Source organism: Streptomyces sp. NPDC088354, from assembly GCF_044753585.1.
Classification (GTDB): domain Bacteria; phylum Actinomycetota; class Actinomycetes; order Streptomycetales; family Streptomycetaceae; genus Actinacidiphila.
Genome location: NZ_JBIVNJ010000003.1, coordinates 364,139 through 421,809, shown reverse-complemented (window position 1 = coordinate 421,809; position 57,671 = coordinate 364,139). Strand labels below are relative to the sequence as shown.

Below are 57,671 nucleotides of genomic sequence, written 5' to 3'. Positions count from 1 at the left end.
CGGTGGAGGTCGTCGAGGCGACCGATGCGGTGGGCCTGCTGGGCGGCCCCGACCGCGTCACCGGTGTCCGCGTGCGGCCGCGCGGCGCGGGGCGCCAGGAGCGGGACATGGACGCGGACCTCGTGGTGGACGCGTCGGGACGCGCCTCGCGCACGCCGCAGTGGCTGGAGGCCCTGGGACGGGCGGCTCCCGCCCAGGAGTCGGTGGACCCGGGCCTCCAGTACGCGTCGCGCGTCCTGCGGCTGCCCGAGCCCCCGGGGACCGGGGTGTACGTCCAGTACCGGCCGGACAACCCGGCCGCCGGTGGGCTGCTGCCGCTGGAGGACGGCACGTGGATCCTCACGGTGTCCGGGATCGGCGGTCTCGACGTGCCCACGGACGAGGGCGGCTTCGCCGAGTTCACCTCCGGGCTCGCCCACCCCTACCTCCACGAACTGCTGCGGGGCGCCGAACCGCTGTCCCCGGTGATCGGTTTCCGGGACACCTCCAACCGGCGGCGCCGCTACGAGGCCCCGGGCGGTGTGCCCGAGGGGCTGGTCGTCGTCGGCGACGCGGCCTGCTCCTTCAACCCCGTCTACGGCCAGGGCATGACGGTGGCGGCGGTCGGCGCGCTCGCCCTGCGCGACGCCTTGGCGGACGGCGGCCCGCGCGCGGGCCTGGCGGCGCGGGCGCAGCGGGCCGTCGCCCGCGCGGCGGACGCCGCCTGGCTCACCGCCGTGGGCGCCGACCGCCCGTACGTGGACGCCGGGCAGTCCTCCGCCCCGGGCCTCGGCGAGCGGTTCACGAGCTGGTACGTCGAACGGCTCGTGGCCCGCGCCGCCGTCGATCCGGTCGTCGGCTCCGCCTTCCGGGACGTGGTGGCCCTCACCGCGCCGCCGTCCCGGATGCTCGCTCCGGCCGTGGCTCTGCGCACGATGCTGCTGCGGCGCCGCCCGGCGCTCGCCGACCCCCCGCTGGGTCCCGTGCCGGCTACACGGCGGTGATGGCGCCCGCCACCAGGGCGGGTTCGTCGATCTGTACGTAGTGGCCGGCCCGCAGGAGGAGCCGCAGTTCGCTGTGCGGGAAGAGGACCGCGAACTGGCGGGCGACGCGGGTGTTGAGCCAGCGGTCCCGGGCGCCGAAGACCACGCGGACCCGCGGCTGGAAGTCCTGGAGTTCCGGGATGCGCCGGCGGCGGCTCAGCACCGCCCGCGGCAGCTCCTCGTTCAGGCGCCAGAAGGCCGGACGCGCGGCAGGGAACTCCTCGTACAGCAGTGTCACGTACGCCTCGCGCGCCACGGGGTCGCGGATGAACGAGCCGATCTGCCAGGCGAACAGGCGCCGGTCGAGGTCGGGGCGGCGCCGGGCGACGGCGTGGGCGGCGGCGCGCAGCAGGGGGGTGGAGTAGAGCGCGATCGCGGGCGGCCGGCGCAGGGCGGGCGTCCAGTGGTAGTAGGTGTTGAGCAGCACGAGCCGGGCGACGCGGCCGGGGTGGGCGAGCGCCCAGTCGATCGCGGGCGGCCCCGAGGCGTCGTGTGCCACGAGGATCAGCCGGCGGTCGCGGAGCCCGGTGGCCGGGGAGTCGGCGACGGCGGCGAGGTCGGCCTCCTGCTCGGCGACGCAGTAGGGGTGGCCGGGCGGCTTGTCGGAGCGCCCCCAGCCGAGGAAGTCGAAGCGCACGACGGGCACGCGGCCCCGGAGGTGCGGCACCAGCCGGTCGTAGAGGCGGCAGTTGTCGGGGAAGCCGTGCATCAGGACGACGGGAGTGCCCGCGCCGGGGGAGACCTCGGCGTACAGCCGGTGGGGGCCGCGCGTGACGGCCGGTGTCTCGGTGCCCGGGGCCATGGCGATCTCCCCTCGGCCGCGTTCCGTGGGCCCTTCGTTCAGCCTATCGCTCCCTGCCGAAGGGGTTGTGGGAGCGCTCCCATGTGGCCATGATGTCCGCATGACCTCACGTGCGGCCATCCGCCCCTATCGCCCGGAGGACCGGGCGGACCTCTACGACGTCTGCGTGCGCACCGGCCACGAGGGCGGCGACGCCCGCGCCCTGTACGCGGACCAGGATCTGCTGCCCGACATCTTCGCCGGCCCGTACGCCCACCTGGAACCGGACCTCGCCTTCGTCGTGGACGACGGGACGCGCGTCGTCGGCTACGTCGTCGGCGCCGCCGACACGGCGGCCTTCGTGCGGCGCTTCCGCGACGAGTGGCTGCCGACGGTCGCGGACCGCCACCCGGCGCCGAAGGGCGTGCCGCTGACCCCGGACGAGGAGATGGCGAGGCTGCTGCACTGGCCCGAGCGCATGATCCTCCCGGAACTCGCCGGTCATCCGGCGCATCTGCACATCGACCTGCTGCCCGAGTACCAGCGGGCCGGATACGGCAGGGAACTGATGGCGCGTCTGCTCGCGGCGCTCGCGGCGCGCGGTGCCGGCGCCGTCCATCTGGGCATGGTCACGGCGAACACCCCGGCCCGTGCCTTCTACGACCGCCTCGGTTTCCAGGTGATCCCGGTCGTGGACCCCGGGCCGCTGACCTACCTGGGACGGAAGACGGACGTGCCGGTGCGCTGAGGTGCCGTACGTACGCGCGGTCTAGAAAGCGCTTGCCCCCGCGGGTAGGGTCCACGACGGCCCACCCAGCGGCCGGAGAGGAGCCACCCCGTGACCCGTTCCGCGCCCCCGCACCCCTTCGTCCTGCCGCCCGAGGACCGGGTGCTGAGCCCGTGCACCGGATGGACCCGGGCCCATTGGGAGGCCGTCGCCGACGGACTGCTCGCGGCCGTCGCCCCGCACGCCACCCCGGGCCGCGCGCTGTACCACCTGCCCGGCGCCCGCCCCAGCAGCTCGGGCGTGCGCTCGGACGGGCTGGAGGGCTACGCGCGGACCTTCCTGCTGGCCGCGATCCGCGTCGCGGGCGCCGACGGTGACGACCCGGAAGGGCTCCTGGAACGGTACGCCGACGGCCTGGCCGCGGGCACCGCCCGCCCCGGCGGGGATGGACCCGAGGACTGGCCGGTCGTCGCCGACCGCAGCCAGCCCCTCGTCGAGGCTGCCTCGATCGCCCTCGCGCTGCGCCTGACCCGCCGCTGGCTGTGGGACCGGCTCGACGACGCGGTGCGCGAGCGCGCCGGCGCGTGGCTGGCCCGCGCGGTCACCGCCGAACCCTGGGCCTGCAACTGGGAGCTGTTCCCCGTCACCGTCGCCGGCTTCCTCGGCGACCAGGAGGCCGTGACCCGCGGCCTGGACGGCATCGAGCGCTGGTACGTCGGAGACGGCTGGTACACCGACGGCGACCGGCGTGCCTTCGACTACTACAACGGCTGGGCCCTGCACCTGTACCCCGTGCTGGAGGCGTGGCTCTCCGGGGACACCGACCGCCTCGACCGCTACGGCGCGCGGCTGCGCGTCCACCTCGCCGACTACGCCCGGCTCTTCGGCGCCGACGGCTCGCCCGTGCACCAGGGGCGCTCCCTCACCTACCGCATGGCCACCGCCTGCCCCTTGTGGCTCGGCGCGCTCACCGGCCACACCCCGCTCACCGCGGGCACCACCCGGCGGCTGGCCTCCGGCGCGCTGCGCCACTTCCTCGACCGCGGCGCGGCCGGACCCGACGGGCTGCTGTCGCTGGGGTGGCACGGCCCGTACGAGCCCGTGCTCCAGGCGTACTCCGGCCCCGCGTCCCCGTACTGGGCGAGCAAGGGCTTCCTCGGACTGCTGCTCCCTGCGGACCACGAGGTGTGGACGGCCCCCGAGGAGGCCGCGCCCGCCGAGCGGGCCGACGCGCTGACCGCGCTCCCGGCGCCCAACTGGCTGCTGCAGTCGACCGTCGCGGACGGCGTCGTCCGTCTGCACAACCACGGCAGCGAGGACGCCCGCTACGACCCGCACTACACCCGCCTCGCGTACTCCAGCGCCACGGCGCCGGTGTCCGCCGCGGATCCGCCCGACAACCACTTCGGCCCGGTGCTTGCCGACGGCTCGGTCACCGCGCGGAGCGGGATCGTCCCGCTCGGCGCGGGCGAGGGCTGGGCCGCCTCGCGCTCCACGGCGGGCCGGGGCGTGCACGTGGTCGCCGTCGTCCTGGCGCGCGGCGCCGCCGAGGTCCGCGTCCACCTGGTCACCGGCGCCGAGCCCGGCACGGCCGTACGGCAGACGGGCTGGCCGGCGGGGGAGGGGCTGCGCTCCGAGCTGCTGCCGCTGCACGGACTCACCGACGCCCCCGCGCTGCCGCCCGCGCCGACCGCGTGCACCCCGCACGCCGTCGTCCCGGCCGCCGACGGCCTCACCACCGGCGCCGGCCGGAGCGACGGCGGCAGCGGCGACCTCTTCGTGTGCGCCGCGCGGCTGACCGGCGCACCGGACCCGGAGCCGCTGTCCGCGGCGGCGAAGGCCGAGGTGCGCTCCACCTCCGCCGGCCACGAGGTGACCGTCCACTGGGCGGACGGGACGGCCCACCACGTGCGCCTCACCCCGGGCGGCGCGGTGGTGGAATCCTCTGCCCCGGACGGTCGTTGAGGCGGGCATGAGCGATACGGAACTGCTGCGACTGCTCGCCGACACCAACGGGGGCGAGCTGGTGACGATCAAGCGGGACGGCCGCCCCCAGATCTCCAACGTCACCCACCACTACGACCCCGCGACCCGGGTGCTGCGGGTCTCCCTCACCGACGACCGCGCCAAGACCCGCAATCTGCGGCGCGACCCCCGCGCCAGCTACCACGTGACCACCGCGGACCGCTGGGCGTGGACGGTCGCCGAGGGCACGGCCGAACTCACCCCCGTCGCCGCGGACCGGAACGACGCGACCGTCGAGGAACTCGTCGACCTCTTCCGGGCCGTGCAGGGCGAGCATCCCGACTGGGACGACTACCGGCGCGCCATGGTGGAGGACAAGCGCCTGGTCCTGAAGCTGCATGTGGAGCGCGCCTACGGGCAGCCCCGCGCCGGGGGATAGCCACGCCGGGTCCGCGCCCCGTGACAGGACGCGCACAGGATGGACAACGGGGCGCGGAACTGGAATGACCGATGTAGGAGTTGTCGCTGTACATACTGGTGCTGCCGGGACCCCCACGGTCACGGCGCGATCGTGACCGCCGACTACCGGGAGGTGCCGTGACCGGCTCCAGTCCGAAGCGTTCTCCGCTCGCCCGTCTCATCCCCGCTTTCGGAGACAATCCCTACGGGGAAAGGATGGAGCGCATCCAGCGGTCGCCCCACTTCGCCGACGGCGTCTTCACGAACCCGGTGAGCGCCAGGACGGCGCCCTCGGGTTCCATGCTGCGGTTCGCGCGTTCCTACTTCCGCAAGGAGGACCGGGTGCGCCGCGCCCCGGGCGGCGACATCCCGCTGTACGGGTCCACCCTTGCGGATCTGGCGGCGCCGCCCGCGTCCGGACTGCGGCTCACCTGGATGGGCCACTCCACCGTCTGGACCGAGATCGACGGGCACCGCGTGCTCTTCGACCCCGTCTGGGGCGAGCGCTGCTCCCCCTTCTCCTTCATCGGGCCGAAGCGGCTGCACCGGCCGCCGGTGGCGCTGCGGGAACTGGGCGAGGCCGACGCGATCGTCATCTCGCACGACCACTACGACCACCTCGACATGCCCACGATCAAGGCGCTGGCCGGTACGGGCACGCGCTTCGTGGTCCCGCTCGGCGTCGGGGCGCACCTGGAGCGGTGGGGCGTCCCCGCGGACCGCATGACCGAGCTGGACTGGCACGAGTCCACACAGGTCGGCGGGCTCACCCTGACCGCGACACCCGCCCGGCACTTCTGCGGCCGGGCCATCCGCAACACCCAGCACACCCTGTGGGCCTCCTGGGTCGTGGCCGGACCCGAGCACCGCGTCTACCACAGCGGCGACACCGGCTACTTCCCTGGATTCGCCGAGATCGGCGCCTCCTACGGCCCCTTCGACGCCACGATGGTGCAGATCGGCGCCTACAGCGAGTTCTGGCCGGACATCCACATGACGCCGGAGGAGGGCGTCCGCGCCCACGGCGACCTGCGTGGCGAACTGATGCTGCCGATCCACTGGGGCACCTTCAACCTCGCGCCGCACCCCTGGGAAGCGCCCGCGGAGGGCACCGTCGCCGCCGCCCTGGCCTCCGGCGCCCGGGTCGCCGTGCCCCGCCCCGGCGAGCCCTTCGAGCCCGCCGCCGGTCTGGCCCTCGACCCCTGGTGGCGGGCTGTCGCCAAGGGCGGCGAGGGCCGCGCCTGGCCCGCCCTCACCGACGGGAGCGGGACGGCCGCTCCGCAGGCGGACACCGCCACGGCATAACCGGCCTCCCCGGATGGACCGCCGACCCGGCCCGGTCCCGCGCCGTCCCGCGGGCCGGCCGGGTCAGCCGTCCAGGCCCCAGAACGATCCGCGCTTCATCGCTGCTCCTGACGTGGGTGCTCCTGACGCGGGTGGGGCCGCCGTACCCGGTCTGCGCCCCGGCGCGCCGCCGGACGGTGGGATCCGTCCGGCGGCGCCGCGGTCGGTGGTCCCCGGTCAGTGGTCGCCGGTCAGCGAGGAGAAGGTGAACGAGAAGGACGCGGGGGCGGCGTCCAGCCGGTACCGGGGGAGCACGCCGGGGCCGCAGGACTGACTGCCGATGCCCTGCTGCGCGTGGTCGAGGTTGACCCACAGGGTGTCGCCCGGCACGAGCGCGGTCGTGTGCGCGGCGGCGTCCAACTGCTCGGTCGTCCACGGACGGGCGGTGAACCAGAAGGGCGGCTCGCCCTCGACGGCCACTCCCGTGCCGTCCTCGCGGCGCAGCCGCACCCACCGCACGTCGGCGCGGGCTCCGTTCTCCTGCGGGCGGACGTAGGGCGTCTGCAGTGCCTCGACCGGCGCCGTGTGGCGGCCGATGCGGGACGCCGTGCGCGTGTCGGGGTAGGCCTCGCCCGGTCCGCCGCCGTACCACTCGGCCGACGTCAGGGTGGAGCACAGGCCGAGCCGGACGCCGAGCCGGGGCAGCGGCAGCGTCCACACGCCCTCGGGCGTGACGTCGACCTCCAGACGCAGCCGGTCGCCGTCGGCGGTCCAGCGGTAGACGGTGCGCAGCGCGAACCCCTTGGCGGCAGGGGCGACCCGGGTCCGCACGGTCAGGCCGCCGTCCTCCACCACGACCTCGTCGACGCGGTGCCGCATGCGGTGCAGCCCCGCCTCCCGCCACAACTGCCCGTAGCGCTCGTCGGGCTGCCAGGGAGCGCCCTCGTCGTTGTCGGTCGGGGCCCGCCACACGTCCAGCCGGGGACCGCGGAGCGCGTAGCCGTCGATCAGGCGCAGCTCCCCGCCCGCCGCGTCGAACGTACCGGGACCGAGCAGCACGACACCTCCCTCGGCGGCCCGCGGCGAGTGCGGCGCGGAACCTCCCGCGGCGGCGCGCGCGGTGGACGGGACGAGCGCGGGCCACTGGCCCCAGGCCACCTCGTGCCCGGCCGCCGCCCACGGCATGTCCCGCTCCAGGACCGCCCTCACCTGCCAGAACGCCTCCCCGACCAGGTCGGACGCGGCGGGCTCGGGCAGCTTCAGCTCGGTCGACTCGCCGGGTGCCAGCGGCGGCACGGCCAGGCAGTCCTGCGCCGCGGTGACCCCGTCGACCTCGTACGTCCAGGTGAAGCGCAGATGCGAAAGGTCCGCGGTGTCATGGGTGTTGGTGACGCGCACGGTGCCCGCGGCGGCATCGCCCTCGATGCGGACCGGTTCGATCACCTTCTTGTACTCGACGAGACCGGGTGACGGCGTGCGGTCGGGGAAGAGCAGCCCGTCGCACACGAAGTTGCCGTCGTGCATCTCCTCGCCGAAGTCCCCCCCGTACGCGTACCACCGGTGGCCGTCCGGGGTGCGGCGGGCGATGCCGTGGTCGATCCACTCCCACACGAAGCCGCCCTGCAGACGCTCGTGCGCCTCGAACAGCCGCTGGTACTCGGCGAGGCCGCCCGGCCCGTTGCCCATGGCGTGCGCGTACTCGCACAGGACGAAGGGCATCGCGCGGCGCCTGGCGTCCAGTTCCGGGTCGCCCCAGGGGAGCTCCTCGCGCCGGCCGATCAGCTCGACCTCGGCGTGGTCGGCGTACATCCGCGAGTACAGGTCGGTGTCGGCGCAGGACAGGTCGCCCTCGTAGTGGATCGGCCGGTCGGGGTCGCGCTCGCGGATGCGGCGGGCCATGGCGGACAGGCCGCGGCCGGTGCCGCACTCGTTGCCGAGCGACCAGACCACCACCGAGGGGTGGTTCTTGTCGCGCTCGACCATGCGGTCGGCGCGGTCCAGCAGCGCCGGGGTCCAGCGGTCGTCGTCCACGGGGTTGCCGGCCCAGCCGACCTCGCCGAAGCCGTGGGTCTCCAGATCGCACTCGTCGACGACCCACAGGCCCAGTTCGTCGCACATCTCCAGGAAGGCGGGGTGCGGCGGGTAGTGGCTGGTGCGGACGGCGTTGATGTTGTGACGCTTCATCAGGAGCACGTCCTCGCGCATCGTCGCGAGGTCCAGGGCCCGCCCGTGCGAGGGGTGGAACTCGTGCCGGTTGACGCCCCGGAAGAGGACGCGCCGGCCGTTCACCGTGAGGACGCCGTCCTCGACGGCGACGGTGCGGAAGCCGATCCGGAACGGGACGCGCTCGCCCACGCCGGCCAGTTCTGCGGCGTACAGGCGCGGGACCTCCGCGCTCCACGGTTCGACGGGCAGCGTGACCGACGCGCCTGCGGCGATGTCGACGCCGAGCTCGGGCACGGTGACCCGGCACCCGGACGGGGCGTCGACGCGCAGCGTGCCCGCGCCGCGGGTGTGGTCGTACGCGGCGTGCACGAAGAAGTCGGGCACGCATCCCTCCGGCCGGTGCAGCAGCGTGACGTCGCGGAAGACGCCCGGCAGCCACCACATGTCCTGGTCCTCCAGGTAGCTGCCGGAGGACCACTGGTGGACGCGGACGGCCAGCACGTTGCCGACCGGGCGCAGCAGGTGCCCCACCGCGTATTCGGCGGGCAGCCGGCTGCCCTTGAAGACGCCCAGCTCCTCGCCGTTGAGCCAGATCCGCGCGCAGGACTCGATGCCCTCGAAGCGCAGGACGCATTCGCCGCCGGCCGGCCAGGTCTCCGGCAGCGCGAAGGCGAGGCGGTGGTCGCCCGTCGGGTTCTCGGTGGGGACGTGCGGCGGGTCGACGGGGAAGGGGTAGCGGGCGTTGGTGTACCAGGGCGCGCCATGGCCGTGCAGCGGCCAGTGGGAGGGCACCGGCAGCATGTCCCAGCGCGAGGCGTCGAAGTCCTGGCGGACGAAGGCGGTGTCCTCGGCTTCCGCGGCCGGGGACAGCCGGAACCGCCACAGGCCGTTCAGGCTCAGCCGCGCCGCGTCCGAGGCGGGGGTCCAGGCGCGCGGCGGCAGGGCGCCGCTGCCGGGGGAGAAGTCCTCGTAGTAAGGGAGTTCCGGTGCCCCGGGCGTCCGCGTGGACGCCTGCCGGGGCTGGGGCATGCTCATACGGCTCCTCGGTCGGCCCGGCGCGCCGGCCGGCGTACCGGGCTCGTGGACGGTGAGGGTGCGGGCCACCCGCTGACGAAGGTGATCATGGGCAGGGGCGCGGCGCCAGGAGGCGCCCCGGTACGCCGGGAGGGACCACGCCGGACGCCGTACGCCCGGGGCGCGCACCGTGCGGCGCGGGCCGGAACCGTACGGGTGTTCCGGCCGCGTCGGCACCGGCGGCCTCCCGCTGCGACGAGGGCGGCGGTGCACGGTCGCGGGCGGTGGCGGCCCGCCGTGCGGATGCCCAGGGACGTGCCCCTCATGGCGGCCCCCTGCGCCCCCTCGCCGACCGGCCTTCGCACCGGAAGGCTACGGCGGCGCGCGGGCCTTGCGCAGCCCCTTGCGGCAACCCGCGGGGGGAAGCCCGGGTGGCCGCCCGCGGGCCTCACCCCCCGGTGATCGCGCGGGCCAGCGCCTTGACGTCCGCCGGACGGGTCGTGTCCACCCGGTGCACCCGGCCCAGGGCGAGCGGCACCGCGCCCTGCACCCACAACCGCCAGTCCTCCTCCGGGAAACGCGTCACCTCGGTGTGGACCGGATGCCGTAGCGGGGCCCGATCACGGACCCTGCGGCGCGCCGTCTCCGCGGGTACCGCGCACCACACCTCGTGCACGTCGTCGGCCCCGGCGCGCGCGAGCCCCGCGGCCACCAGCGGTCGCGTGTGCGCGAGCCAGGGGCTCTCCAGCACCGCCCCCCTCGGCGCGTCCGCCAGCAGCGTCCACAGTGTCTCGGCGGCCGCGGCCCCCAGTGACCGGCTCCATTCCCGGGCGGGCCGGTCCGCCGGGCGCAGCGCCGCCAGGGTGTCGGCCAGCGTCTCCTTGACGGAGTCCTTGCTCAGCAGGGGGAGTTCCAGTTCGCGGGCGAGCGCCCGCGCGAGCGTCGTCTTCCCGGCACCGGGCAGACCGTTGACCAACACGGCTAACATGACGCGACCTTAACCACCGGCCGTGGCCGGAATGTCTCATCCCAGCCGACTTCGTCGACGTGTCGAGGGTGCCGCCGCCGTCGGCGGCGGTCCGCCGCGCCGCCTGTCCCCGCCCGTGGCAACGCGGTGGCGCCGGCCGCGAGGGCCGCGGGGCCGTGGCACGGGATGCCCCCACGGCACGCGGCCCGGGGGAAGCTGCCGGATGGTCCCGGCGACCCACGACGAGGAGGACGCTTCGGACTCTCCGCCTCCCGACGCACCGCAGGCGGGGGCGACTCCAGCGGCGGCCGGGGGCGAGCCGGCGTGCGGCCAGGGCCCAGGTGTATTGGTCACGAGCGTTGCCGACACCGGGGCGGGCTTGATCAAGGCGAAGACCTCCGGTGCGGTGGAGCTGTCCAGGACTGCACCACACGGAGGTCTTCGTGTCCCACCGCGATGCCCGGCCGACCGTTCACGGCAGGCGGCTGCTGGTCGAGCGTGTCTGTGCGGGGCGCCCTGTCGCGCACCCGGCGGCCACCCACCCATCACCCGCGTGAACGACGCTGCGGGTCAATACCCCTGGGCGGGCGGCGCCACCAGCGTCGTGGACTGCCCCGCGTCCTGCAGCGCGGCGGCGACAAAACCGCCGGCCTTCAACTCCTCGACCACCTCACGCAGGAACGCGACCGTCTCCGGCCGCCGCTTCCGGGTCGTGCCGACCGCCTGCCGGATCTCCATGAACCGCTCGTCGACCAGCCGCAGTCCGGGGTGGGCCGCGACGAAGCCGGTCATGGGCTGGCGGATGCCCGCAGCGACCTCCAGGCCCTCGGCGAGGAACACCTCCACTCCCTCCTCGCCGCGCACCACCGCGGCGTGCCGCAGGGTGCGGGTGAGGAAGAGGTCGTAGGCCGAGCCCCGTTTCACGCCGATGCGCACGCCCGGCCGGTCCACGTCTGCCGCCGTGCCGATTGACGAGTCCTGGGGCACGGCGTAGACACCCTCGATCACCACGTACGGAGCGGTGAAGGCCACGTCCGCCTCGCGGGCGGGCTCCACGGCCAGGAAGCAGAGGTCCGCCAGGCCCGTCGCCATCGCCTCGTAGGACGTGCGGGCCGCGTCGAAGCACAGGAACTCCACCGGCATGCCGAGCCGTGCCGCGACCTCCCGTGCGATGGCGACCGTCACGCCGCCGGGTTCCCGCTCGGTGCCGTGCGCCAGTACCGGATTGCCCAGGTTGATCGAGGCCCGCAGAACCCCGGTGGGGGCCAAGTCCTCGATGACGTCGGTCGTCGCGATGGTCATGGGGCCGAGTCTAGGAGTCCCCGCCGACAACGAGGCGGGTGAGGCGTACGCCCGCGGCCCCTTTCCTCGGGTCTCCACAGGCTCGCGGCGGCGTTGTCAGTACCCGCGCCTACAGTTCCGGTCACTTGATCAACCCGGTGCAGGGAGGCACACGATGGGGTGGGTGACGGCGGGCGACTACGAGGTCTCCCTCGACGACGGAAAGGTCGTCTGCCGCAACGCGGCCGGCCGGCGGCTGAAGTCCGTTCCGGGCAAACTGGCCGACGACCCCGCGGTGGTGGGGCTGCGCCAGCTCACCGAATGGCTGGACCGCCACGAACGGCAGTGCCTGGCCGACGTGGAGCGGTGGATGGTGCGCTCACTGCCGGTGCCGATCGCCGTCGTCGCGGCGGTGTGGCCCGACCCGGCCTGGCAGGCCGCCCTGCGGGACGTCGTCGTCACCGGTGCCGACGGGCGGGTCGCCGGCTTCCTGTGCGACGCCGGGTCCGAGCGCGGGCTCGGGCTGGTGGACCTGGACGGAGACACCGTGCGCATCGCCCCCGAACTCGTGCGCATCCCGCACCCGGTGCTCTTGGACGACCTCGAGGACCTGCGCGAGTTCGCGGTCGAACTGGGCGTGGAGCAGCGGGCGCAGCAGCTCTTCCGCGAGGTCTGGCACCGCCCGGCGGACCTGGACCCCGAGGGCACCGTGGTCGAGGACTACGCGGGGGGCACGTTCAAGGAGCTGCGCTTCCTGCACGGCCGCGCCACCTCGCTCGGCTACCGGGTACGCGGAGGGCACGCCGTCTGTCCCGTCCTCGAGGACGGCCGGTCCGTCGAGGCCCGCATCTGGATCGGCGACTACGACGGCTGGAGCGAGACCGAGACCGGCCCCCTGTCCTGGACCGACAGCGCGGGACGCGCCCTGGGGCTCGGTCAGGTCGGCCCCGTCGCCTGGTCGGAAGGCATGCGCATGGCGGCCGCCCTCTACGCGGGCCGCGACATCGAGGACGAGGAGCAGGCGGCATGAGCACCCACGACCGGAACAGCGTCACCGCGCTGCTGGACGCCGGAGCCGTCCTGCCCCTGGGCACCATCGCGGGCGAGGAGGCCGACACCCTCACCGTGCGCGGCTACACTCACCCCGTGCTCGACGGCCGCCGTGTCGTCCGGCTCGTCCCGGGCACCCTCGGGGAGGCGGAGGACCTGGCGCTGGACTTCCTCGGCCTGATCCGCGAGCCCGAGACACCCGAGGTCGGACAGGTGCGCCGGGAGACCCTCGGCTTCCCCGCCTGGGCCCTGGTCAACGACCCGGCCAACGGCCACCACGCGCTCGCCCTGGTCAAGGACATCGAACGGCTCGCGCGAATCGCCAAGTCCCGGGCCGGAGCCGCCAGGGACGGCTTCGAGGCCCTGGCCGAACGTCTCGGCCGCGCGGTGCCGCACTTCCTGCCCACCTTCCACGAGCAGGCTGCCCGGGTCTTCCTCCAGCACGAGAACACCACCTACGCCGCCGCCTTCTTCGGCAAGGCCCGTGCCGCCGAGCGCGTCCACGGCCTCACCGTCGACGAGGACCGCCAGCGCGCCGTGTTCCTGGAGTTCGCGTTCGCGGGCGCCCTCACCGTCAAGGCGCTCAAGGAGCACGTCAAGGACCTCGCGCTGCGCCTCGACCCGTCCGAGGCCTGGCGGCAGTTCCGCCAACTCGCCGTGGAGCGCTGCGCGGCCGGGATGCCGCCGTACGCCTCGCTGCCGCAGGACGCCCGCGCGCTGATCAAGGCCGCCGGGCTGAACCGGGTCACCGAGGAATGCGCCCTCGTCGCCGACCTGCTGGCCTCGCCCGCCGTCGTGCGCGCGCCCGGCTCCTTCTGGACCGCCTACCGGCCCACCCTGGTCGTGCTCGCCGAGCGGCAACCGGCGGTACGGGCACGGCTGCTGGAGATCATGCCGACCGGCCTGGGCCGCGACCCGGAGCACGACGAGTTCTGGCTCGCGCTGCTCGCCGAGACCGGCGCCGACACGCTGCTGACCGGGGAGGCCGGCGAGACCGCTGCGGCCGTCGACGCGGCGGACTGGCTGACCCGCTGGGCCACGCACCGCAAGCACGGCTCACCCAGCTCCGAACGCTCCGCGTCCACCCTCGCCCTGGTCGCCCGGATGGCTCCCCGGCTGCGCGCCGACGGACGTCCCGTCGACCTCTTCGCGGCCCGCTGGCGCGTCGGCGCCGAACTCGACCTGCTCGACCTGTGCGCGGCGGAGGGCGTTCCACTCACCGTCCCCGAGGCCCCCGGGAACGTCCACCTGCCGCTCGCGCCGTGGCTGCTCGACCGCGGTACCGGACGGCGCGACCTCGTGGCCTGCGGCGCCGACCCCCGCCTGCGGCGCCTGCTGCACCACGCGATCGGCCAACTCGGCGACCAGCGCACGCAGACGGCGGCGCTGGAGGCCCTGGCCGCGCACCCGGTGCTCAGCACCGTCCTGCACGCCTGGCTGGACGAGGCGGCCGAACGGTTCACCGGCGCCCGCGGCCTGCCCGCCTCGCGCGCCGTCCTCAGCCGCATGCGGTCCTTCCGGTCCGTCGCGGCACGCGTCAACCCCGGCGCCGTCGCCCGCGTCGCCGGCCACGACCTCGCTCCGCTGCTCGGCCGCACCCTGCGTGAGGGCATCCTCGACGAACTGGGCTGGCCGGCGCTCGAGGAGGCCATCGAACTCCTCGACGCCGCTGTCGCCGCGGCTCCCGGGGAGCACGCGCTCGGGATCGCCGAGGCCTGGCCCGCCCTCGTCCTCTCGCGCAAGCACAAGGTCGTGGTCGTCGGCCCCGACAAGGTGCTCCTCGAACACGACCTGCGTATCCCCGTCGAACTCGACCGCTGGCACCGGCCCGAGTTCCGCTACACCGACGGCGAACTCCTCGTGATGTGGCGGGAGGGCGACAAACAGCGCGGCTACTGGTCAGCCCGCCCCGCCGACATCTTCACCCTCGGCGGCGAGCCCCTTCCGACGTGGTGGCACGCGCAGGTCGGCGCGCCCTCGATCCCCCTCCCCGGCGGCGGCCGCGCCACCGGCGGCCGCACCCTGCACGCCGGTGACACGGTGGTGCCGCCGAGCCACCCGGTCCTCGGCGACGGCACCTCCTTCTGGCGCCAGGGCAAGCAGGGCCGCGAGCAGGTCTGGATGGAGTACGACCCGGTCACGGGCACCCACGGCCGCGCCTCGCTGCCCGCCTTCCTGCGCTCCGGCATCCGCGAGGGCGCCCGGCTCCAGCAGGACGACTGCGAGGTCCTGCCGCTTCAACCCGGCCTGGAGACGTCACCCTTCGGCACCGACGGCACGGTCCTGGGGCGCTGGGTCCGCGTCGAGGGCGAGGGAAGCGAGGCGCGCTGCACCGCCGGCACGCCCGACGGCCGCATCGTCGGTTTCCCCCTCCTGAAGGCGGCGAGCCGTTCCCGGGCCGTCCCGCTCGGCGCGCTGCGCCTTCCCGGTGGCGCCGAGCCGGTCGTGGCGCACACCGGCCAGGCGGTGTCGCTCCACGTGGCCGGCGGAGCGACCGGTGCCGACGAACTCGCCACCTTCTCGGTGTGCGGGAACGGTGGGGAGTTCGCCGCCGGCACCCGGCTCGTCCCGCCGCTCCCCTTCTGGCACGCCCTGCGCCCGCGAGACGAGAAGGGCTCGGCCGTGCTGCGCGCCTTCACCGACGCGCAGGCCGCCGACGTGCTGAAGACCACGGCGAGCGCCCTCGCCGAACGCGGCGCGGAGGTGGCCCGTACCAAGGAGTACACCGGCCCCTCCGCCACCGCCGTGGCACGCGCCTGCGTGGCGCGGGCCCTTCCCGGGCTCGCCGAGAAGCGGCTGATCGAGGGAGTGAGCGCGCTGGTGCAGGGCGTCCTCCGCCACGTGGAGGGCGTGAACGGCTTCGTCGCACCCCCGACGGAGCGGACGGCGCAGTCACGCAGCCGTACCGAGGGCATGTTCGCCGACCACAGCCCCGAGCACGGCGACGACCACACCCTGCGCGGCGCCGTCGCCGGCATCGTCGACGACGGGTACTCGTGGTGGTCGCGCGACACACAGTGGGCCACGCTCCGGCAGATCCGCTCCGTCAACCACGTGCTGTCCGGTCGCCCCGCCGAGGGCAAGCCGCTCCCCGGCCGGGACAGGATCGGCGCCCTCGGCGGCGGATGGCACAGCGACGAGTACACCGTCACCGGCATGGGACTGACCTGGCCGTCCGTCCTCGGTGCGCTGCGCGCGCTGGCCTTCCGCGCGGCGTCGCCCGCCGTCCCGGCGAAGGAGCGCGAGGCGCTGTGCCTGCTCTTCGAGGCGATCGCCGCGGGACGACTGGCGGCGCCCGGGGGCGGGCTCCGCGAGGTCGTCCTCGGGGAGAAGCACGAGACGCAGCAGCGAGTGGGGCAGGTCCTGCGCCGCGGTGACCGCACCGTGGTGATCCTCGCCTGCAAGAACGTCGACGGACAGCGTGAGCAGGTCCATTGGGCCGCCCTCGACCACGACCCCTCCGGAGCCTTCGGCGCCGTCGCCCACTTCACCTCGGAGGGGGAGAGCGACCGCACCCCCGACCTCCCGGCGGGGCGACTGGACGAAGTGATCCGGCTCCTGCGGGACAAGGGCGCGACGCCCTGGCGGGAGGGCGGCCCGGGGGAGCTCGTCGCGGCGACGGGCGGCGGCCTCGGCCCCGTACAGGCGGCGCTGCTGCTCGCCGGCATGCCCCAGGACCCGGACACCTCGGCACTGGCGGCCGTCGGGCTGAAGCCGCGTCAGAGGGCGTTCGGCGAGGGACTGCTGGCCTCGCTGGGCCAGGACGGCCAGACGGCCCTTGCCGGCGCCCTTCTGCCGGAGGAACCGGCTGAACTGTGGACCACCGGGCCCGACATCGCGGCGGCAGGCCGCGTCTGGGCCGAACGGCTCGGCGACTTCGTCCGCCTGCCGGAGGAGGTCGCCGGTGAACTCGCCGGCGTTCCGGCCGGGGCCGCCGAGGCGGTCCTCAATCCCGCCCGGACCCCGTGGCTCAGCCGCACCACCGTGCAGCGGCCCGACAAGGACGGCGACCTCGTTCCCCAGGACCCCCACGCGCTGCCCGGACGGCAGGACATCCCACGCTCCGTCGCCGCGCTGGCACAGCTCGCCTACGGCCTGCCCTACGGGCATCGGCTGCGCGCCGCGCTGCCCGGCGGCCTGGCCGCGCTGCGCCGCCGGCTCGCCGATCCCGGACTGCTCGTCGACGCCGACATCGAGTGGACGGCGAAGGGCGGCCCCACCGCCGTTCAGCTCCGCAAGGCCTACGGACTGCCCGCGACCGGCGGCGCCGACGCCCATGGCCTGACGCACGTCGGCGAGGCCCTGGTGCTGCGCCCCTGGTACGGCGACACCGAGACCGTGCTCGTCCGCCCGGCCGGGCTGACCGGGCCCGACGACGCCGTCTTCGGCCTCGTCGAGGGACTGGTGGGTCCGCACCGCGGCGGCGCCCTGCACGGCCTGCGGGCCGTTCTCGGTGACGGACTGGAGCGCGCGCTCGCCGCGGGCACCGGCCCCGATTCCCCGGCCGGCCATGCCCAGGACCCCACCTTCAGTGTGCCCGATCTCGTCGCCGAGGTCGCCGCCGCCCACGGCCTCGGTGAGGACGCGGCCGCGCTCTACCTGCAACTGCTCGCCCTGCCGGACCCCACGGACCGCAACTGCGCCCGCTGGACAGGCTGGAAGCCCGCGCGCATCAAGAAGGCCCGCACCGAACTCGCCGCGAGCGGCCTCGTCGTCGAGGCCCGCCGTCCGCGGGCCGGGCGCACTCTCTTCCTGCCCTGCGGCTGGCGCGACCTCAAGGCACCCGCCCTGCCGGTGGAGACCTGGAAGGAACGCCTCTACCCCGTCCGCGACCACGTCAGGACCGTCCCCCTGCTCCCGGTATCCGAACTGTTCACCGCCGCCTGGGACCGTGTCCGCGACGGCGACGCCCCCGCATTCGAAGAACTCACCACCCGCGCCACCCGGAAGGGCCGCCGCCGATGACCACCACCGCACCCCCCGCCGACACCACCGCGCCCGCGCGGCGGCAGGTCACTCCGCCCGAGGACCGGTACGCCACCGAGCTGGCCTTCCTCGCCGCCCACGACACCGGACCCCGCCCGCCCTCCTGGCGGCTCACCCCGCGTGCCGTCGTCACCTTCGTCATGGGCAGCGGTGGACAGCCGCTGAAGCTGCCGGAGGACGCCGTGGTGCCAGGCGACGTCCCGCGCCGGCTCGTGGTCGAGGGAAAGTTCGTCGGCGACCGCGCCCTGGTGGAGCGGTGCGTCGTGACGCTCGCGGGGGAGCGCGGGCTGCTGCTCGTCGGCGAGCCCGGTACCGCGAAGTCGATGCTCTCCGAGCTGCTGTCCGCCGCCGTCTGCGGCACCAGCGGCCTGGTCGTCCAGGGCACCGCCGGCACGACGGAGGACCAGCTCAAGTACGGCTGGAACTACGCCCTGCTGCTCGCCCAGGGACCCAGCCGGCAGGCGCTCGTCCCCTCGCCGGTCCTCACGGCCATGTCGTGCGGCGCCGTCGCCCGCGTCGAGGAGGTCACCCGCTGTCTTCCCGAGGTGCAGGACTCCCTGGTCTCCCTGCTCTCCGAGCGGCGCATCGCGATCCCCGAACTCGCCGGCGGCGAAGACGCCTTGGCGCACGCGGCACCCGGTTTCACCCTCATCGCCACCGCCAACCTGCGCGACAAGGGCGTCTCCGAGATGTCCGCCGCCCTCAAGCGCCGCTTCAACTTCGAGACCGTCGGCCCCATCGGCGACCTGGACGCCGAGACCGCGCTCGTGCGCAGCCAGTCCCGCGCCGCCGTCGAACGCGCCGGGGCGCCCTACCAGGTCGACGACGCCGTCCTGGAGGCCCTGGTCACCGCTTTCCGCGACCTGCGCGAGGGCCGCTCCGCCGAGGGCTGGGAGGTGGAGCGCCCCTCCACGGTGATGAGCACCGCCGAGGCCGTGTCGGTGGCGGGCGCGCTCGCCCTGGCCGCCGCGTACTTCCCCGGCGACCGCGACGTGCTCGGCCTGCTGCCCGGGCATCTGCTCGGCGTGGTGCGCAAGGACGACCCGGCCGACGCGGCACGGCTGCTCGGTTACTGGGACGGTCCCGTCCGGCGCCGCGCCGAGCAGGGCTCCCCGACCTGGCGCACCCTGTGGGAACTGCGCACCGTGCTGGAGGGATGACGGCCGTGTCCCGGACCCCCGACGCCGCCCTCGCGGCGTTCACGGACACGGCGGCGCCGTACCTCGTCGGCGTGCGCCACCACGCGCCGTCGCTCGCGGCCGCCGTGCCCGCCCTGCTGGACGACGCGAAGCCGGACGTCCTGCTCGTCGAACTTCCGGGCGAGATGCAGGAATGGCTGCCCTGGCTCGCCCACGAGGAGACCCGGGCACCCGTCGCCCTCGCCGCCGCCCCCGGCGACGGAGCGGGCGGCGGGCCGGCCTTCTACCCCTTCGCCGACTTCTCGCCCGAGCTGGCCGCCGTGCGCTGGGCGGCCCGGCACGGCGTCCCTGCCGTGGCCTGCGACCTGCCGCTCGCCGATCGCGCGTGGGCCGCCGGCCGGGAAGCGCCGGGAACGGCGGGGGAGTCCGGGCCCGGACTCCACGCGGCCCTGCGCGACCGCGTCACCGGCCGCCCCGGGGACGACCTGTGGGACCGCCTCGTGGAGGCCACCGCCCCCGGTTCGCCGCCCGAGGCGCTGCGCCGTGCCGCTCTGCTGACCGGATGGGCCCTGCGCGAGGACGCGGCGGCCTCCGGCGGTGTCCCCGCACTCGACCTGCGGCGCGAGGCGTGGATGCGGTCCCGCCTCGCGGAGGCCACGGCCGGCGGGGCCCGCGCGGCCGTGGTCGTCGGCGCCTTCCACGCCCCGGCGCTGCTGCCGGCTGCGACCACCGGGAGCGCGTCCGCGACCGGCGAGGACTCCGGGACCGCGGCGCGCGAGGACGACCGCCCCTGGACGACCTCCCTCATCCCGTACACCTATGCGCTGCTGGACGAGCGCTCCGGCTATCCCGCGGGCATCCGCGACCCGGAATGGCAGCACCTCGTCCTCGACACGGCCGGCGACCCCGACGCCCTCGAGAACGCGCTGATCCGCACGGCGGTCCGGGTCTGTGCCGAACTGCGGGCACTGGGCCACCCGTCGGGTCCCGCCGACGCCCGGGAGATCGGCCGGCTCGCCGGCGACCTCGCACGGCTGCGCGGACTGCCGGCCGCCGGGCGGGGCGAACTCGTCGAGGCCGTGCAGACCGTGCTCGCGCAGGGCGAACCGTACGGGCGGGGACGAGCGGTCGCGCGGGCCATGGAGCGCGTCCTCGTGGGCAGCCGGAGCGGGCGGCCCGCCCCCGGCGCCCCGCGCAGCGGACTCGCCCCCGCGGTGGAGGCCGAGGCCGCTGCGCTCGGACTGCCGGGACCGGAGCCCGCGACGGCGGCCACCGACGCCCGGGACCTGCGGCTCGACCCAATCCGCTCCGACCTCGACCGCCGGCGCGAACTGCTGCTGCGCCGACTGGCGGTGTGCGGTGTGCCGTACGCCGAGCCGAGGGACGTCAGCGGCGTCGGCGGAGCCGACGCCCTCACCACCCGCTGGCAGGTGCGCTGGACACCGGCGACCGCCGCGATGCTCACGGCCGCCGGCACCCGCGGGGTCACCGCGGCGCAGGCCGCCGAGGGCGTGCTCCGCGAGCGCCGCCGCTCGGAGACGGAGGAGGGCGGCCCGACCGCGGCCCAGACGCTGCGCGGGCTCGCGGAGGCCGCCGAGTGCGGGCTGCCCGTACTCACCGACGAACGGCTGACCGAGGCGGCGGACGTCCTCCCCGGCACCGGCACCCTGCCCGAACTCCTCGGCGGCCTGGGGCTGCTGGACCGCGTGCGCGCCGGGCACGTCGCCGGCCTCGGTCCCGACGAGGACCGCACGGCCCGCGCGGAAGCCGTCGCCGGCCTGCTGACGGCGGCCGCGGTGCGCCAGGTCGACGGTCTCACCGGTTCCGAGGATCCCGCCGACGCCCACGCACTGCTCGAACTCGCCCATCGCGCCGACCGGTTCGGCGGTATCCGGCTCGCCGACGCGCTGGCGCGCCTCGCGGCCGGAGGATCGCCCCTGATGCGCGGCGCCGCCGGTGCCGTCCGGGTGCTCCTGGGCCACGAGCCCGCGCACGACCTCGGCACCCGGGTCGCCTCCTGGCTCGACGGGGCGACCGACCCGCCCTCGCGCGCCGCCCTCCGCGCCCGCCTCACCGGCCTGCTCACCGCGGCCGGCCCGCTCCTGGAAGCCGCCGCCCCGGCGCTCGAACCGCTGCTTGACCGGGTCGCCGACCTCCCCGACCGCGCCTTCCTCGACCGGCTCCCCGCCCTCCGTGGCGGCTTCGACACCCTCAGCCCCGCCGCCCGCGACCGGCTACTGACGGCGGTCGAGGAACGCCTCGACATCAGCGGCATCGCCGACACCGCGGGAGCGGACCCCCTGGCCCTCGCCGCGTGGACCCGCGCCGACCTCACCGCCCGCGCCACTTTGCAACGCCTGGGCCTGCTCCCTCCGCGTGACGAGCCGGCGCCGGAGCGGGCGGCGCGCGACGCGGTGCCGGGTGCGCGTGATTGCGCACCCCGTACGACGGACGACCCCTCGGGACGCACCATCGGCGCCGCGGACCGCTGGCGGCTCGTGCTCGGCCGCCGGGCGGAGCGACTACCGCGCGGCGCGGCGGCCCTGGCCACCGCCCTGGACGAGCTGTACGGCCGGGGCCGTGGCGAAGGGAGCCGCGGCGACATGGCGCCCGGCAACGGCGGCGGCCGGGAGGCGGCCTACCCCGGGGTGCGCGAATGGTCGGAGGAACTGGCCGCGTTGTTCGGGCCGGGCATCCGTGAGGAAGTCCTCGCCGCGGCGGCCGCGTCGGGCCGCAACGACGCCCTCACGGAACTCGACCCGGACAGCGTGCGCCCCTCGGTGGAGCTGCTGCGCACGGTGCTCGCGCACGCCGGAGGGCTGCCCGAGGCACGGCTGGCGGCCCTCCGGCCCCTCGTCCGCCGCCTCGTCGAAACCCTGACGCGGCAGCTCGCCACGCGCCTGCGCCCCGCGCTGCACGGCGCCGTCGTCCCCCGTCCCAGCCGGCGGCCGGGCGGCGGTCTCGACCTGCCGCGCACCCTGCGGGCGAACCTCGCGACCGCCCGCCGCGCCCCCGACGGCACGGTCCAGGTCGTCCCCGAGCGCCCGGTGTTCCATACCCGGGCCAGACGCGCCGCGGACTGGCGGCTGATCCTCGTCACGGACGTCTCCGGGTCCATGGAGGCGTCGACGATCTGGGCGGCGCTGACCGCGTCCGTGCTCGCCGGGGTGCGGACCCTGTCGACGCACTTACTGGCCTTCTCCACCGAGGTGATCGACCTCACCGACCACGTCACGGACCCGTTGTCCCTGCTGCTGGAGGTCAGCGTCGGCGGCGGCACCCACATCGCGGCCGGACTGCGCCACGCGCGCGAGTTGGTGACCGTGCCGTCGCGCACGCTCGTCGTGGTCGTCAGCGACTTCGAGGAGGGCTACCCGGTCGGCGGACTGCTCGCCGAGGTCCGGGCGCTCGTCGGCGCCGGCTGTCACGTGCTGGGCTGCGCGAGCCTCGACGACACGGGACGCCCCCGCTACTCCACCGGTGTCGCCGGACAGCTCGTCGCCGCGGGCATGCCCGTGGCCGCCCTCAGCCCCCTCGAACTCGCCCGCTGGGTGGGGGAGAAGATCACATGAACCCGAACCTGCCCCCGGTCGCGCCCGCCGTCACCGCCGCACTCGTCACGGCACTCTCGCCCCGGCTGCGCAAACGCCTCGACGCGGCCGCCGCCAAGCTGGCCGGCCGCCCGGTCGTCCGAGACGGCGACACCGTGCGCGTCGCGATCGACGACGACACCGACCTCGAACTGCACGCCCCCGGCGGCACGGTGACGAGCACCGGGGCCATCCGCTGCGGGTGCCTGCTCGCCCCGGACTGTCTGCACCGGGCCTCCGCCGCCTCCGCCGCGCCGGTCGCAGAACCCGACGCCGGTGACACGGAGCCGGTGGGCGCCGAGCCGGACGGGGTCGCCGCACCGCCCGAGGCGGCGGAGACCGCCACCCCGCAGCAGTGCGCCGCCGCCGGCGCCGTGCGCGGCGCGGCCGCCGCCGTCCTCGAGGCGGGCGTCGACGGCGCCGGCGCCGTGCCCCAGGCGGAGTTGCTGCGGGCGGCGCACACGGCCCGGATCGCCGGCCTGCCCCGGATCGCCTCGGCCGCCGTCTCCGTCGTCACGCGGCTGCGTGCCGCCCGCTCCGGCGACCCGGCCCACCGCCTGGCCGACCTGGTCGAGGCACTGCGCGAACTGCTCGGCCCCGCGCACCGCGTGCCTCACGCCGCGGGCCCCGAACTGGCCGCCGTGCGCGGCACCGCACGGCAGCCCTACAGCCCGGACGGCTCCTTGCGGCTGTACGGCCTGTTCTCCGAACCCGTGCTCACCGCGAGCGGCCACGCGGGCGCCGTCACATGGACGGCCGACGCAGACGGCCGGCTCCACACCGTCTCCGACGTCCTCCCCGGCGGACCGGGAAGGGCCACCGGCGCCGCCGACCGCAGCGTCCGCATCGGCGACACCGCCCTGACGCACCGCGAGTTGTCCCGCGCGGGACTCGCCGTGTCCGGCGCCACGGTCTCGCCCACCGGCCGTCTCGGCGCGGGCGCCGGGGTGCGTGCGGTACGGGCCTCCGGCGCGTCCTGGACCGGCGAACCGCTGGACCGCCTGTGGTCCGTACCCGTCGCCGACCAGGCCGCCCGCGCCCTGGCCACGGGCGACGGCCTGCTCTTCCTCGACGTCACCCTCACCGGTACCGTGCGCGAGTCCGGCGGGGACTGCCTGCTCGCCGACTGCGACGGCCTGACGATCCGGCTCACCGCCGCCCACGACCACCCCGCCCTGCCGTACCGGGACAATCTGCGGCTCCTTGCCGCCGCCCCCGGCCTCCGCCTGCGCGTCGTCGTCCGTCTCGACCCGGCACCGCATGCTCGCGCCCGGCTGCTCGCCCTGAGCCATCCCACGGACCCGGAGACACGACTCGACGCCGGCCTCGACCGCCTTCAACGTGCCGACCTGCCCACGTCCGGGCTGCCCGCGGGCCCCGCCGCCCCTCTCGCCGCCTCAGACGACGCGCCCCTGCACCTGCTGCACCGCCGCGTCCAGCAGGCGGTGTCCGGCGGCCGCCGCGTGGTCGCCCTCCCCTCCACCGTCCCCGCCGACACCCACCGCCTGCGCCGCGCCGGGCTCGCCACCGCGGCCGACCTCCTCGCCGACCTCCACGCCCGCGCGGCCACCCGCGACCGCGACGCCTTCGGCCGCCTCCTCCCCACCGACCCCGTCCACTTCGCCCACGCCTGGCTCGCCGCCGCCACCTACACCGCCGAGGTCGAACGCGCGCTCTGTGCGGCCGCCTGGGGCACCGACGTTCCTGAGTGAGCCGGTGACCCACCCCGCTCCGGCCTCACGCCGGGCCATGGCCTTGCCCCGTGGGTGGAGGCCGGGAATGCTGGGCCGATGCCGGGGCAGCGCAGGAGGAGACGTCAGCGGCGCGACGAGAGGGAGCGGGCCGCCGCACGGTTCGCGCCGGAGACGGGCCACTGGGAAGTGCTCTTCGAGACCCAGGACGCGTCGGAGTGGCGTGCGCACATGCGCCGTCTGCGATCGTCCGGCACGCGGATCGACTGGACGGCGGTGCGGATGGACACGTTGTGCGGCCGCCTGGTCCATCCGACCGTCTACCGGCTGAGCCTCTTCGTGCCGGACGCCGACCGCGATCCGCGCCAGGGGCCCGCCGGCAGCTGATCCTTGCGATCGTCCGACAAGCCGGGGGGTCGCGTCGCGCCCGGAGCGGCCCCCTGAGTTCCGGCCGTCTTCCCCGTCATGCCTGAGCGGGGCGAGTGCGGTCGCCAACGGGGCCTGTTTCCGTCCGACTTCGGGCCGCGTCGGGCCAAGGACCCACGTCCCGCCCCCGGAACGGGCCGTGCGCGGGCGCGTTTCCGGCGCCCTCCTGCGACGGCCGGCGGAGCCCCGCCGGCCGCACGGTCCGCCCCGGTACCAGCCCCGGTACCAGCCCCGGATCCGCGCGTGGAGCCGCCCCGGGCGCGCGCGGCCCCGTTTGGCGCGATCCGTTCGCCCGGGCGTGTGGTTCACGTGTGCATCGAGGGCCCTGTGTTGACAGGTATTCAGCTGAGGCGTTTCACTCAAGCCCGCTGGCAACGTTGTCAGGAGCCGGACAACGTTGTCGTGCGTCGAGCGAGTGCGGCGCACCCTCAGTCATCCGTGAAGACGACCCGGTTGTGGAGGCACGTGATGGCAAGACCCTGGCGCGACCTGCTGATCCTCAGGCCCCATCTCCCGCGCGTACGGCGCCTGCGCGTTCCGCTGGCGGCGGTCGCCGTCCTGAGCCTCGCGGCCGGACCGCTGCAGGCGGCCTCCGCCGCGGCACCCGCCGCTGACGTCCCCTGGGTCGACGACCCGGCGTCGTTGGTCAATCCGATCATCGGAACATCGGGTGCCGTGGACACCTTCCCCGGTCCCGACATGCCCTTCGGCATGCTCCAGTGGGGGCCGGACACGACCCCGGACCGCCCCTCCGGCGGCGGTTACGAGTACGACGACAAGAAGATCTCGGGCTACAGCCTCACGCACATCTCGGGCCCCGGCTGCCCCGCCGCCGGTGACGTGCCCGTACTCCCCGTCGCCGGGTCCCTCACCGGCGACCTGAGCGCCACCTCGACCGGCTTCAGCCACGCCAACGAGCAGGCGGAGGCCGGCTACTACCGGCTGACCGACGACGCGGGCATCACCACGGAGCTGACCAGCACCACCCGCGCCGGGCTCGCCACCTTCACCTTCCCGGGCAGTGCCGACTCGCACCTGCTGCTCAAGCTCAGCGGCGGTGCCACGCAGATCGACAACACCCGCGCCCAGGTGGTCAACGACCACGAGGTGTCGGGCGCGGTGAGCAGCGGCCACTTCTGCGGCGCCGACAACACCTACACGCTGCACTTCCGCATGACCTTCGACCGGCCCTTCACCAGCAGCGGCACCTGGGTCGGCTCCTCGGTCAACCCCCAGGCGAAGTCGCTGCGCCTCGGCGCCCCGGAGCAGCCGCTCGCGCCCCCGGCGACCCGCGGTCCGCAGAAGGAACGGCACTTCACCGTGCCGGGCCGCCCCGGACCCCGCGCCGGCCACGGCCCCGGCGGCGACTCCGCGAAGGGTTCGGAGACCGGTGGTGCCACCCCGAGTGCGGGCACCCGCGCGAAGCCCCCGGTCACCGGCGCCAACGGCATGTACCTGACCTTCGACACCACCACGCAGAAGGCCGTGAAGGCCAAGGTGGCGATCTCGTACACCAGCGACGCCAACGCGGGGAAGAACCTGACCTCCGAGATCCCGGGCTGGAACTTCGCCGGCGTCCGGCAGGCCAACCACGACGCGTGGAACAAGATCCTCGGCCGGCTGCGGATCGGCGGCGGGAGCCACGACCAGCAGGTGCAGTTCTACACCGCGCTGTACCACTCGCTCCTGCACCCCAACGTCTTCTCGGACGTCAACGGCGAGTACGCCGGCATGGACGGCGAGGTGCACACCGTCCGCAAGGGCCACGCCCAGTACGCCAACTACTCCGGCTGGGACACCTACCGCTCCCAGACGCAGCTGATGGCCGTCGTCGCGCCGGACGTCACCAGCGACGTCGTCACCTCCATGGTCAACGGCTTCGACCAGACCGGGCTGTTCCCCAAGTGGGCGCAGAACAACGGCGAGAGCTACGTCATGGTCGGTGACCCGGCCGCCGGGATCATCGCCGGCGCGTACGCCTTCGGGGCCCGCGACTTCGACGCCCCCGGCGCACTGGACTCCCTCGTCCACCAGGCCACCCACCCCAACAACGACCGCCCCGGCCAGACGGTCCGCGACGCCAAGGGCTACCTGCCCATCGACGGCGGCGACTGGGGCTGCTGCAACTTCTACGGCCCGGTGTCGACGCAACTCGAGTACGACAGCGCCGACTACGCCATCGCCGCCCTCGCCACGTCCCTCGGCGAGAACGGCGTCCACCGCACCTTCGCCACCCGCGCCCAGGACTGGCAGAACGTCTTCAACGTGCGCACCGGCTACGTCCAGGCCCGCACCGCCTCCGGCGCCTTCGCCACCGGCTTCGCGCCGGGCACCTCCAACGGCTTCGTCGAGGGCACCTCGGCGCAGTACACCCCGATGATCCCGTTCAACCTGAAGGCGCTGATCGCGGCGCGCGGCGGCGCGGACGCCTACGACGCCTACCTCGACAGCCTCCTGTCGGACATCGCCCACCCCGGCGGCACCAACGCCGACCTCAGCAACGAGCCGAGCGTGGAGATCCCCTGGGAGTACTCCTACCTCGGCCGTCCCTGGAAGACGCAGGCCGCCGTCCGCGAGGCCCAGCAGAAGCTGTACTTCAACGCGCCCGTGGGGCAGTTCGGCAATGACGACCTGGGTGCGATGAGCTCCTGGTACGTCTGGTCCGAGCTGGGCATGTACCCGCAGACGCCGGGCACCGACACCCTGGTGCTGGGCAGCCCGGTCTTCCCCAAGGCGCAGATCCGCCTCGGCGGCGGCCGAACGGTGAAGATCAACGCCCCGCAGGCCGCCACGGACGCACCGTACGTGCAGTCGCTGCGGGTCGACGGCACGGCGCACAACGCCGCCTGGCTGCCGTTCGCCGACCTGAGCGAGGGCGCCACGCTCGACTTCACCCTCGGTACCAGCCCCAACACCTCGTGGGCGTCGGCGCCTTCCGCGGCCCCGCCGTCGGACGCCACCGGCCAGCGGACCGTGCTGGCGGGCTCCGGCCCGTCCGGCGCCGGCCTGGTGCTCGCCCCCGGCGGCAGCGGCACCGGCACGCTCGACCTGGCCAACATCGGCTCCAAGGAAGAAGTGGTGCGCTGGACCGCGCAGGTGCCGTCCGGGGTCTCCCTGGACGCCGACTCGGGCTCGCTCACCCTGGGGGCGGGGGCGAAGGAGTCCCACCCGGTGACGGTGACCGGCGGCAGCGGGGAGGGCACGTACGACATCGTCTTCTCGCTGAGCACCGCGTCCGGCAGTGACCTCGGCACCACGGTGCTGCACGTCGCCGTCGCCGCACCGGGCGCCCTGTGGCCGTACTACACCAATGAGGGTGTCCACCCCGACGGCAGCCAGTACAACGGCGGTTTCGACGGCGGCGGCTGGGCGTACTCGAAGGAGGCGCTGGCCGCGGCCGGCGTCCAGGGCGGCAGCACGGTGACCGCCGACGGCATCACCTACACCTGGCCCGGCACCACGGCCGGGCAGCCCGACAACATCGAGGCCTCCGGGCAGACCGTCCCGCTGAACGCGCCCGCGGGGACGGTGTCCGTCGGCCTGCTGGGGTCGGCGACCAACGCCTCGTCCGCCGGCGCGACCGGCACCTTCACCGTCACCTACGCCGACGGCAGCACGGCGCAGATCCGCTCCGGCTTCTCCGACTGGACGCTGGGCGGCGGCGGGGGCAAGCCGATCCCGGGCAACACCACGGCCGTCACGACGGCCTACCGCAACACCGGGAGCGGCAAGCAGGACAAGGTGGCCACCTATGTGTTCGCCGTGAAGCTGCCCGTGGACGCCGCCAAGCGCGTCGCGAGCATCACCCTGCCGGCGACCGCCGACGGCACGGCGCACGTGTTCGCCTTCGGGTACGGGAGCTGACACCGCGTCCGGGTGGCTCAGGACACGACGTCCTTGCCCCGGAACCCGCGGTAGGCCAGGGCGAGGAAGACCACCGCGAACGAGACCGACACCGACACTCCCTTGAGCATCCCGGCCCACTCCAGCCGGGGCTGCAGCGCGTCGAACCACGCGTACTGCCAGTGCGTCGGCAGGACGCTGCGCAGGGAGCCCAGGGCCGTGATCGCGTCGAGGATGTTCGACAGGATCGCGACCCCGACCGCCCCGCCGACCGCCCCCAGCGGGGCGTCGGTGACCGTCGACAGCCAGAAGGCGAAGCCCGCGACGGCCAGTTGGCAGGCGAAGACGTACAGTGCCGCGATCGCCAGGCGCCCGGCCGCGGTGCCCGGCGGCAGCGAGCCTGCCGAGGTGAGTTCCATGTCGTGCCAGCCGTAGGCGAGGGTGCCGACCCCCAAGGAGACCGCCGGCAGGGCGAGCACCGCGACCGCGCTGAAGACCAGCGAGACCAGCACCTTGCTGGTGAGCAGACGGGCCCGGGGCACGGGCGCGGCCAGCAGGTAGCGCAGCGAGGACCAGCTCGCCTCGGAGGCGATGGTGTCCCCGAAGAAGAGTGCGACGGGGATCGTCACCAGGAACCCGGACGAGACGAAGAGCACCGCCAGCGCGAAGTTGACCCCGGAGGCCGTGGCCACGTCGATCATCGTCGGCACCGAGTCCCGGCCGCTGGGCGTGCCGCCGATGGCGAACGCGGCCCAGACGACGACGGGCAGGCCCAGGACGACGGCGAGCGCGACCAGCGTGCGCCGCCGCAGGAGCTGCCGTACCGCCTCCACGCGGAAGGGCAGGGTGCGGGCCGGGCGGTACCCCGGCGCGACCTCCGCGGCGCCCTCTGTGCCCGCCGGGATCGCGGTGCCCGCCGGGCTCGCGCCGTCCGCGGTGTCCACAGTGTCCAAGGGGTCGGTCATGCGGACTCTCCGATCAGGGTCAGGAACGCGTCCTCCAGGCGCCGGTGCGGCCCGACCCGCTCCACCGGCACGTCCAGCCGCAGCAGTTCGGTCAGCAGCTCGGGCACGGTCGTCGTGCCGGGCCGCACCAGCAGCCCGTCCTCCACGGACTCGGCCGCCGCGATCCCCGGCAGCGCGGCGAGCTTCGCGGCGACGGCCTCGCGGGCCCCCTCCGGCATCCTGGGGGCGCCGACGAGCAGCACCTCGCCGCCGCCGGAGATCTCGCCGACCGGGCCGGCCGCGATCAGCCGTCCCTTGTCCATCACCACGAGGTGCGTGCAGCTCTGCTCGACCTCCGACAGCAGGTGGCTGGAGACGATGACGGTGCGCCCGGCGGCCGCGTAGCGCCGTACGACGTCGCGCATCTCGCGGATCTGCGGCGGGTCCAGGCCGTTGGTCGGTTCGTCGAGGATCAGCAGGTCGGGCAGGCCCAGCATGGCCTGAGCGATGGCGAGCCGCTGCCGCATGCCCTGCGAGTAGGTCCGCACGGCGCGTTCCAGGGCCTCGCCGAGACCGGCGATCTCCAGCGCCTCCTCCACATGGGCGTCGGCGGCCGGGCGGCCCGTGGCCCGCCAGTACAGCTCGAGGTTGGCCCGCCCGGTCAGGTGCGGCAGGAAGCCCGCGCCCTCCACGAACGCGCCGACCCGCGACAGGACGGGCGCGCCGGGCCGGATCGCCTGCCCGAAGACCCGGATGCCGCCCGCGTCGGGCCGGATCAGGCCCATCATCATCCGCATCGTCGTGGTCTTGCCCGCGCCGTTGGGGCCGAGCAGCCCGAGCACCTGGCCGCGCTCCACGCGGAAGGACAGCTCCCGCACCGCGTAGCGGTCGGCCGCGCCCTTGTACCGCTTGGAGAGCCCGGAGATCTCCAACGGCACGCCGGCGAGCGCGGGATCGGGGGCCTGCCGCACAGTGCCCGCCCGCCGCCGCCCGGTCAGCAGCAGCGCCGCGGCCAGCGCGAGCGCGGCGAGGGGCAGTACCCACACCCAGGCGGGCAGCCCGCCCTGGTCCGTGGTCAGGGCCGGGTCGACGGGCACGGTCAGCGCGGCGCCCGCGGGCAGCGACACGCGGTACGTCGCGGGCCGCACCGGGGAGGAGTAGCCGAGGTCGGTGCTGGACAGCACCAGCCGCAGCCGGTGCCCCGCGGCGAACTCGTGGTCCACGGCGGGCAGCCTGACCGGCACGATGCCCTTGCCGTCCGCGCGCAAGGGCGCGACCAGTTGGTGCGGCAGCGACTCGGCGCCGCCCGGCCCCACGTCGTACAGCTTCGCGAAGAGCACCGCGCCGTCGGGGGCGTCGGTGCGTACGTCCACCCGCACGCTCGCGGCGCCCGTCAGCCGCAGCGGGGCGCGCAGCGGCGCGGAGTCGAAGGCGGCGCGCTGACCGGGGAAGTCCAGCGACAGGGACAGGCCCTGGCCGAGGTCGGAGAGCTGCGACAGCGCGCCGACGCCGGGCACCGCCGAGATGGCGGGCGGGTTGCCGCCGGCCGGGTTGGCCACCGACTGGGCGCCGCCGGTGAGGGCGACCCGGCGGGTCCGCGTGCCGTCGAGCCCGGGATAGGCGGGCGCGTCGGCGCCGCGCTTGATCGCCCGGCCGTCGGTGGTGTCCACGCCGCCGGCCCGGGTGACGCGGAAGGCGGGGCCGGTGCCGACGCCGGCGTCCTTCTTCAGGTAGTGGTCGAACCAGGCCGTGATCCGGCCCTCGACCCGGTCGGTCTCCTGGTCGCCGCCGTCGTGTCCGCCGGAGAACCAGTCGACGGCGACCGGCGCGCCGCTCGCCGCGACCGCCCGGGCGATGGCGTCGCCCTGGTCCAGCGGGAAGAGCGAGTCGTTCTGGCCCTGGACGACCAGGGTGGGCACCTTGATGCTCGCGGCGACCGACGAGGGGCTGGAGCGCTCCAGCAACTGCCGGGTGGCGGCGTCCTCCCGCCCCGATACCGCCGAGCGGTCGTACATCGCGCACAGTTGGGCGGTGAAGCCGCACTTCGCCCCGTCCGCGCCGGTGGAGAAGAAGATCCCGGCCCACAGCTTCTTGAACACGCCGCCCGGGAACAGGGCGTCGGACAGGTTCCACCAGGTGATGGCGGGAGCGATGGCGTCGACCCGCCGGTCGTGGCCCGCGGCGAGCAGCGAGACGGCGCCGCCGTACGAGGCGCCGGTGACACCGACCCGCGGGTCGTCGGGACCGTCGCTCAGCACCTCGGGGCGCCTGCCCAGCCAGTCGATCAGCCGCGAGACGTCGGCGACCTCGGCGTCGGGGGAGTCGAGCCCGATGCGGCCGCCGGACCGGCCGAAGCCGCGCGCCGACCAGGTCAGCACCGCGTAGCCGTGCCGGGCCAGGTCCTCGGCCTGCGGCCGGACGTCGTCCTTGCTGCCGCCGAAGCCGTGCGCGAGCAGGACGGCGGGCCGCGGCGTACCGCCCCCGGAGGTGAAGTACGACGCGTCGATGCGCACCGTCCGCGCGCTGCCGGGGGATTCCGGGAGGGAGAACACCCGGTCCTCGCGGTGGACGGCCGCCGGGCCGTCGGCCGCGGCCAGCGTCACCGCCCCGCCGCCGGCCAGCAGGGCGAGCGCGGCCACCCCGGCGGCGAGACGCCGCCGGGTACGCAGGGGCCTGGGCAGGGCCAATCGCATGCGGTGATCCTCGGGTGGGAAGGGCACGTGCGCCGGCGGAGTTCCGGTGCCTTCCACTATGCATTCCGGTGATCACCCGCGACGTCCGTCTCAGGCACCGGATCGCCGTACTCCACCGGGAGTACGGTGGCGACCGTGCCTCTGGACCGCCTCGCCACCGCGCCCCTGCCCCGCCTCGGACTCGGCCTCGCCGCCGTCGGAAGGCCCGGCTACATCAATCTGCACCGGGATGCCGACCTGCCCGCCGACCGCACCGTCGACGCGATGCGCGACCGGGCCCACGAGGTGCTCGACACCGCGTACGCCGCCGGGATGCGCTACTTCGACGCGGCCCGCTCCTACGGCCGCGCGGAGGAGTTCCTCGCCGGCTGGCTCGCCGCCCGCCCCGAGGTCAACGACGTGGTGGTCGGCAGCAAGTGGGGCTACACCTACACCGCGGACTGGCGCTCCGACGCGAAGGTGCACGAGGTCAAGGACCATGCCGCGGCCACCTACGACCGGCAGATCGTGGAGACCCGGGCCCTGCTCGGCGACCGGCTCGACCTCTACCAGATCCACTCCGTCACCCCGGACAGCCCGGCGCTGGCCGACCGCGCCCTCCACGAGCGCCTCGCCGCCCTCGCCGCCGAGGGCGTCGCCGTCGGCTTCTCGACCAGCGGTGCGCTGCAGGCCGAGGCCATCCGCAGGGCCATGGAGGTGACGGTCGACGGGCAACGGCTCTTCACGGCCGTGCAGGCCACGTACAACCTGCTCGAACCCTCCGCGGGACCGGCCCTCGCCGAGGCCCACGCCGCGGGCCTGACGGTCATCGTCAAGGAGGGCATGGCCAACGGCCGCCTGGCCCAGGCGGAGCCCGGCTCGGTCCTCGCCGAGGTCGCCGGCGGGGCGGGCGCCACCCCGGACGCCGTCGCCCTCGCCGCGATCCTGCACCGCCCCTGGGCGGACGTCGTGCTGTCCGGTGCGGCCACGGGCGCCCAGGTGGAGTCCAACGCCGCCGCAGTCGTCCACCTGAGCGCGGAACGCCTCGCCCGCCTCACCGCCCTCGCCGAACCGGCCCCGGTCTACTGGCGGGAGCGCTCCGCCCTGCCCTGGACCTGATCCCGCCGGCCGGGACCTGCCTGACCCTCAGCGCGCCGCGGCCGTCACGGCGCCCGCCCGCGCGCCCGCGAGGAAGGATTCGACGCCGCGCCGCAGCCCCGCCGCGTCCAGACCGTGCGCCCGTGCGTGGTCGTGCCGGGTGCCGTAGCGGCGCAGCTCCTCCCGCGCGGTGCCGAGGGCCAGGACGCGGTGCGGCAGATCCATGAGCGCCTCGTTCGCGAACCGCGCCGAGGTGCCCGCCAGGTACGGCTCGACCAGTACGACATCCGCGCGGTCCGCCGCCCCGGCGGCGGCGCGCAGCCCGGCCGCGTCGAAGGGCCGCACGGTCGAGGCGTACAGCACCGTGACGTCGAGTCCGGCCACCGCCTCCAGCGTCGCGTCGAGCAGCGGCCCCACGGTGACCACGGCCCCCGCGCGGCCCTCGCGGACCGTGCGGAACCGCCCGGGGGACACCGGCAGCGCGGCGCGGTTGGACTGCTCGCTGAGCCGGACGTACACCCGGTGGTCCCCGTCGCCGGCCGCGTGCCGGAGCAGTGCCTCGGCCTCGTCGGGGTGGCCGGGGACATGGACGGTCCATCCCGGGAGGGTGTCGAGCAGCGCCACGTCGCCGGGCGACTGGTGGGTGCGGCCGCCGGCCGCGATGTCGTAGGACGCGCCGGAACTGACCAGCACCGCGCCCACGCCCTGGTGCCCCAGGTCCAGCTTGACCTGCTCGAACGGCCGCTCCACCAGGAAGCTGCCGAAGGTGTGCACGACCGGCCGCAGCCCGGTCAGGGCCAGCCCGCCCGCAGCCCCGACGAGCAACTGCTCGCGGATGCCGACGTCGATCACGCGGTCGGGATGGGCCCGGGCCGCGTCCGTGAAGCGGTCGCCGGAGATGACCGCCAGGACCACGGCCAGCCGCGGGTCCTCGTCGAGCAGGGCGGTGGTGACGGCGGTGAAGCGCTCGCGCATGGTGTCCATGGTGGGGAGACTCCTCGGTCCGTGTCGTCTTCGGTGGCGTGCGGAGGACGGTCAGTACTTGGACTCGACGCGGGCGACGACCGCCCGCGGAGCGCCCGGGTGCGGCGCGGTGAACGCCTCGTACAGCGCTTCGTGGTCGCGGCCGTCCACGGTCACGGCCGACCAGCCCTCGGCGGCGAAGCGCGAGGCGAGCCCGCCCCGCCAGCCGTACGTGGCGGAGGAGTTGTCGACCGCCACCACGTGCAGGGACTCCAGGCCGATCGCGCCGGCGAAGGCGACCGCCTCGTGGTTGCTGCCCTCGTCCATCTCGGCGTCGCCGACCAGTGCCCAGACCTTGGGGCGGGTCAGCCCCTGGGCCCGCAGCCCGAGGGCGCTGCCCACCGCGAGCGCCAGCCCGTGCCCGAGGGAACCGGAGCCGATCTCCACCCCCGGCACCAGCATCCGGTCCGGGTGGTGGCCGAGCCGTGAGTCGTAGGAGCCGAAGGAGGGCAGCCACTCCTCCGGAATGAAGCCCTTGGCCGTCAGCACGGCGTAGTACGCCATCGGACCGTGGCCCTTGGACAGCAGGAAGCGGTCGCGGTCCTCGTCGTCCGCGGTGTCCCGGGTCACTCGCAGCACACGGTCGTAGAGCACCCACAGCACGTCGAGGGTGGAGGTGGCCGCCGGGCCGTGCTTCTCGTCGCCCGTCATCAGCGACATCAGGCGTGGCAGGTCCCGGTAGTCGTACGCGGGGGTTGTGCGTGTCGGGGTCATGGGTCGAGCGTGCAACTTCAAGGCGACTTGAGGTCAAGCGTAGGCTCGGAGGACATGAGCCCGCATGCGCCGCAGCCCCCGACCCCGGCCCGCCCCGCGCACCATGACCGCCTCGCCATCGGCGAGCTCGCCGCCCGCAGCGGCCTGGCCGCCTCCTGTCTGCGCTACTACGAGGAGATCGGCCTCATCCGCTCCGAACGCACGGCGGGCGGGCAGCGCCGCTACCCGCGGTCCACCCTGCGCCGTGTCGCGTTCGTCCGCGCCGCTCAGCGCGTCGGCCTCTCCCTGGACGAGGCGCGCACCGCCCTGGACCGGCTGCCCGAGGACCGGGCGCCCAACGCGGCCGAGTGGAACACCGTCGCCCGCGCCTGGACCCGCCGCATCGACGAGCAGATCGCCGAGCTGGAGCGCCTCAAGCGCCGGCTCACCAGTTGCATCGGCTGCGGCTGTCTGTCCCTGCGCAAATGCGGTCTGTACAACCCCGACGACGCCGCGGCCGCGTCCGGCGCCGGCGCCCGCTACCTGCTCGGGGACGAACCGGCGGGGCCGGAGGCCGCGCCTACAGCCCGTCGACCTTGAACGGATCGTGCTCGGCCAGGAGCTTGTCCAGCCGTGCCTGGTCGACACGGCTGGTGACCTGGCCCTCGTCCTGCCGGTCCCTTACCACCTTGGCCAGGGTGAACGCCGAGGTCACCACAGAGAGCAGTGCCACCGCCAGGAAGGCCCGCGCCCACGGGCCCACGGGCAGGTAGGCGATGCCCACCACCATCGCCGTCAGGGCGAGGGCGAACGAGAGCGCGGCCTGCGCGGAGTAGGCCGCCGTCGTGTGCTGCCGGATCGGATTCGCCATGGCAGCAGTGTCGGGGCGGTGTGGCGCGCGCCACATGAGTACGGCTACTCATTTTCGCGGCGGGCCCGCCGCCCGGGCCGGGGGCCGCTCGGCGACCCGGGGCGATACCTGTGAGCGAGCACCGGCCGACGTGCGGTATTGTTCTCGTGCGCGGTCAGCCCGGGGAGAACCCGGACGATCCGGCACCGGGACGTGGCGCAGCTTGGTAGCGCACTTGACTGGGGGTCAAGGGGTCGCAGGTTCAAATCCTGTCGTCCCGACGGTGTTTTCGCAGGTCAGAAGCCGTTTCCGCTCAGCGGAAGCGGCTTTTGCCGATTCCGGTTCCGTCCGAATGATCCGCCGCCGTCCGATGCCCGCGAGCGGACGACGGGGCCTGCGGCTCCCGCGCGACACCCACCCACGGCGCTCCGATAAGGTGCTGATCTTCGCTCAACTCGCTGCTGTGGAAGGTCTGTTATGGCGATGTTCGGAAACGCGCACGCGGTCGATGTGACGGCGGCCCAGGAAGAGTTCGCGCGACTGCTGGGGGAGGACGAGCAGCTGCACGCCGCCTTCGAGCTGGTCCGCGACAGCATCCTCTTCACCGACCGCCGGCTGATCTTCGTGGACAAGGAGGGGGTGACCGGCAAGAAGGTGGAGTACCTCTCCGTTCTGTACAAGAGCATCACGCGCTTCTCGGTGGAGACCGCCGGCCCGTTCGATCTGGACGCCGATCTCAAGATCTGGACCTCCGGCAGCCACGAGCCGATCGAGAAGAGCTTCACCAGGGGCGTCAACGTCTACGAGATGCAGGGCATCCTCGCGAAGTTCGCGGCGCGCTAGGGCGTGTTTCGAAAGTAGCGCCGGCCGCCCGGAGGGCGGGTCCCGCGGCGTCTGGTGCGGTGCATCGCAAGGCGGAGAGTCGTCCTCGTAGTGGGCTACTCGGACGATTCGACAACGCAGCGAGGTGCCGTGCCAGGCGTCGCGGGACAGGCGGGACTTTCGAAACACGCCCTAGTCGTTCCCCTCCCCCTCGGAACAGGGCCCGGCGGTCGGGCCGTAACCACGCCAGGAAGGTGCGGCAGATGAGTGATGTGGTCGGGGAGATCCTCGAGGAGATCGTCGAGGGTGCGGTGGAGGAGCTCGCCGAGGAGATCGGCGGCGACGCTCTGGAGGACATCGTGGAGGAACTCATCGACTGACGCCCGGGACGGCCCGGGCGGGCGCCAAGTGCCGCGCGGGTCGGGTGTCCCGCGGCGCCGCAGGCAGCAGGCCGTTCCCCCGTGACGGGGGAGCGGCCTCGCGTGTGCCCGGGGCGCCGGTGTCAGTGGCGGTGTCTACCGTAGGGGCATGCCCGACTCACAAGACGTCCGCCGCATCGCCCTCTCACTTCCGGAGACGGCCGAGAAGGAGGCCTGGAGCATGCCCACGTTCCGGGTCGCGGGGAAGATGTTCGTGACGGTCCCCGACGACGAGACGTCGTTCGCCGTGCGCTGCCCGATGCACGAGCGTGAAGAGCTGATCGCGGCGGAGCCGGAGAAGTTCTGGGTGCCGCCGCACGAGGCCGGTTCGCACTGGGTGCGGGTGCGCCTGGCCGCGCTGGAGGATCTGGACGAGCTGCGGGACATCCTCGTGGACTCCTGGCGGCAGGCCGCACCGCCCGCGCTCCTGGAGTCGCGGGATCCCTCCCTGTCCTGAACCGGGCCGCGATCCCGTCCATGACGAGCCACCAGCCCGATCGGAGCGCCGCCGCGTGACCACCGAACCCCGGCGGACCGACGTCACCTTCTCCGGCCGGATCGAGCAGGCCGCCGCCGCGGCCGCCCTGGCCGAGGCGCGCGGCGCCGACGGCTTCGTGGTGAACGAGCTGCGGCACGACGCCTTCCTGCAACTCGCCGTCGCGGCCGGCAGCACCCGGCGGATCGCGTTGACCACCGGGGTCGCCATCGCCTTCGCCCGCAGCCCGATGACGGTGGCGACGGCCGCCTGGGACGTCCAGCGGCTGTCCGGCGGACGGGTGATCGTCGGACTCGGCTCGCAGGTCAAGCCGCACATCACCCGCCGCCACAGCATGCCGTGGTCGCAACCCGCGACCCGGATGCGGGAGTTCACCGAGGCGCTGCGTGCCGTCTGGCACAGCTGGCAGACCGGCGGACGGCTGGCCTTCCGCGGCGACTTCTACACCCACACCCTCATGACCCCGATGTTCGACCCGGGGCCGCTGCCGTCCGGGCCGCCGCCCGTGTGGCTGGCCGCCGTCGGCAGGCGCATGACCGCCGTCGCGGGAGAGGTGGCCGACGGGCTGATCTGTCACCCCCTCACCTCCCCGGAGTACCTGCGCCGGGTGAGCCTCCCGGTCCTCCACGACGCCCGTGACAAGGCCGGGCGGACCGCGCGGCCCTTCGACGTCGCCGGGACCGCGCTGGTCGCGACCGGCCGCACCGAGGAGGAGTACGCCGCCGCCCTCACCGCCACCCGCGAGCGGATCGCGTTCTACGCCTCCACCCCCGCCTACCTCCCCGTCCTCGAACTGCACGGCTGGGGCGAGCTCCAGCGGGAGTTGCACGGGATGTCCGTGCGCGGCCGGTGGCAGGAGATGGGCCGCCTGGTGGACGACGACGTCCTGGACGCCTTCGCCCTGCACGGCGAACCGGGAGCGGTGGGCCGGGCCGTGCGCGAGCGCTTCGGCGGCCTGTACACCCGCGTCAGCGTCTCCTTCTCGCACGACGCCGACGACACCCTCGCCCTCGACGTGCTCGAGGCCGCCCGGGAGTGAGCACCGGCCGCCGTACCGCGGTCGACCCGGTCGTGCACCGGCAGGCCGCGGACAGGGGGCGGCCCCTGTCCGAGCACGTCCCCCGCCTATGCGCCGGGCGCTCCCTCGGCGGTCGTCGCCCGCGACACCGGCCAAGCCCTGGGGCACCCACTCGGCGTGCTGCCGCACGCCGCTGCCGCGCGGACACCGCGCCGTCACGGCGCTCCTCGCGGCCACCAGTGCCGGGTCGTGCCCGAGGGGCGCCGCGCCGGCCCGGTCGGGGATGGCCGAGGTCGCACACCCGCCGGGCACCCGCGGGCCGCGGCCCACCTGGGTACGAACCGGGGGACCCTGCGGCGCGGCACGCCGGGGTGCGGCCACGGCCGCCGGCTCACGGCACGTCCCCGTGGCCGTGCCGCCGGGACGTTCCGCGCCTCGGCGTGGCGGCAGCCGATGCGCCCTGCGGCCGACCCGGCCGATGCGCTGACCTGCGGCGCCCCTATACCCCGCCGCCCCGAATCGTGCAAGCTTACGAAAGCTCCGTCGCCTGCGGGGACACGGGAGGGGATCATAAGCGACATGAGATCGCGCCCGTATGTGCTGCTGTCGGTCGCCTCCTCGTTGGACGGTTGCCTGGACGACACGAGCACGACCCGCCTCCTGCTCTCCAACGACGAGGACTTCGACCGCATCGACCAGGTCAGGGCCGGGGTGGACGCCATCCTGGTGGGGGCCAACACCATCCGTTCGGACGATCCCCGGCTGTTGGTCTGCCCGGAGCGGCAGCGCGAGCGGCTGAGCGCGGGCCGGCCGGCGACGCCGGTCAAGGTCACGCTGACCGAGAGCGGCAAACTGGACCCGGAGGCGCGGTTCTTCACGACCGGCGACTGCGCCAAACTCGTGTACACGACCACCGGCACGGTGGCCGCGCTGGGCGAGCGGCTCGACGGGCTGGCCACGGTGGTCGGCGCGGGCGACCCGCTGGACGTGCGCGAGGTGCTGGACGACCTCGCCGGGCGCGGGATCGAACGCCTGATGGTCGAGGGCGGGGGCGTGGTCCACACGCTCTTCCTGTCGGCCGGGCTCGTCGACGAGCTGCAGCTCGTGTACGCCCCGTTCTTCGTGGGCCAGGCCGACGCGCCGCGCCTGGTCCAGCCGGCCGACTTCCCCCAGGGGCCGGGACACCGCATGCGGCTCGCGGAGGCCCGGCAGATCGGGGACGTCGTCCTGCTGCGGTATCACCCCCGCCAGGACGACTGACCGGCGGTCGAGGCCACCGGCACCGGCAGCGACTCGTGGCCACCCCCGGGCGCCTCGACCGGCCGGGTCCGCCACAGCCACGCGATGTCGCGGCCGAAGGACCACACGAGCGCGGCCAGCGCCAGCGCCGCCACCCCTGCCGCGGCCGGCCCCGGGAGGATCCCCGAGCAGGCCGCCACCAGCGCGATCCCCTGGCACGCCGCCACCGTCTTGCGGGCGAAGCTCGGCGGGAGCGGCGCGTTCAGCCAGGGCAGCACCCACGACGCCGCGACGAACGCGTACCGCATGCCGCCGATCGCCAGCACCCACGGGCCCTGCTCCATGGCCAGCTGCACGCTCAGCACCATGATGAGGAAGGCGTCGACCTCCATGTCGAAACGGGCGCCCAGCCGCGAGCAGGTGCCGGTGCGGCGGGCGACCTTGCCGTCCACCGCGTCGAGGACCAGCGCCACCGACGCCACGCCGGTGAAGACGGCGCCGTGCGCCGCGCCCGCCACCGCGAGCGCCGTGACCCCGCCGACCAGCACCGCACGGCCGAGGGTCACCCGGTCGGCCGGACCGAGCGCACGAGCCCCCGAACGGCGCAGCCCGCCCGTCAGCAGCGCCCAGATGGCGGCACCGTAGGCGGTCCCCGCGATCCAGCCCAGCGCGTGCAGGCCCACCGAGGCCCACAGCACGACGAGCAACCCGAACTGGGCCACCGCGGCGACGGCTTGCTCCCGCCCCGCTGTGCCCTTGTCGAGCCGGGTTCCCACGGTCATCACGGTCATCTTTGTTCCCCCGGTTACGGGTTTCTCGGGAGCGCCGCGTACGGTACGGCCTCATCTGTCGTGGAGGGATACGGAGAAAACCCATGGAGCGTTCGGCACGGGCCTTCTGGCTTCGCAAACCCGGCGAGGGCGAGATCCGCGAAGTGACCCTGCCGGAGCCGGGACCGGACGACGTCGTCGTGCGCACGCTGCACTCCGGAATCAGCCGCGGCACCGAGACCCTGGTCTTCCGCGGGGGCGTACCGGAGAGCCAGCACACGATCATGCGGGCGCCCTTCCAGGAGGGTGACTTCCCGGGCCCGGTGAAGTACGGCTACCTCAACGTCGGCGTCGTCGAGGAGGGCCCGGCGGAGCTGCTGGGCCGCACCGTCTTCTGTCTGTACCCGCACCAGACCCGCTATGTCGTCCCGGCCTCGGCGGTCACTCCCGTACCCGACGACGTGCCCGCCGCGCGGGCCGTCCTGGCCGGCACCGTCGAGACCGCCGTGAACGCCCTGTGGGACGCCGCGCCCCTGGTGGGCGACCGGATCGCGGTGATCGGCGCCGGGATGGTCGGCTGCAGCGTCGCCGCGGTGGCCGCCGGCCTCCCCGGGGCACGGGTGCAGCTCGTCGACGTCGACCCGGCGCGGGCCGCGGTCGCCGCGGCCCTCGGCGTGGGCTTCGCCCTGCCCGGCGAGGCCGAGGGGGGCTGCGACCTCGTCGTCCACGCCAGCGCCACCGAAGCCGGGCTCGCCCGCGGCCTGGAACTGCTGGAGCCTGAGGGCACGCTGCTGGAGATGAGCTGGTACGGCGACCGGCGGGTCTCGCTGCCCCTTGGCGAGGCCTTCCACTCCCGCCGCCTGGTGGTCCGCAGCAGCCAGGTCGGCACGGTGTCGCCCAACCGGCGTACCCGGCGCGGCTACGCCGACCGGATGGCGGTGGCCCTGCGCCTGCTGGCCGATCCGGCCTTCGACGCGCTGATCACCGGGGAGAGTCCCTTCGACCGGCTGCCCGAGGTGATGAACCGTGTCGCCGGCGGTGAACCATCCGTGCTCTGCCACCGTATTGCCTACCGACCGGCCTAGTTCAGCCCTGGAAGGTTCCACCGTGTTCAGTATCACCGTTCGCGACCACATCATGATCGCCCACAGCTTCCGCGGCGAGGTCTTCGGCCCCGCGCAGCGACTGCACGGCGCGACGTTCCTGGTGGACGCGACCTTCCGCCGTCCCGAACTCGACGACGACAACATCGTCGTCGACATCGGCCTGGCCACCCAGGAGCTCGGGAAGGTCGTCGCCGGCCTCAACTACCGCAACCTGGACGACGAGCCGGAGTTCGCCGGGGTCAACACCTCGACGGAGTACCTGGCCAAGTACATCGCCGACCGGCTCGCCGACCGGGTGGCCGAGGGCGCCCTCGGCGAGGGCGCGCGCGGACTCACCGCCATCGCCGTCGCCCTCCACGAGTCCCATGTCGCCTGGGCGAGCTACGAGCGGACGCTGTGAGCGCCGCGGCCCTCGCGCCGGACGTGCGTACCGTCCATGTCGTCCTGCCCGGCGACGTGGACGACACGGCCGTGCCGAGCGGCGGCAACATCTACGACCGCCGGCTGAACCAGTCGCTGGCGGCCGGCGGCCGCACCGTCCGTGAGATCGCCGTGCCGGGTGACTGGCCGCGGCCCGGCGAGGCCGCGCGCGAGCGGCTGGCCCGGTCCCTCGCGGACCTGCCCGACGGTGCCTGCGTCCTCCTCGACGGCCTGGTGGCCTGCGGCGTCCCCGAGATCGTCGTCCCGCAGTCGGGCCGGCTGCGGGTGGCGGTCCTGGTCCACCTGCCGCTCGCCGACGAGACGGGGCTGCCGGCCGAGGTCGCCGCCGAACTCGACTCCCGGGAGCGGGAGACCCTGCACGGCGTCGGCGCGGTGGTAGCCACCAGCCCCTGGGCCGGGCGCCGGCTCGTCGAGCACCACGCACTGCCCACCGGTCGTGTGCACGTGGTGCCCCCGGGCACCGACGCGGCGCCCCTCGCGCCGGGCACCGACGGGTCGTCACATCTGCTGTGCGTCGCGTCCGTCACCCCCCGCAAGGGGCAGGACGTGCTCATCGAGGCCCTGGCGGACCTCGCCGACCTGAGCTGGAGCTGCGATCTCGTCGGGCCGCTCGAACGCGACGGCGCCTACACCGAGCTGATGCGCGAACTGCTCGCGGCGACCGGTCTCACCGACCGGGTGCGGCTCACGGGCCCGCTCACCGGCCAGGCCCTGGCCGGGGCGTACGCCGCCGCCGACCTCCTCGTCCTGCCGTCCCGCGCCGAGACGTTCGGGATGGTCGTGACCGAGGCGCTGATGCGGGGCATCCCGGTGCTCGCCTCGGACGTCGGCGGTGTGCCGGACGCCCTCGGGCAGGCCCCCGACGGCAGTCTTCCGGGCGTCCTCGTGCCGCCCGGCGACAGCGCGGCGCTGGCCGCCGGACTGCGCCGCTGGTTCGCCGAGGACGCCTTGCGGCGCCGTCTGCGGACATCGGCGCGGGACCGCCGCGACACCCTGCGGGGGTGGGAGGAGACATCGCGGCGCATGGACGCGGTGCTCCGGAAGATGGTGGAGGAGGGGTCATGACGAACAGGTCCGGGACATCGGCGGGGGAGGCGGAGGCAGCCGCCTTCACCCCGCAATGGCTGTCGCTGCGCGAGGGCGCCGACGCCGCCGCCCGCTCGGCGGAACTGATCCCGCCGCTGCTGGACCGGCTGGCCGCGGTGCCGCCCCCGGACGGCACGCTCGTCGTGCGCGACCTCGGCTGCGGCACCGGATCGCTGGGCCGCTGGCTGTCCGATCTGCTGCCGGGACCCCAGCACTGGATCCTGCACGACCGCGACCCGAGGCTGCTCGCCCTGGCCCGGGCCGGTCTGGACGGCCGGATCACCCCGGGGGGCGCCGTCACGGCCGCCACCCAGGAGGGCGACCTGACCCGGCTGCGCGCCGCCGACCTGGCCGGGACCTCGCTCGTCACCGCCTCCGCGCTGCTCGACCTGCTCACCGCCGACGAGGTGGACGCCCTCGCCGTCGCGTGCGCCGACGCCGGCTGCCCCGCGCTGCTGACCCTGTCCGTCGTCGGCCGGGTGGCCCTCGACCCCGCCGACCCCCTCGACCACGAGATCGCCGCGGCCTTCGACGAGCACCAGCGGCGCGAGAGCGACGGCCGCGGCCTGCTCGGGCCGGACGCCGTGGCCGCCGCCACCGAGGCGTTCGAGCGGCGCGGTGCCACCGTGCTCAGCCGGCCGAGCCCGTGGCGGCTGGGCCCGGGCGAGTCCGCCCTGACCGCGGAATGGCTGCGCGGCTGGGTCGGCGCGGCCGTCGAGCAGCGCCCCGGGCTCACGGCCCACGCCGACGGCTATCTCCGCCGGCGGCTCGACACCTGCGCGGCCGGCGGACTCCGGGCCGAGGTCGGCCACACCGATCTGCTCGTGCTCCCCGCGGCGGCGGGCGGTGACGTGCGATGACCGTCCTGAAGCGCGCATGGCCCTGGCTGCGGCTCCTGCTGGGCGCCGGCATCCTGGGCGCCCTGGTGTCCCGGCTCGGCACGAGCGCGTTCCTCGACGGGCTCCACATGGTCAGCGGCACCTCCGTGCTCGCCGCCCTCGGCATCGGCCTGCTCACCACCGTCCTCAGCGCCTGGCGCTGGTGCATCGTGGCCCGCCGTCTCGGCCTGCGGCTGCGGATCGGCCGGGCCGTCGCCGACTACTACCGGGCGCTGCTGCTCAACGCGGTCCTCCCGGCGGGCGTCCTCGGGGACGTGCACCGCGCCGTCCAGCACGGGCGCACCGAGGGCGACGTCGCCCGCGGGGTGCGGGCGGTCGTCCTGGAACGGACCGGGGGACAGATCGTCGTCCTCGCGCTCGGCGTGGCCGTACTGCTCAGCCGGCCCGCCCTGCTGGCCGACATGACGCGCGCACTCCTCCCCGACGGCACCGGCGCCCTGGCCCTCACCGCGGCCGTCCTCGGCACGCTCGCGGTCGCCGCACCGCTCACGGCATGGGAGCTGCGCCGCCGGCGCCGCACCGGCAAGGCCGCCGCCGCCCTCGCGGGCAGCCTGGCCGACCTGCGCCGCGGCCTGCTGGCCCGGAGCACCTGGCCGGGCGTCGTCCTGCTCTCCGCGGCGGGCCTGGTCGGCCATGTCGCCCTCTTCGTCGTCGCTGCCCGCGCCGCCGGGTCGACCGCCCCCGTCGCCCAGCTCGTCCCGCCGCTCACCCTGGCCCTGCTCGTGATGGGCCTGCCGATCAACATCGGCGGCTGGGGCCCCCGCGAGGCCGTCTCCACGCTCGCCTTCGGCGCGGCCGGCCTCGGCGCCGCCCAGGGCCTGTCCACCGCGGTCGTCTACGGGGTCCTCACCCTCGTCGCCAGCCTCCCCGGCGTCGCCGTCCTCGTGCTGTCCCGGCCCCCGCGTCCCGCCACCGCTCCGTCCCGCCGCCCCTTCACCGCCCGCATCCGCGGCGTCCGCCGCGATCGCGCGCTCCACCGGCCCGTCGCGGTCGCCGTCGCCCCGAAGAGCTGATCCGCCTGCGGCGAGCCGTGCTTGCCGTGGCCGCGTTGTTCTCGTCCGCGCCGCGGACGGCGCGGGCCGCCCTTCCCCGACGTGGTGGGCGTCGTGTGCCGCTTGTGGGCGGCCGCGCGCGGTTCGGCGTCGGTAGGGGTGCGTTCCTTGTGAGGGCGGTGGCGACGACTGTAGGCGCGGGGTCGGGCAGCACCCCGGGTTCACGGCCCGCGCCTGGTGTATGCCGCCCGTCGTCGCCGTCGCTCCGAGAGCTGATCCGCTGGCGGCGAGCCTTACTGCGGCCGCGCTTCTCGTCCGCCCCGCGGAGGGCGGGGGCCGTCCTTCCCTGACGGGGTGGGCGTCGTGTTGAGGGCGCCGGCGCCGACTGAGGCGCGGGGGTTGGCCAGCGCTCCGGAGGGCGGCGGACGGCGCCGGCCGGGCGCGTTCTCGACGTCGACGGCGGCGGGCACGGGGCCCGCGAGGCGTACGGACCCGGGCCGCGCCCGGCGCAGCCGGCCGTCAGGAGGACGGCAGGAGTTGTTCCGTCCAGATGGTCTTGCCGCGCAGCGTGTGGCGGGTTCCCCACCGCGCGGTGAGCTGGGCGACGAGGAGCAGGCCGCGGCCGCCCTCGTCGTAGACACGGGCACGGCGCAGGTGGGGAGCGGTGCTGCTGGCGTCGGAGACCTCGCAGATGAGGCTCGTGTCGTTGATCAGCCGCAGCTGGATGGGCGCGCGGGCGTAGCGGATGGCGTTGGTGACGAGTTCGCTCACGACGAGCTCGGTGACGAACGCCATCTCCTCCAGCCCCCATTGCGCGAGCTGCTCCGTGGTGAGCTTGCGCGCGTGGGCCACCATGGCCGGGTCGGGCGGCAGCTCCCAGGTCGACACGCGGGAGATGTCGAGGCCGTTGGCGTGGGCGAGCAGCAGCGCGACGTCGTCGGCGGGGGTGTCGGGCAGCATGCTGCGCATCACGTGGTCGCACACGTCGTCCAGGGACGCCGACGGGCCGTCCGTGAGCGCCGCGGCCAGCCGCGCAGCGCCCACGGCGAGGTCGTCCTCGGGCACGCGGTCGTGCTTGCCCGCGCCGATGAGCCCGTCGGTGAACAGGGCGATCATGCTGCCGTCCGGCAGGTCCAGCTCGGCGGACTCGAACGGCAGGCCGCCGAGGCCCAGTGGTGGGCCGGCGGGCAGCGCGGGCACCTCGACCGCGCCGTCCGGGCGCACGATCACCGGGGCCGGGTGACCGGCGCGGGCGATGGTGCAGTGGCGGGCGACCGGGTCGTACACCGCGTACACACACGTGGCGCCGATGTTCCCGGCGTCGGCGTGCTCGCCGTCCTCGCCGTCCCCGGTGCCCCCTCCGGCGCCGTCCGGGTGCTCCTCGCGGTCGAGCCGCAGCACGAGGTCGTCCAGGTGGGTGAGGAGTTCGTCGGGCGGCATGTCGACGTCGGCGAGGGTACGTACGGCCGTGCGCAGCCGTCCCATGGTGGCGGACGTCTGGATGCCGTGCCCGACCACGTCGCCCACCACGAGCGCCACCCGTGTCCCGGACAGCGGGATCACGTCGAACCAGTCGCCGCCGACGCCGACCCGCGCGTCGGCCGGCAGGTAGCGCGAGGCGACGGTGACGGCCGCCTGCCGCGGTGTGCGCTGCGGCAGCATGCTGCGCTGCAGGGTGAGGGCGGTGTTGCGCTCACGGGTGTAGCGCAGCGCGTTGTCGATGGACAACGCCACCCGTGCGGTGATCTCCTCCGCCAGGATCAGGTCGTCGGGGTCGAACGGGTCGGGCGTGCGGTGCCGGAGGAACTGCGCGAGCCCCAGCGTGGTCCCCCGGGCGCGCAGCGGGACCACGATGAGCGAGTGGATGCCGAACGCGTGCGCGGAGCGCGCGTGCTGCGGGTTCGCGCGCAGCCACTCCTGGACGTCGTCGTCCTCGATCCAGTGGCACGACGCCCTCCCGGTGACCAGCGCCCGCGCCATGGGCGACTCCTCGGGATAGCGGTCCGGCTGCCCGGGAGAGACGGAGGTCTCCGGCGCCCCGTCCAGGACGGAGTCCTGGGCCGCCCGGCGCAGGATCACCGGGCCGGGCGCGCGCGGCCCGGCGTTCGTCGCCTCGTCCAGGACGGCGTCCAGCAGGTCGACGCTCGCGAAGTCGGCGAACTGCCCGATGACGACCTCGGTGAGCTCCTCGGCGGTGCGCACGACGTCCAGCGTGGTCCCGATCCGCACGCCGGCCGTGTTGACCAGGCTCAGCCGCTTGCGCGCCTTGTACTGGGACGTCGTGTCGAGCGCGGCCACGGACACGCCGCGCACGTGCCCGGCCGGGTCCTTGAGCGGATAGAGGTAGACCGACCACGCGTGGGCGCGGGTCTCGCCGGGGGCCTGGGTGAACGTCTCGGCGGTCATCCGCTCGCCGGTCTCCATGACCCGGTCCATCATTTCCTCGAGCTTCTCCGACCGGCGTCCGGGGGAGAACTCGACCACCCGCAGCCCGATGACCTCCTGCTCCGGGACCCCCATCACGCGGCGGCCCTCCGCGCTGCTGCCGATCAGCCGCTTCTCGTGGTCGTACACCCCGAAGACCGCGGGCATCTGGTCCAGGGCCCACTCCGCGAGCGGTGTCCCGGGCTCCTCCGCCACGACCGCCCAGTCGCTGCCCATCGGGGCGGCGGCGACCTCGGCCCCCACGGCGTGGCCCCGGCGGTGCCGCAGCAGCAGCCGACCGCGCCATTCCTCCTGGCGCTTCAGGCTCCGCAGCGCGGCGGGCGGGAGCTGCCCGGCGAGCAGTGTCCGGGCCGCCCGTCCCACCACCTCGTCCCGCTGGTACCCCAGCAGCCGCGCGGCGCCGGGCGTCCACCCGGTGACGACGCCGCTCGCGTCCACGGCGGCCATGGCGGCCCCGGCAACGGACTGCCCGTCGTCCATCGGTTCTTGTACCGGCATCGCCGACGTCCTCGCCTGCTCGGTTCCGAGGCCCGGACCCCGCGCCATCCTTCCCAGCATCCCACCGCGGGCAAAACGTCTCAAACAGACACCGGGGCGGGGCAGCCGTCAGGGAGAGGCGGGAGTCGCCGCCTCCGCGGCGCCCGGCCGGGCGGGCCGCTCCGCGTCGGGACGTTCCACGCCCAGGGCGTCCTGGTCGGAGACGAAGAGCGCGGCGACCGCGGAGATCAGCGCGAGCCCGGCGCACAGGACGAAGCCGGCGTGATAGGCCGTCAGGTTGGCGGTCGGCGTCCCGTCGGCGCTCAGCACCGTGGTGCCGACGGCCGCGAGCAGGGTGGCGATCACGGCCGTGCCGAAGGCGCCGCCGAGCTGGCGCTGCATGTTGAAGACGGTGGCGGCCCGCCCGGTCGAGGGGGCCGGGACGGTCGCGAAGGCGGCGTTCTGCGCGGACATCATGACGTGCCCGATGCAGTAGCCCAGGACGAACAGCACACCGCGCAGCGTCCACTCCGACGTGCCTGCGGTGAAGCCCGCCATGACGGCCACGCACAGGCCCATGCCCGCCGAGCCGCCCACCATCAGCCGGCGCGGCCCGAGGCGCCGGTACAGGCGGGGCGCCACCTGCGCCGCCGCCATCACGCCCAGGGCCTCGGGGAAGGTGGCCATACCGCTGCGCAGGGCGTCGAAGCCCAGCGCCTCCTGCAGGAACAGCGGGTACAGCCAGACCGTGCCGAGGAACACCGCGCTCAGCGGGAACATCACGATCGTGTTGGCCCGGAACAGCCGGTCCCGGAAGAGCCCCAGGTCCAGCATCGGCATCGCGATGCGCCGTTCCACCGCCACCATGGCGAGCAGCGCCGCGATGCCGAACACCAGCGGCACGAGGACACCGGCCGTGCCCCACCCCTGGTCGGGACCCTCGGTGAACGCGTAGAGCGTCAGCGACAGACCGCCGCCGGCCAGCAGGAAGCCGGTGAGGTCGAAGCGGCCCGGGGTCTCCACCCGGTAGTCCGGCAGGAACAGCAGGCCGAAGGCGACGGCCGCGGCGCCGATGGGCAGGTTGACCAGGAACACCCAGTGCCAGGACACCGCGTCGGAGAGCCAGCCGCCGAGCACCGGGCCCACCGCGGGGGCGACCGCGGTGGGCACCATCAGCGCCCGCTGCGCCTTGATCCGCTTGGCCGGAGGGTAGGCCCGGAACAGCATCGTCTGGCCGACCGGCGTGAGCAGACCGCCGCCCGCGCCCTGCAGGATTCGGTACGCGGTGAGCTGGTCCATGGTGGTGGCCGTGGCGCACAGCGCGGAGGCGCCCGTGAAGACCACCAGTGCGGCCAGGAAGGTCCGCCGGGTGCCGTAGCGGTCGCCGAGCCAGCCGGCGACCGGGATGAACACGGCGAGGCTGACCAGGTAGCCGATGTTGATCGCGCCGAGGCCGGAGGCCGGGACGCCGAAGTCGCGGCCGATCGCGGGGACCGCCACATTGACGATCGTCGTGTCCATGATCGCCATGAAGAGCGCGGAGACGAACACGACGGCTACCGCGGTCGTCGGCGGAATCCTGCGGGCCACGGGGGATCTCCTCGCTCTCGCCGCCGTCAACGCGCGGTCGCCCGCGCCCGGACGGCGCCTGCCGGCCGGGCCGCCCTCACGGACGGTGCGCAGCCGGTCACAGCCTCCAGTGGAACCCGTGCCGCCGCCATCCGCACCCCGGGCGCATCCGGATGCGCGTTCCGTCTCCCTGACGCACTGGTACAAAAGAATCAGGCGACCCGAACCCCGTCCGAGGAGGCCTTCTTGGAAGCGACGCACGACGGGCCGCCCGGCGGCGCGGCCCGGTGGGTGGAACTGGCCGAGGTCGACAACATCCGCGACCTCGGCGGGCTGCCCGTCCACGGCGGCGGCAGGACCCGGCGCGGTGTGGTGTTCCGGGCGAGCACCCTCCAGGACGCCACGGCGGACGACGTGGAACTGCTCCTGGGGCGTTACCGGTTGCGGACGGTCGTCGACCTGCGCGGCCCGGACGAGGCGGCCCGCGAGGGACACGGTCTGCTGGCGGACACCCCCGTGCGCCGGGTCAGCCTGCCCGTCCGCCGTGTGCAGGCGGCCGTGACCGACGCCGTGCCGGCGGTGCGCGGTGAGGCCGTGGACGACACGGCCGGCTTCTACGAGGGCCTGCTCGACGGCAGTGGCGCGTCCCTGGTGGACGCCGCGCGGATCGTCGCGGACACCGACCAGCACGCCGTCGTCTTCCACTGCGCCGTCGGCAAGGACCGCACCGGCGTCCTGGCCGCCCTGCTCCTGGACGCGGTCGGCGTGCCTGCGGACGCCATCGCCGCCGACTACGCCCTCACCGCCCAGCGCGTCGCCCGCATCCGCGAGCGCCTCGCCCGGCTCCCCTCCTACCGGGACCTGCCCGCCGTCGAGCACCACTACATGGCCTCGAAGCCGCAGGTCATGCACCACTTCCTCGACACCCTACGGACCCGCCACGGCGGCGCCGGCCGGTGGCTGCGGGAGCGTGGCCTGACCGGCGCCGAACTCGGCCGCCTCAAAGGCGCGCTCGTGTCAGGGCCCGAGGGCTGACGGCCGTCAGCCGAGGCCGAGCGCCTTCAAGGCGGCCGCCTCCTTCTCCGGCGGCAGCCCCACCGCCGGACGGTCCGGGCGCTGCGGCGCCACCCCGCCCACGGAACGCAGCCACGACCAGGTGTCGGCGACCGTCTCGCCGACCGGACGGCAGCGCAGACCGGCGCCGACCGCACGGGAGACGTCGCCGGTGTGCAGGGTGTCGTACAACTCGCCCGGCGGGAGCCAGACCGGAAGTTCGGACCACGGTTCGACACCGGCGTCGAGCACCGCGGAGGGCTCGGCCCAGCGCAGGTCGGCCTCGCCGCCCGTCACCGCGGCGCAGGTGTCGAGCAGTTCGCCCGTCGTGGTGTGCCCGGACGGGCTGACGAGGTTGTACGCGCCGCCCAGGCCCGCCGCGGCGGCGTCCAGCGTGAAGGCGGCGAGGTCGCGCGCGTCGATGTACTGCAGGGGGAGATCGCGCGGCCCGGGAGCGAGCACGGGGCCGCCGCGGGCGATGCGGGTGAGCCACCACGGCAGGCGGCCGATGTTCTCGTACGGGCCGAGGATCAGCCCCGCCCGGAGCAGCAGCGCCCGGTCGCCGAACGCGTCGACGGCGGCCAGTTCACCGCCCCGCTTGGCCCGCGCGTAGTCCACGTCCGCGCCGTCGTCGGGCGACGCGTCGACCACCGGGCCGTCCTCGTCGAGTCCGGCGGCCGCGGGGTAGGTGTACACCGAGCGGCTGGACACGTAGGCGTAGCGCCCGGCGCGGCCCGCCAGCAGGGCGGCGGAGTCCCGCACCGCCGACGGCGCGCCGGACCACGTGTCCACCACCAGGTCCCACTCGCCGTGCGCGAGAGACGCCAGGCCGCCTTCGGCGACCCGGTCCCCGTGCAGCGCGGTGACCCCCGGCGGCGGCGAGTGCCGTCCCCGGTGGAACACCGTGACCTTCTCGCCGCGCGTCAGCGCCTCCTCCGCCACCGCGCGCCCCACGAACTCCGTACCACCCAGGATCAGCACATTCATGACGCCACTGTGCCGCGCCGCGGGCCGACCCGGGGGCGGTCACGCTGTGAGCGCAACCGCGGGGCTCACGCCGGGCGGTCCGTGCCGAGGAGTTCCGCCGTGAGGGCCGCGAGGCGGCGGCGGAACTCCGCGTCGTACGCCTCGGCCGAGGCCCGCGCCTCCCGCGCGCCGTCGAAGTACCGCCCGGTGACGTCGGCCAGTTCGGGGGCCTCGACCAGGCGCCGGGTGGCGGCCACGCCCTCCTCCAGGGAGTCGACGACGTCCATGCCGGACGCACGGGACATGGCCGTCGGCATGGAGGACGCGGGGTGGAGGCTGTTGACGGTGACGCCGCTGCCGGACAGTTCCTCGGCGAGGTCCAGTCCGTGGCCGATCAGGGCCGGCTTGGAGCGGCAGTAGGCGGCGACCTCGGTGCAGCCGCGGGTGAATTGGGGGTCGCCGAAGTCGATCGGCTGCTGTCCGACCGAGGCCACGTCGACGACCCGGGAGGGTGCCGGACGGCGCAGCGGCGGGAGCAGCTCGCGGGTCAGGAGGACGGGCGCGAGGTGGTTCACGGCCAGGCGCAGTTCGTGCCCGTCCTGGGAGGTCAGCCGTCCGGTGCCGGTGGCGTGGAAGCCGACTCCGGCGTTGTTGACGAGCACGTCGAGCCGGTCGTGGGCGGCGGAGACGTCGGCGGCGAGCCGCCCGGACCCCGGCGCCGGGCGTGGTGCGTTCGGCGCGGGTGGGTGTAGAACGGCTGGTCCCTGCCCGCCCCGGACCCCCGCTTGGAGCGTGCCCCATGTCCCGACCCCATGCCGACGTGGTGTTCACCGGTGGCCCGGTCCACACTGTGGACGCCGTGCTCGGCCGTGCCACCGGTGCCGCCGTGACGGACGGCCGGATCACGGCCGTCGGCCACGACGAGGTCCGCGAGCTCATCGGCCCCGGCACCGAGGTCGTCGACCTGGCCGGACGCCTGCTGCTGCCCGGGTTCCAGGACGCCCACGTCCATCCGCTCGGTGCGGGGCTCGAACTCGGGCAGTGCCATCTCGCCGAGGCCCGCGACTCGGGGGAGTACGTGCGGCTGGTCGGCGCGTACGCCGACGCGCACCCCGGCGCGGAGTGGATCACCGGCGGCGGCTGGTCGCTCGAGGCGTTCCCCGGCGGCAATCCCACCGCCGAGCTCCTTGACGCCGTCGTCCCCGACCGTCCCGTCTTCCTGCCCAACCGCGACCACCACGGCGCCTGGGTCAACTCCCGTGCCCTGGAGCTCGCCGGGGTCACCCGGGACACCCCGGACCCGGCCGACGGCCGCATCGAGCGCGACGCCGGCGGCAACCCCACCGGCATGCTGCAGGAGGGCGCCCAGCATCTCGTCGGCCGCCTGCTGCCCGCCGTCACGCTCGCCGAGCAGAAGGCCGCGCTGCTGCGCGCCCAGTCGGTGCTGCACGCCTTCGGCGTCACCGCGTGGCAGGACGCCATCGTCGGCACGTACGCCAACATGACCGACCCCGTGCCCGCGTACCACGCCGTTCTCGACGAGGGACTGCTCACCGCCCGCGTGGTCGGCGCCCTGTGGTGGGACCGCGACCGCGGCGCCGAGCAGATCCCGGAACTCCTGGAACGGCGTGCGGCGGTGAGCCGCGGGCGGTTCCGTGCCACCACCGTCAAGGTCATGCAGGACGGCATCGCGGAGAACGGGACCGCCGCTCTGCTGGGCCCCTACCTCACCGCCTGCGGCTGCGTCTCCGGCAACAGCGGCATCAGCTTCGTCGATCCGGCCGACCTCGCCAAGTACGTCGCCGAACTCGACGCCCACGACTTCCAGGTGCACTTCCACGCCCTCGGGGACCGCGCCGTCCGCGAGGCCCTGGACGCGGTCCGCGCCGCGCGCGCCGCCAACGGCTTCCGCGACACCCGGCACCACCTGGCGCACCTCCAGGTCGTCCACCCCGACGACGTCGCCCGCTTCCGCGAACTCGGCGCCGCCGCCAACATCCAGGCGCTGTGGGCCGCCCACGAACCCCAGATGGACGAGCTCACGCTGCCCTTCCTCGGCCCCGAACGCGGCGCGTGGCAGTACCCCTTCGGCGACCTCCTGCGCTCCGGGGCGGCGCTCGCCGCGGGCAGCGACTGGCCGGTCAGCAGCCCGGACCCGTTCCAGGCCCTGCACGTCGCCGTCAACCGCCGCATCCCGGGCGCCCCCGACGGGACCCCCGCCTTCCTGCCCGCGCAGCGCCTCGACCTCGCCGCGGCCGTCGCCGCGTACACCGCGGGCTCCGCCCACGTGAACCACCTCGACGACACCGGCACCGTCACCCCGGGCAAGCTGGCCGACCTCGTCGTCCTCGACCGCGACCCCTTCGCCGGCCCGCCGGAGGCCGTCGCGGAGACCCGGGTCCTGCAGACCTTCGTCGACGGCCGCCGCGTGTACGCCGCGGCGGACGCGTGAAGCCCGCCAAGGCCTGCCTTGCCCGGCTCCAGGTGTTACGTATAACGTGACCGTATGTCCCGCATAGCCCTGGTCACCCTCGTCGTCCCCGACCAAGACGAGGCCATCGCCTTCTACACCGGCCCCCTCGCCTTCGAGCTGGCCGAGGACGAGCCGCGCCCCGGCGGCGGCCGGTGGGTGGTCGTGCGCCCGCGCGGCGCCGGGGAGGGCAGCGGGCTGCTGCTCGCACGGGCGAAGAACGAGGCGGAGCTCGCCCGCGTCGGCGACCAGACCGGGGGGCGGGTCGGCTTCTTCCTGCACACCGAGGACTTCGCCGGCGACTACGCGCGGATGCGCGCCGCCGGGGTGACCTTCCTGGAGGAGCCCCGCCACGAGACGTACGGCTCGGTCGTCGTCTTCCAGGACCCCTGGGGGAACCGCTGGGACCTCCTCCAGCCCGCCGCCCCCGCGACCGCCGACCAGGAGCACACCGCGTGACCACGGCCACCGCCACCGACACCGACACGGACACCGACACCGATCTCGATCTCGTCCGCCGGCTGCCCAAGGCCGTGCTGCACGACCACCTCGACGGCGGCCTGCGCCCGGCGACACTCGTGGAACTGGCCGGGCGGATCGGGCACACGCTGCCCGCCACCGACCCCGCCGCGCTGGCGGCCTGGTACTACGACGCCGCCAACTCCGGCGACCTGGTCCGCTACATCGCCACCTTCGAGCACACCATCGCCGTGATGGGCACCCGCGAGGGCCTGCTGCGCGTCGCCGAGGAGTACGTCCTCGACCTGGCCGCCGACGGCGTGGTCTACGGCGAGGTCCGCTACGCCCCCGAACTGCTCGTCCACAGCGGGCTGGCGCTCGCCGAGGTCGTGGAGACCGTCCAGGAGGGCCTGGCCGCGGGTATGGCCAAGGCCGCCGCGGCGGGCACCCCGGTCCGGGTGGGCACGCTGCTGTGCGCGATGCGGATGACCGACCGCAGCCGCGAGGTCGCGGGCCTGGCCGTCACCTACCGGGACGCGGGTGTCGTCGGCTTCGACATCGCCGGCGCCGAGGACGGCTTCCCGCCCGCCGACCACCTGGCCGCCTTCGCGTACCTGCGCGAGGAGAACGTGCCGTTCACCATCCACGCGGGCGAGGCCCACGGCCTGCCCAGCATCCACCAGGCCGTGCAGGTCTGCGGGGCGCTGCGGATCGGCCACGGCGTCCGGCTGGCCGACGACATCGTCGACGGCAAGCTCGGCCGCCTCGCCCACTGGATACGCGACCGCCGCATCGCCCTGGAGGTCTGCCCCACCTCCAACCTGCAGACCGGCGCGGCGGTCTCCGTGGCCGGCCACCCCATCACCCTCCTGCGCGACCTGGGCTTCCGGGTGACCGTCAACACCGACAACCGGCTGGTGTCCGGTACGACGATGACACGCGAGATGGAACGCCTCGTCACGGAGGCCGGCTGGACGGTGGCGGACCTGCGGAAGGCGACCGTGGACGCGCTCAAGAGCGCGTTCATCCCCTTCGACGAGCGCAACGCGCTCATCCGCGACGTCGTCCTGCCGGGATACGAGTCCGCGCTCGCCGGCGGCCGCTGACCGTCCCCCTCCCGACGGACCGGGTGCCGCGGCGTCCTGACGCGCCGTCGGCCCTGACATGCGGGCACCGGGCGTGTGCCGCAGCATGGAGGGGCCGGAACGGGCAGGCGGGAGGCGCCATGGACGGGGACGACGCCGGCGAGTCCGGGGCCGCGCGCGGTGCGGGGAAGCACGCCGCGCGGCGGTCTCCGGGCGGGCGCGCCGGGGTCTTCTTCGCGTTCGTGCCGTGGATCGCCTTCGACATCGTCGCCGGGCCCAGCACCTGGGAACTCGCCGCGCTCGTCGGCCTCGTCGCGTCCGTCGTGCTGAGCGTGCCGGACGTCGCGCACGGCAGTGTGAAGCTGCTGGACGTCACCGGCATCGTCTTCTTCACCGTCGTCTCGCTGCTGGGGCTGTCCCTGGACCGGCAGGACCTGCTGTGGCTGGAGACCTACGCGCAGGTGCTCGCCAACGCGGTCATCGCGGCCGTCGCCCTGGGGTCCCTCGCCTTCGTGCCCTTCACCGAGCAGTACGCCCGCGAGTCGACGCCCCGGGAGGTCTGGGGCACGCCCGCCTTCCAGCGCACCAACCGGGTGCTGACGCTCGTGTGGGGCGGGGTCTTCCTGGTCACCGCGGTCCTGGGGCTGGTCGCCGTGCACGTCACCGCGGGCACGGACTGGCTGAACTGGGTGCTCCCGATCGCGCTGCTGGTGCTCGCCGTGCGCTTCACCGACTGGTATCCGCGGTACGTGCGCGAGCAGGTGCACAAGGGCGTGGCCGAACCGGACCGCTGACCTCGTCCGTCCCCTGCGCCGGGCTTCGCGCATCCTTGGCCTCGGTCGGTGCCCCGCTGAGGGCGGCGGCGGCTCGCCTGGTCCGCCCGCCCGCCCCAAGGACGGTGCTCCTCGTGCAGCCTGCCCCGCACCGTTCCGGCGACGAGTGCGCGCACCCCGGCCGCGCGACGTCGCCGCCCCTGGTCAACACCGCGCGGTACGCTGGTGGACACTGCCGCGCTCACCGCCGAAGCGATTGCCGGGCGCCCGCACGCCGTCCTCGACGTCACCGATCCCGAGCCACTGCCCGCCGGCTTCCCGCTGTGGAACCCGCCCGACGTGCGCCTCGCGGAGGAGCCGGCCCGGCCGGCGGACACGGCGATCGACGGGATCGCGCGGTGCGTCCGCGGCGTGCCCCTGGCGCACGCCGTGCGGGCCGAGGACCTCGACCGCTCCGCGTGACCCGCCGGGCCTTCGGGGCCCGCGGGTCAGGAGCGGCCGGTGCCGCGGTAGAGGTCGAGTTCGCCGTCGAGTTCGACCGCGAGCACGGTCGCGTGGGGGTCCAGGTCCGTCGCGGGCGGGGCGTCGATCCAGGTGACGCCCGGTACCTCGTGCAGCCCGCCGGTGACGTCGTGGCCCAGTTCTGTGCCGGTGCCGACCACCGTCACACGGCGGACGCGGTTGCGCAGCCCCCGTACCGACACGGCCTCCCTCGGGGTGTCGAAGCAGACCAGGTACAGCGTGCGGCGGTCCGCGGACAGGGTGCTGGGGCCGTAGTGGTGACCGGGGGGCAGTCCGGCGACCGTGCCGTGGACGGCGTCGGAGTGCGCGCCGATCCAGGCGCCGAGGCCCTCCAGGCGCTCGGTCTGCTCGGGTGTGATGGTGCCGTCCTCGCGGGGACCGACGTCCAGCAGCAGGTTGCCGCCGGCGCCGATGGTCTCGGTGAAGTAGCGGACCAGCCGGGACACCGATTTGTGGCGGTGGTCGCCGTGCTGGAAACCCCACGAGTCGTTCACGGTCAGGCACAGCTCCCACGGCCCGGTCGGGGGCTCGACCGGGATGCCCTGTTCGGGGGTGGCGTAGTCGCCGTGGCTCATCATCCGGGCGTTGAGCACGGTCGACGGGTTCCCGGCCAGGATCACGGCGGCCAGCGCGTCCAGGCCCCACTGCTCCTCGCTGCGCTCCCACTCGCCGTCGAACCACAGCAGGTCGGGGCGGAACCGCGTGACGAGCTCGGAGACCTGGGCGTCCCGGTAGGCGAGGTAGCGGCGCCAGGCGGCAGGGTCCTGCCGACCGTCCGCGGGGACCACCCAGCGGCTGGTGGAGACGTCCGGCAGGGGCGGGTCGGGGTGGATCACGCTGGCGTAGTCGGGGTGGTTCCAGTCCGAGTGCGAGTAGTACAGGCCGACCTTCAG

44 protein-coding genes and 1 tRNA gene (2 of these 45 running past the window's edge) are annotated in these 57,671 nt (G+C 74.8%); 30 read left to right on the top strand and 15 right to left on the bottom strand.

Translation table 11 applies throughout. The features are described from left to right. On the top strand, window positions 1-983 hold the 3' portion of the coding sequence (locus tag ACIP98_RS08075) for an NAD(P)/FAD-dependent oxidoreductase (protein WP_401974342.1). Its footprint begins 406 nt before the window's first position; the window shows 983 of its 1,389 coding nt (coding positions 407-1,389); its start codon lies off the left edge, out of view; its stop codon occupies window positions 981-983. Here ACIP98_RS08075 and ACIP98_RS08070 read toward each other — a convergent pair. Beyond that, window positions 970-1,824 (bottom strand): alpha/beta hydrolase, encoded by an 855-nt coding sequence (locus ACIP98_RS08070; protein ID WP_319657968.1) that lies wholly within the window; start codon window positions 1,822-1,824, stop codon window positions 970-972. The two genes, ACIP98_RS08075 and ACIP98_RS08070, sit on opposite strands and share 14 nt — an antisense overlap. 100 nt (window positions 1,825-1,924) lie before the next feature. Here ACIP98_RS08070 and ACIP98_RS08065 point away from each other — a divergent pair, with 100 nt between their 5' ends. From ACIP98_RS08065 to ACIP98_RS08050, 4 genes are all read left to right on the top strand, one after another. Continuing rightward, a complete protein-coding gene (locus tag ACIP98_RS08065; protein WP_319657969.1) occupies window positions 1,925-2,551 on the top strand; it encodes a GNAT family N-acetyltransferase in 627 nt (208 codons plus the stop codon). 90 nt (window positions 2,552-2,641) lie between these two features. Continuing rightward, a complete protein-coding gene (locus tag ACIP98_RS08060) occupies window positions 2,642-4,495 on the top strand; it encodes a DUF2264 domain-containing protein (protein WP_401974339.1) in 1,854 nt (617 codons plus the stop codon). 7 nt (window positions 4,496-4,502) lie between these two features. Continuing rightward, on the top strand, window positions 4,503-4,934 hold the full coding sequence (locus ACIP98_RS08055) for a PPOX class F420-dependent oxidoreductase (protein ID WP_319657971.1): 432 nt from the start codon (window positions 4,503-4,505) through the stop codon (window positions 4,932-4,934). A gap of 158 nt (window positions 4,935-5,092) precedes the next feature. Next, window positions 5,093-6,259 carry an MBL fold metallo-hydrolase gene (locus tag ACIP98_RS08050; protein WP_319657972.1) on the top strand — a complete coding sequence of 389 codons (1,167 nt, stop codon included), beginning with the start codon at window positions 5,093-5,095 and terminating at the stop codon, window positions 6,257-6,259. A 216-nt stretch (window positions 6,260-6,475) separates the two neighbouring features. Here ACIP98_RS08050 and ACIP98_RS08045 read toward each other — a convergent pair whose 3' ends face one another. From ACIP98_RS08045 to ACIP98_RS08035, 3 genes are all read right to left on the bottom strand, one after another. Beyond that, on the bottom strand, window positions 6,476-9,439 hold the full coding sequence (locus ACIP98_RS08045) for a glycoside hydrolase family 2 TIM barrel-domain containing protein (RefSeq protein WP_401974336.1): 2,964 nt from the start codon (window positions 9,437-9,439) through the stop codon (window positions 6,476-6,478). Between the two features lie 427 nt (window positions 9,440-9,866). Continuing rightward, complete coding sequence (locus ACIP98_RS08040) at window positions 9,867-10,406, bottom strand: AAA family ATPase (RefSeq protein WP_319657974.1); 540 nt, start codon at window positions 10,404-10,406, stop codon at window positions 9,867-9,869. Between the two features lie 549 nt (window positions 10,407-10,955). Beyond that, window positions 10,956-11,687, bottom strand: a complete 732-nt coding sequence (locus ACIP98_RS08035; RefSeq protein ID WP_401974334.1) for a transporter substrate-binding domain-containing protein — start codon at window positions 11,685-11,687, stop codon at window positions 10,956-10,958. A gap of 154 nt (window positions 11,688-11,841) precedes the next feature. On the opposite strand from ACIP98_RS08035, the gene ACIP98_RS08030 reads away from it, so the two are divergent. From ACIP98_RS08030 to ACIP98_RS08000, 7 genes are all read left to right on the top strand, one after another. Continuing rightward, a complete protein-coding gene (locus tag ACIP98_RS08030; RefSeq protein WP_401974332.1) occupies window positions 11,842-12,696 on the top strand; it encodes a DUF4132 domain-containing protein in 855 nt (284 codons plus the stop codon). Further along, window positions 12,693-17,681, top strand: coding sequence for a hypothetical protein (locus ACIP98_RS08025; protein ID WP_401974331.1), 4,989 nt, complete (start codon window positions 12,693-12,695; stop codon window positions 17,679-17,681). Before ACIP98_RS08030 ends, ACIP98_RS08025 begins: the two co-directional genes overlap by 4 nt. Continuing rightward, window positions 17,678-18,862, top strand: coding sequence for an AAA family ATPase (locus ACIP98_RS08020; RefSeq protein WP_401974329.1), 1,185 nt, complete (start codon window positions 17,678-17,680; stop codon window positions 18,860-18,862). Before ACIP98_RS08025 ends, ACIP98_RS08020 begins: the two co-directional genes overlap by 4 nt. Then, window positions 18,859-22,413 carry a DUF5682 family protein gene (locus ACIP98_RS08015; RefSeq protein WP_401974327.1) on the top strand — a complete coding sequence of 1,185 codons (3,555 nt, stop codon included), beginning with the start codon at window positions 18,859-18,861 and terminating at the stop codon, window positions 22,411-22,413. Before ACIP98_RS08020 ends, ACIP98_RS08015 begins: the two co-directional genes overlap by 4 nt. Next, window positions 22,410-24,143, top strand: coding sequence for a hypothetical protein (locus ACIP98_RS08010; RefSeq protein WP_401974325.1), 1,734 nt, complete (start codon window positions 22,410-22,412; stop codon window positions 24,141-24,143). Before ACIP98_RS08015 ends, ACIP98_RS08010 begins: the two co-directional genes overlap by 4 nt. 78 nt (window positions 24,144-24,221) lie before the next feature. Next, window positions 24,222-24,509: a hypothetical protein gene (locus tag ACIP98_RS08005; RefSeq protein WP_401974323.1), complete on the top strand. Its 288-nt coding sequence runs from the start codon at window positions 24,222-24,224 to the stop codon at window positions 24,507-24,509. A 507-nt stretch (window positions 24,510-25,016) separates the two neighbouring features. Then, window positions 25,017-28,412 (top strand): lectin, encoded by a 3,396-nt coding sequence (locus ACIP98_RS08000; RefSeq protein WP_401974321.1) that lies wholly within the window; start codon window positions 25,017-25,019, stop codon window positions 28,410-28,412. A gap of 17 nt (window positions 28,413-28,429) precedes the next feature. Here the strand turns inward: ACIP98_RS08000 and ACIP98_RS07995 are convergent, their stop codons facing one another. Further along, window positions 28,430-29,356: an ABC transporter permease gene (locus tag ACIP98_RS07995; RefSeq protein ID WP_401974319.1), complete on the bottom strand. Its 927-nt coding sequence runs from the start codon at window positions 29,354-29,356 to the stop codon at window positions 28,430-28,432. Next, complete coding sequence (locus ACIP98_RS07990; RefSeq protein WP_319657985.1) at window positions 29,353-32,028, bottom strand: alpha/beta fold hydrolase; 2,676 nt, start codon at window positions 32,026-32,028, stop codon at window positions 29,353-29,355. Before ACIP98_RS07990 ends, ACIP98_RS07995 begins: the two co-directional genes overlap by 4 nt. A gap of 135 nt (window positions 32,029-32,163) precedes the next feature. On the opposite strand from ACIP98_RS07990, the gene ACIP98_RS07985 reads away from it, so the two are divergent. Further along, window positions 32,164-33,126: an aldo/keto reductase gene (locus ACIP98_RS07985; RefSeq protein ID WP_319657986.1), complete on the top strand. Its 963-nt coding sequence runs from the start codon at window positions 32,164-32,166 to the stop codon at window positions 33,124-33,126. A 27-nt stretch (window positions 33,127-33,153) separates the two neighbouring features. Here ACIP98_RS07985 and ACIP98_RS07980 read toward each other — a convergent pair whose 3' ends face one another. Beyond that, on the bottom strand, window positions 33,154-34,089 hold the full coding sequence (locus ACIP98_RS07980; protein ID WP_319657987.1) for a transketolase: 936 nt from the start codon (window positions 34,087-34,089) through the stop codon (window positions 33,154-33,156). 51 nt (window positions 34,090-34,140) lie between these two features. Next, the gene (locus ACIP98_RS07975; protein WP_319657989.1) at window positions 34,141-34,842 is read right to left on the bottom strand and encodes a transketolase; all 702 of its coding nucleotides are present in this window, start codon (window positions 34,840-34,842) and stop codon (window positions 34,141-34,143) included. 54 nt (window positions 34,843-34,896) lie between these two features. On the opposite strand from ACIP98_RS07975, the gene soxR reads away from it, so the two are divergent. After that, a complete protein-coding gene (gene soxR / locus ACIP98_RS07970; RefSeq protein WP_319657990.1) occupies window positions 34,897-35,421 on the top strand; it encodes a redox-sensitive transcriptional activator SoxR in 525 nt (174 codons plus the stop codon). Here the strand turns inward: soxR and ACIP98_RS07965 are convergent. After that, window positions 35,402-35,692, bottom strand: coding sequence for a YiaA/YiaB family inner membrane protein (locus tag ACIP98_RS07965; protein ID WP_319657991.1), 291 nt, complete (start codon window positions 35,690-35,692; stop codon window positions 35,402-35,404). The two genes, soxR and ACIP98_RS07965, sit on opposite strands and share 20 nt — an antisense overlap. A 186-nt stretch (window positions 35,693-35,878) precedes the next feature. Between ACIP98_RS07965 and ACIP98_RS07960 the strand changes: the two genes are divergently transcribed. From ACIP98_RS07960 to ACIP98_RS07940, 5 genes are all read left to right on the top strand, one after another. Continuing rightward, window positions 35,879-35,952, top strand: a tRNA-Pro gene (locus tag ACIP98_RS07960). A gap of 196 nt (window positions 35,953-36,148) precedes the next feature. Continuing rightward, window positions 36,149-36,514, top strand: a complete 366-nt coding sequence (locus ACIP98_RS07955) for a PH domain-containing protein (RefSeq protein ID WP_319657992.1) — start codon at window positions 36,149-36,151, stop codon at window positions 36,512-36,514. Window positions 36,515-37,021: 507 nt separating this feature from the next. Further along, window positions 37,022-37,369: an MmcQ/YjbR family DNA-binding protein gene (locus tag ACIP98_RS07950; protein WP_319657994.1), complete on the top strand. Its 348-nt coding sequence runs from the start codon at window positions 37,022-37,024 to the stop codon at window positions 37,367-37,369. A 55-nt stretch (window positions 37,370-37,424) separates the two neighbouring features. Further along, window positions 37,425-38,447: a TIGR03617 family F420-dependent LLM class oxidoreductase gene (locus tag ACIP98_RS07945; protein WP_319657995.1), complete on the top strand. Its 1,023-nt coding sequence runs from the start codon at window positions 37,425-37,427 to the stop codon at window positions 38,445-38,447. Between the two features lie 558 nt (window positions 38,448-39,005). Next, complete coding sequence (locus tag ACIP98_RS07940) at window positions 39,006-39,686, top strand: dihydrofolate reductase family protein (RefSeq protein WP_319657996.1); 681 nt, start codon at window positions 39,006-39,008, stop codon at window positions 39,684-39,686. Here the strand turns inward: ACIP98_RS07940 and ACIP98_RS07935 are convergent. Continuing rightward, window positions 39,665-40,447 (bottom strand): CDP-alcohol phosphatidyltransferase family protein, encoded by a 783-nt coding sequence (locus ACIP98_RS07935; RefSeq protein WP_401974315.1) that lies wholly within the window; start codon window positions 40,445-40,447, stop codon window positions 39,665-39,667. The genes ACIP98_RS07940 and ACIP98_RS07935 overlap by 22 nt on opposite strands. A 92-nt stretch (window positions 40,448-40,539) precedes the next feature. Here ACIP98_RS07935 and ACIP98_RS07930 point away from each other — a divergent pair, with 92 nt between their 5' ends. Genes ACIP98_RS07930 through ACIP98_RS07910 form a run of 5 tightly spaced genes read left to right on the top strand, consistent with a single transcriptional unit; the run spans window position 40,540 to window position 44,980 of the window. Further along, window positions 40,540-41,520, top strand: a complete 981-nt coding sequence (locus ACIP98_RS07930) for a zinc-binding alcohol dehydrogenase (protein ID WP_319657998.1) — start codon at window positions 40,540-40,542, stop codon at window positions 41,518-41,520. 22 nt (window positions 41,521-41,542) lie between these two features. After that, complete coding sequence (locus ACIP98_RS07925) at window positions 41,543-41,941, top strand: 6-carboxytetrahydropterin synthase (protein ID WP_319657999.1); 399 nt, start codon at window positions 41,543-41,545, stop codon at window positions 41,939-41,941. Further along, window positions 41,938-43,047, top strand: coding sequence for a glycosyltransferase family 4 protein (locus ACIP98_RS07920; protein ID WP_319658000.1), 1,110 nt, complete (start codon window positions 41,938-41,940; stop codon window positions 43,045-43,047). The genes ACIP98_RS07925 and ACIP98_RS07920 overlap by 4 nt, the downstream gene beginning before the upstream one ends. Next, complete coding sequence (locus ACIP98_RS07915) at window positions 43,044-43,928, top strand: class I SAM-dependent methyltransferase (RefSeq protein WP_319658001.1); 885 nt, start codon at window positions 43,044-43,046, stop codon at window positions 43,926-43,928. The genes ACIP98_RS07920 and ACIP98_RS07915 overlap by 4 nt, the downstream gene beginning before the upstream one ends. Continuing rightward, window positions 43,925-44,980 (top strand): lysylphosphatidylglycerol synthase transmembrane domain-containing protein, encoded by a 1,056-nt coding sequence (locus tag ACIP98_RS07910; RefSeq protein ID WP_401974313.1) that lies wholly within the window; start codon window positions 43,925-43,927, stop codon window positions 44,978-44,980. Before ACIP98_RS07915 ends, ACIP98_RS07910 begins: the two co-directional genes overlap by 4 nt. A 498-nt stretch (window positions 44,981-45,478) precedes the next feature. Here ACIP98_RS07910 and ACIP98_RS07905 read toward each other — a convergent pair whose 3' ends face one another. Together ACIP98_RS07905 and ACIP98_RS07900 are read right to left on the bottom strand one after the other, a co-directional pair. Continuing rightward, the gene (locus tag ACIP98_RS07905) at window positions 45,479-47,902 is read right to left on the bottom strand and encodes a SpoIIE family protein phosphatase (RefSeq protein WP_401974311.1); all 2,424 of its coding nucleotides are present in this window, start codon (window positions 47,900-47,902) and stop codon (window positions 45,479-45,481) included. 108 nt (window positions 47,903-48,010) lie between these two features. Beyond that, window positions 48,011-49,471: an MDR family MFS transporter gene (locus ACIP98_RS07900; protein WP_319658004.1), complete on the bottom strand. Its 1,461-nt coding sequence runs from the start codon at window positions 49,469-49,471 to the stop codon at window positions 48,011-48,013. Window positions 49,472-49,696: 225 nt separating this feature from the next. Between ACIP98_RS07900 and ACIP98_RS07895 the strand changes: the two genes are divergently transcribed. Then, window positions 49,697-50,485, top strand: a complete 789-nt coding sequence (locus ACIP98_RS07895) for a tyrosine-protein phosphatase (protein ID WP_319658005.1) — start codon at window positions 49,697-49,699, stop codon at window positions 50,483-50,485. 6 nt (window positions 50,486-50,491) lie between these two features. On the opposite strand, the gene ACIP98_RS07890 is transcribed toward ACIP98_RS07895, so the two are convergent. Further along, a complete protein-coding gene (locus tag ACIP98_RS07890) occupies window positions 50,492-51,490 on the bottom strand; it encodes an NAD-dependent epimerase/dehydratase family protein (RefSeq protein WP_401974309.1) in 999 nt (332 codons plus the stop codon). Window positions 51,491-51,555: 65 nt separating this feature from the next. After that, a complete protein-coding gene (locus ACIP98_RS07885) occupies window positions 51,556-52,131 on the bottom strand; it encodes an SDR family NAD(P)-dependent oxidoreductase (RefSeq protein WP_401974308.1) in 576 nt (191 codons plus the stop codon). A gap of 137 nt (window positions 52,132-52,268) precedes the next feature. Here ACIP98_RS07885 and ACIP98_RS07880 point away from each other — a divergent pair, with 137 nt between their 5' ends. The 5 genes from ACIP98_RS07880 to ACIP98_RS07860 all read left to right on the top strand — a co-directional run bounded on the left by ACIP98_RS07880 (window position 52,269) and on the right by ACIP98_RS07860 (window position 56,718). Next, on the top strand, window positions 52,269-53,921 hold the full coding sequence (locus tag ACIP98_RS07880) for an amidohydrolase (protein WP_401974306.1): 1,653 nt from the start codon (window positions 52,269-52,271) through the stop codon (window positions 53,919-53,921). 54 nt (window positions 53,922-53,975) lie between these two features. Beyond that, on the top strand, window positions 53,976-54,398 hold the full coding sequence (locus ACIP98_RS07875) for a VOC family protein (RefSeq protein ID WP_319658008.1): 423 nt from the start codon (window positions 53,976-53,978) through the stop codon (window positions 54,396-54,398). Next, complete coding sequence (locus tag ACIP98_RS07870) at window positions 54,395-55,504, top strand: adenosine deaminase (RefSeq protein ID WP_401974304.1); 1,110 nt, start codon at window positions 54,395-54,397, stop codon at window positions 55,502-55,504. Before ACIP98_RS07875 ends, ACIP98_RS07870 begins: the two co-directional genes overlap by 4 nt. 119 nt (window positions 55,505-55,623) lie before the next feature. Next, window positions 55,624-56,277: a hypothetical protein gene (locus ACIP98_RS07865; RefSeq protein ID WP_401974303.1), complete on the top strand. Its 654-nt coding sequence runs from the start codon at window positions 55,624-55,626 to the stop codon at window positions 56,275-56,277. 204 nt (window positions 56,278-56,481) lie between these two features. After that, window positions 56,482-56,718 carry a hypothetical protein gene (locus tag ACIP98_RS07860; protein WP_319658011.1) on the top strand — a complete coding sequence of 79 codons (237 nt, stop codon included), beginning with the start codon at window positions 56,482-56,484 and terminating at the stop codon, window positions 56,716-56,718. Window positions 56,719-56,744: 26 nt separating this feature from the next. On the opposite strand, the gene ACIP98_RS07855 is transcribed toward ACIP98_RS07860, so the two are convergent. Next, window positions 56,745-57,671 carry the 3' portion of an alpha-L-fucosidase gene (locus ACIP98_RS07855; protein ID WP_319658012.1) on the bottom strand. The gene runs 345 nt beyond the window's last position, so 927 of the gene's 1,272 nt are visible here — the last part of the coding sequence; its start codon lies beyond the right edge, outside the window; it ends in the stop codon at window positions 56,745-56,747.

Coding starts and splice junctions, on each gene's coding strand:
- ACIP98_RS08070 (WP_319657968.1), bottom strand. CDS start 1,824: ATGGCCCCGGGCACCGAGACACCGGCCGTCACGCGCGGCCCCCACCGG.
- ACIP98_RS08065 (WP_319657969.1), top strand. CDS start 1,925: ATGACCTCACGTGCGGCCATCCGCCCCTATCGCCCGGAGGACCGGGCG.
- ACIP98_RS08055 (WP_319657971.1), top strand. CDS start 4,503: ATGAGCGATACGGAACTGCTGCGACTGCTCGCCGACACCAACGGGGGC.
- ACIP98_RS08045 (WP_401974336.1), bottom strand. CDS start 9,439: ATGAGCATGCCCCAGCCCCGGCAGGCGTCCACGCGGACGCCCGGGGCA.
- ACIP98_RS08040 (WP_319657974.1), bottom strand. CDS start 10,406: ATGTTAGCCGTGTTGGTCAACGGTCTGCCCGGTGCCGGGAAGACGACG.
- ACIP98_RS08035 (WP_401974334.1), bottom strand. CDS start 11,687: ATGACCATCGCGACGACCGACGTCATCGAGGACTTGGCCCCCACCGGG.
- ACIP98_RS08030 (WP_401974332.1), top strand. CDS start 11,842: ATGGGGTGGGTGACGGCGGGCGACTACGAGGTCTCCCTCGACGACGGA.
- ACIP98_RS08025 (WP_401974331.1), top strand. CDS start 12,693: ATGAGCACCCACGACCGGAACAGCGTCACCGCGCTGCTGGACGCCGGA.
- ACIP98_RS08020 (WP_401974329.1), top strand. CDS start 17,678: ATGACCACCACCGCACCCCCCGCCGACACCACCGCGCCCGCGCGGCGG.
- ACIP98_RS08015 (WP_401974327.1), top strand. CDS start 18,859: ATGACGGCCGTGTCCCGGACCCCCGACGCCGCCCTCGCGGCGTTCACG.
- ACIP98_RS08010 (WP_401974325.1), top strand. CDS start 22,410: ATGAACCCGAACCTGCCCCCGGTCGCGCCCGCCGTCACCGCCGCACTC.
- ACIP98_RS08005 (WP_401974323.1), top strand. CDS start 24,222: ATGCCGGGGCAGCGCAGGAGGAGACGTCAGCGGCGCGACGAGAGGGAG.
- ACIP98_RS08000 (WP_401974321.1), top strand. CDS start 25,017: ATGGCAAGACCCTGGCGCGACCTGCTGATCCTCAGGCCCCATCTCCCG.
- ACIP98_RS07995 (WP_401974319.1), bottom strand. CDS start 29,356: ATGACCGACCCCTTGGACACTGTGGACACCGCGGACGGCGCGAGCCCG.
- ACIP98_RS07990 (WP_319657985.1), bottom strand. CDS start 32,028: ATGCGATTGGCCCTGCCCAGGCCCCTGCGTACCCGGCGGCGTCTCGCC.
- ACIP98_RS07980 (WP_319657987.1), bottom strand. CDS start 34,089: ATGGACACCATGCGCGAGCGCTTCACCGCCGTCACCACCGCCCTGCTC.
- ACIP98_RS07975 (WP_319657989.1), bottom strand. CDS start 34,842: ATGACCCCGACACGCACAACCCCCGCGTACGACTACCGGGACCTGCCA.
- soxR (WP_319657990.1), top strand. CDS start 34,897: ATGAGCCCGCATGCGCCGCAGCCCCCGACCCCGGCCCGCCCCGCGCAC.
- ACIP98_RS07965 (WP_319657991.1), bottom strand. CDS start 35,692: ATGGCGAATCCGATCCGGCAGCACACGACGGCGGCCTACTCCGCGCAG.
- ACIP98_RS07955 (WP_319657992.1), top strand. CDS start 36,149: ATGGCGATGTTCGGAAACGCGCACGCGGTCGATGTGACGGCGGCCCAG.
- ACIP98_RS07950 (WP_319657994.1), top strand. CDS start 37,022: ATGCCCGACTCACAAGACGTCCGCCGCATCGCCCTCTCACTTCCGGAG.
- ACIP98_RS07940 (WP_319657996.1), top strand. CDS start 39,006: ATGAGATCGCGCCCGTATGTGCTGCTGTCGGTCGCCTCCTCGTTGGAC.
- ACIP98_RS07935 (WP_401974315.1), bottom strand. CDS start 40,447: ATGACCGTGGGAACCCGGCTCGACAAGGGCACAGCGGGGCGGGAGCAA.
- ACIP98_RS07930 (WP_319657998.1), top strand. CDS start 40,540: ATGGAGCGTTCGGCACGGGCCTTCTGGCTTCGCAAACCCGGCGAGGGC.
- ACIP98_RS07915 (WP_319658001.1), top strand. CDS start 43,044: ATGACGAACAGGTCCGGGACATCGGCGGGGGAGGCGGAGGCAGCCGCC.
- ACIP98_RS07910 (WP_401974313.1), top strand. CDS start 43,925: ATGACCGTCCTGAAGCGCGCATGGCCCTGGCTGCGGCTCCTGCTGGGC.
- ACIP98_RS07905 (WP_401974311.1), bottom strand. CDS start 47,902: ATGCCGGTACAAGAACCGATGGACGACGGGCAGTCCGTTGCCGGGGCC.
- ACIP98_RS07890 (WP_401974309.1), bottom strand. CDS start 51,490: ATGAATGTGCTGATCCTGGGTGGTACGGAGTTCGTGGGGCGCGCGGTG.
- ACIP98_RS07880 (WP_401974306.1), top strand. CDS start 52,269: ATGTCCCGACCCCATGCCGACGTGGTGTTCACCGGTGGCCCGGTCCAC.
- ACIP98_RS07875 (WP_319658008.1), top strand. CDS start 53,976: ATGTCCCGCATAGCCCTGGTCACCCTCGTCGTCCCCGACCAAGACGAG.
- ACIP98_RS07865 (WP_401974303.1), top strand. CDS start 55,624: ATGGACGGGGACGACGCCGGCGAGTCCGGGGCCGCGCGCGGTGCGGGG.